This window comes from Methylophaga pinxianii (assembly GCF_020447225.1).
GTDB classification, from domain to species: Bacteria; Pseudomonadota; Gammaproteobacteria; order Nitrosococcales; family Methylophagaceae; genus Methylophaga; species Methylophaga pinxianii.
This window is the reverse complement of the sequence record NZ_JAJAEO010000180.1, coordinates 1-57,671: the sequence shown is the minus strand read 5'-3', so window position 1 is coordinate 57,671 and position 57,671 is coordinate 1. Positions and strand designations below refer to the sequence as shown.

Sequence of the window (57,671 nt, the reverse complement as noted above, 5' to 3'; positions counted from 1 at the left end):
CTCCTAACTTCTCACCAGACCGGGCATGAATTGGACATCCTGCATAAAAACGTACATATGGAGCGGATGTCACCATAATATTATTTACGTATTGACGATCAAGCAGCGTATCCGGAACAACAAAAATATCTTCCTGAGCAATTGTCTGGTTACAAAATGCAACGGAACGTTCGGTTTGTCGTTGACTGAATCCCAGTGAGGATTTTATCCATTGACGGTTTTCATCAATAAATGAAATCAAACTGATATCAACATTAAACACACGTGCGCAAAGCTTGGTTAAGCGATCATAACGATGCTCTGGTTCAGTATCCAGCAATCCGAGACCATGCAGATGTTTCAATCTTTGTAAATCAATGTGTTGGTAACTCTTTTTAGTCCACTCTATAAAAGCCTCTGGCAGCATCGGACGACCAATAAAGTATCCCTGGGCTTGATCACAGCCCATTTTTCTTAACAGTTCCAAGGCCATGTTATCTTCAATGCCTTCTGCTGCAACCTGCATATTTAAACTATGGGCAAGTTCGATAATCGCTTTAATTACCAGTCTTGATTCGCGGGAGTCTGCTGATGTCATGACAAAGGTTTTATCTACTTTGACTTCCGAAAATGGCATGCGGACTAATGCCAACATCGACGAAAAACCCGTTCCAAAATCATCAATTGATAATCGAAAGCCCCGTAAGCGTAATCGGGTCAGTAAATCCAATGACATCACAGGATCATCCATTGCAGCCGTTTCGGTTAATTCCAGAATAAGCTGATCGGGTTTAATCTGATTGGTTTCACATAGTGTTTCAATTTTTTTGAACAACCCGAGGTTTTTTAAGGATGCTGCAGAAATGTTGACTGAAAGTAACAGTCCCCGGTTATAACTTCGCAAAGACGATTTTGCATTTTGAATTTGTTTCATAAAGCCCAGGGCTTTTTCAAACACTTGTAAGGTTAAATCATCAATTAAGCCATTTTGCTCGGCTAATGGGATGAATTTTTCCGGTGAAATAAAACCTTTTTCAGGATGATGCCATCTGGCCAGTGCCTCGAACCCCGTTAGTGAACCACTGATACAAGATACTTTAGGTTGATAGACCAAATAGATTTCGTGGTTATTGATGGCTTGTTCCAGTTCGCTCACATTGAGGGTATTGGCCTGATTTTCGGCTCGTAATTGTTGGCCAAACGCATTATCGGCGTTACTGGTCGTTTCGGCATTAATCAAATCGCGAAAAGCTTTCGGATTAAAGGGCTTGGGAAGGATACCGAGAACATTCAGCCCATGTGCACCAGCCGAACGTGCAGCAGCATGTAACAATTGTTGACCCGCACCACTGGTAATAATTAACTGTGCATCGACTTGCATGCGCCCCAACTCGCCCAGCACTTCTACGCCATCCATATCCGGCATAATTAAATCAACAATCAAGTAGTGTGGTTTCCACTCATGGAGGATGTCGAGAAACCCTTGAAAATCAGAGGTTACTTTGGCAGATAAACCGATAAATTCGGCGACATTTGCTATCGCTCTCGCGGTGAGATTATTGTCATCCAGAATAAGTACTTTTAATTCGGTCATGAGCCGGAATACTCTTAAATTATCTAGCGTAAATAAGCTGTGAAACCACAGTGTAATGGATTATTCATCCTGCAGAGAGTTACGGATTTTAGTCGTCAATTCATCCCGACTGTATGGTTTACTCAGTAACATCACTCCCGGGTCTAATCGACCATGATGGACGATGGAATTCTCGGTATAACCCGAGGTAAATAATACTTTTAAATTTGGCCGTATACGTTGAGCTCTATCTGACAGTTCTCGACCATTTATGCCACCCGGCATCACAACGTCGGTAAATAATAAATCAATCTGGGCATCACTCAGAATAATCTCCATAGCCTCTTGACCGTTAGAAGCACTCAATACCTGATAACCCATAAACTCCAATTGAGAAATGACATAGCTACGAACCAGTTCATCATCTTCAACAACCAGTATTGTCTCATTGCCTATTTGAGGCTGTATTGGTAACAGATCAACCTTTTCTGCAGATTCAACACCTTCGGGAGATCGAGGCAAATAAAGTCGAATTGTCGTTCCCTGCCCGACTTCTGAATAGATATTGATATGACCATAACTTTGTCGAGCAAATCCATAGACCATGGCCAACCCCAGTCCAGTACCTTTATCTTTGCTTTTGGTGGTGTAAAACGGTTCAAATACTTTATTCAGGTTCTCCGGAGCAATACCCACACCGGTGTCTGATACGCCAATGATCACGTAATCTCCCACAGCAACATCATGGCGTGATGCATACTCTTCAGATAGCGAAACATTCAGAGTTTCAATTAATAATCGACCTCCTGAGGGCATAGAATCACGCGCATTAATGGCCAGATTCAATAAAGCGTTTTCCAATTGGCCAGGATCCACCTGAGCCAACCAGAGGTCTGGATCTAAAGCCAGTTCAAGTTGAACTGTCTCGCCCAGTGATCGGCTAAGTAAGCGGTGGAAATTATTTAATAATTGATTGGCATCAATATGCTTGGGATCAAGGGCTTGCCGGCGCGCAAAGGCCAGTAAGCTACGAATCAGTTCCGCCCCGCGATCGGCAGCTTCCTGTATCATTTTTGACAAGCTGCGAAGATTGGAATCAGTTGCCAGTGATTCGGTAATGATTTCTGCATTACCGACTATAACAGTAAGTAAATTATTAAAATCGTGAGCCACACCACCCGTCAACTGTCCAACCGCTTCAAGCCGCTGGGACTGACGCAGTTTTTCTTCTATTTCCAAGCGTTCTGAAATATCCGTAATACCACCGACCATCCGGATGGCTTCATCGTTATTGTTGTAAATCACATAACCACGATCAATAACATCTGCGTAACTGCCATCTTGCCGTTGAAACTTGTAGTTATCTGACCAGCTTTGTTGGTGGCTTTCTACTGAACGCCTGAGGTTGTTGACGACTCGATTACGGTCATCGGGATGAATACGTTTTTCCCAGCCTTCCAGTGATGGTACGGACTCTTCGGCATCCACGCCAAACAGGCTGGCAAAGCTATCACTCCACCAAAGCTTATTGGTGATGAGATCCCAATCCCAAATGGCATCATTGGTTGCTTTGGATAATAGTTGAAAGCGTTGTTCACTCTCACGAATATTGGCATCGGCCTGTTTTTGCAACGTAATATCGGTAATATAGCCCTCAATGGCAACGATGGTTCCCTCTTTGTCTTTGACGGCGCTGCCCTGTTCCCAAAACCAACGAATCCCACCGTTTTTATGAATAATGCGATATTCAAGCTGGAATGGCAGATTTTGTGACAAAGCTTCTGCTACCTTTTTAATTGCCATAGGCTGATCATCCGGATAGATAAGATTAGCAAAGGCAATTTCATTATTTTTAAGCACACTCTCCGCAGCATAACCAGTCAATTTTTCAAAAGACTCACTGACATACAGCATGGTCCAACTTTCATCATATAAACAACGATAAGCAACGCCGGGTAGATTCCGCAGTAATTGCATTAATGATCTTTCTGCTTCTGTACGCTGAGCTTCGGCAAGCTTGGTGTTGGTTATATTTTCGGTGATAGCAATCAAATGCAAGGGTTGGCCATTTTCATCCCGTTGCAATGTCACGCTTAACCGGGCCCATACGGTTTCTCCCGCCTTACTGATATAACGTTTCTCAATAATGCGACTATCATGCAGCCCCAGCATAATATCGTTAATTTTCTGTTGATTCTGCTGTTGATCATCCGGGTGGGTTATCTGCTGAAAATCCATTTGGTTTAGCTCATCATTGGTATAGCCCAACATATCGCAATAAGCTTGATTGCACTCGATATATCGTCCGTAGATGGTCATTATCGCTACGCCAGTTGCCGCATCTTGAAACGCCTCTCTAAAGCGGCTCTCACTGCGACGAACGCGCTCCTCATTACGTTGCTTGTTGATCGCTATAGAAATGATTTTTGAAATCCGCTCGATAGTATCGAGCTCTTCGGGTTCTGGAGTTTTGACTTGATTGTGATAAACAGCAAAAGTGGCGATAACTTTCTGTTTTTCATCGAATATAGGATGCGACCAACAGGCACGTAAATTATATTTTAAGGCAAATTCACGATAACTCTCCCATAAAGGGTCGTGTTCAATATCTGCTACGATGACTGGCTTTCTGAGGTATGCAGCTGTTCCACATGAGCCAGCTTGTGGGCCGATTGGTTCGCCATGAATGGCATCGTTATAGCTGTTGGGTAAACTGGGTGCTGAACCGTGTAGAAGCCGTTTACCTTCTTCGTCAAGAAGTAAAATTGAAGCAATCGCATTGGGGAGTATTTCTTCAATTCCCAGTACAATCCGCTGCATTATTTGAGGTAACTCAAGAGATGAGGCTACCGCTTCAATCATTCCTGATTCAAGTTGTTGGATCATTTCGAGACGTTTACGCTCAGTAATATCCGTCGTCATCCCCAACCGGCGTATTTCCTGCCCACTGGCATTAAAAACTGATTTACCACAATCGAATAACCAGCGGATCGCACCATCATTTTGTCGTGTAATACGGTATTCGGCCTCAGTAATACCTGTGTTATTGATTTTATTACTGGTGAAATTAAGGTTGGCTCTATCCTCAGGAAGGATAAATTGTTGTAAACCTTCAATCGTTCCAGAAAAGTCTTCTAGCGTAATACCAAATAGAAGCGCTGTTTGTTCAGACCAGATCACTTTGTCATTAATTAGATCTATTTCCCAGCTTCCCATATGTCCAATCCGCTGGGTTTCGTCCATAAGCCGTAATAAGTGATCGGTATGACTTATTTGTTGACGAAAATCCGTCAAATCCAGCACGGTGCCAAATAGTGCATTTTTATCGGGCATCCAGGTTGCATGTTGACGGATAAAACGTACCTGATTATTAGCGGTTAATATCCTATGACATAGATCAATATCCGAATGGTATTCAATCGCCTTATCAAATACCTTTGTAACATGATCTTTTTCACTTGGATGAACGAGTTGCAATAAGCCGGTGATTGAAGGTTGATAATAGTTTGCTGATTTGGCGAAAATTTCAAAAGTTTGAGAATCCCACCATAACTTTGGTGTTTCTGAGTGATATATCCAGTGACCTATTAATGTTGGAGAGGCCCCCAAGTCCGGAGCAATCCATTGTTGACTAGGACCTGGCGAAACTTCACTGGATAAGATGACCAATAATTTATTGTTATCACCGTCACATACTAAAGTTGCTGGATATCGAGGCGCCTCGATGGTACTGATAACTGTTAATGGTGATTGAACAGGCGATTTTGACTGTAAAACACTTTTATCAATTTCTTCAGCAAAAAAAGACTCAAATGGGAGACCAATTATATCGTTTTCATCTGAGGCTTTAATTAGCCTTAATGCTTCTGAGTTAGCCGCTAGCAAAAGATTATCCTTGAAGATAAACACCGGTTGCGGGTGCTGATTCATTAGCACAGTTAATGAATAATCATGGGCCTCACTATTACTACTCAATTTTTTCTCACCCTCTAAAACATGTCCAACGTTTAACAAAGTTATAACAGAGTTGAGCTATGTCGCCAGAGAATTTTTTGTCGAAATTAAATTTTAAATTGGTTAATTTGTGACTCCAATCCATTTGCCAATCTGGCTAGTTCCTGACTGGTTGAGGTGGTTTGATTGGTGCTTTCTGCATTTTCTTCGGCAACCTGAGCGATACTGACGATATTACGGTTTATTTCCTCGGCGACAGCAGATTGCTCTTCAGCAGCACTGGCTATATGAGTATTCATATCGCGAATGGAGGCCACAGATTCTGAGATGATATCCAGGGATTTCCCTGCTTTCTCAGCCATTTCGACGCTATGGTTGGCTTGCTCGAGCTCTTCATCCATCACCCGAACCGCTTTTTCGGCTTCATTTTGTAAACGATCAATAATTTTTTTGATTTCTTCAGTTGAGTCATGGCTGCGTTTAGCAAGCGTTCTGACTTCATCAGCAACAACAGCAAAACCTCGGCCTGACTCCCCTGCTCGGGCCGCTTCAATGGCCGCGTTTAATGCCAGTAAGTTGGTTTGTTCAGCAATCCCTTGAATCACTGATAACACGCTACCGATATTTTCACTCTCTTTCTGCAGATCCTTAATTGAAATGGCACCACTTTGAACTTGATTGGCGAGTTGCTTAATACCGTTGATGGCATCCATAACTACAGTCTTACCAGCTTTTGTCTCATCATCAGCGGTACGAGACGCCTCAGCTGCCTGAGAAGCATAGCGTGCCACCTCCTGGACTGTTGCCGTCATTTGGTTCATGGCCGTGGCCACTTGATCACTATCACTTTGCTGGCTCATCACACCACGGCTGGTCTGGCCAGTAATAACCGTTAATTCTTCTGCTGCAATATTTAATTGTCTTGAGGAGTCAAATACCTGCTGAATTAATTGACTGAACGCACCCATCATCTGATTAAATACGTTGGCCATCTGCACTATTTCATCCTTTCCCACTACATTCGCTCGTTGGGTCAAATCCTTGTTTTGCTGAGCTTTATGCATAACTGCAGCCAGTAAATTAATTGGATTAACCACACTGCGACTGATGCGTTGAGATAAGAAAATCAATATGGCCAGTATCAATAAAATTGTAATGGCAGCTTGTAGAAAAACCGTTTTTTTATGAGATGAAACCTCACCTGCAATCAACCCGGCAGTTTCACTGAATAAATCTCTGATTTCATACACATTGGCCCGCATAGTGCCTATCTGGCCAAGATCTTCATTAAACCCTAGTTGTTCGTAATTTGTTACTAACTGTGCAAAATCGTTGCTATAATTTTGCATCAAATTTTCTATCTGCCGTTGTTCAGGTTCACTCAAATAGCTTTGCTGTAAATCCTGATAAAAAATCTGCAAGTTATCGTTAAACTTATCGAGGTAACTTACATCTTTACGTAATAAAAAGTCTTTCTCATTACGACGTAACATCAGCATATCTTTCAATAACGTATCATTTTGAACCGCCCCGAGCATTTGCTCGGCCTCATGGACAGATTTACGTAAGTTGCCATAAAGTCCATCGGTATGACTCAAACCGATCGTTTGTTGCATCAGTACCAGCTCGTTAAAAGCCGTATGATATTGTTCAAGTAAGTCTAGTAATTGAGGGATTTGCTGGAGCTGTATGTCTTCTGCTTTAAGCTGAGCATCAAGATCGGTCAGTTGTTGAGTAATTTGATTATAGCTTTCGTTAAAACTGTTTTGATGTTTAAGGTCAAGCCTGTTAAAAAAATCTTTTTGAGCTATCCGCATATTGACCAATGTTGTTTGTGCTTCAATACTCAGTGCATTTGATTCCCCCATTTTTACCAGAGAATTCATGCCGAGGCTCAAAATACCAGCGAGTATGAGAATTCCAACGATCATTAAACCGCTTAAAAGCAACATTTTTGCTTTGACTGAAAGGGAACTCAGCATGAAAGACTCCAAAGTAAATGGGAATAACTCCTAATACTTTGTATAGCGTCTTCATAGGGTGAAACTTTAGAAAGTCACCAACAAATAATTGCAATTAACCTATTATTCTAAAATTGCTCCAGATTCGATTAATAGACGGTGAATTGAATGAGCGAATTGTTGGTAACCTAACGCATTCGGATGTACATGATCAGCTTTTAAGGAAGAATCGATAAGCAGTTCGCTGAGAATAGTAGCTTCGATTGGAATATCATTTTTTTCAGCCACTTCTAAATATAATGGCACTGGCGCTAAATTAATACCCAGAGCAGGAACGGCAATTAAAACCACTTGAGCACCGTTATCAGTAATTTCATCAACCATGGCTTGCAGATTAGCCTGTAATTGCTGACGACTTTGTTTACGCAACAAATCATTAGCACCGTGGCAAAGAATAACCAAATCTGGCTGAGTGTCTTTTAATACTTGTGATAGCCGGATTTTTCCATCGCTACTGAGTTCGCCGGGTATACCGGCATTTATCACCTTTCTGCCGGTTAAATCTGCTAATAGCGCTGGATAACTTTGTTCCGGTTGTGCCCCTGTGCCAAAGGTCAAACTATCACCAAAAGCCAGAATGATGGCGTCATCACTTAATGGTTTGAGACTGACGGCAGTTTCATCGCAACCAACAAGTCCTAACAGAATTCCAACCAGCAGTAGTTTGGCAATAACCGCTTTCATTAAGCCGCTTTATTAACTGTGGGAAATAACCGATAAAAGTTTTCTGTAGTCGCAGCGGCAATAACCTCTTCCGATTCGCCTCGAAGTTCAGCCAGAAAAGCCGCCACATGTTTGACATAGGCTGGCTTGTTGGTCTTTCCACGATGCGGTTCAGGTGCCAGATAAGGTGCATCGGTTTCAATCAGAATTCTATCAAGCGGTAATTTTTTAGCCACATCCTGAAGTTCACGAGCACTTTTAAAGGTCACGATACCGGATAAAGAAATATAAAAACCAATATCCAGTGCCCGTTTTGCAGTTTCCCAGTTTTCTGTAAAACAATGGATGATACCGCCTGCTTCTCTGGCATTTTCCTGCTCCAGCATAGTCATGGTATCTTCGCGCGCTTCGCGGGTATGAATGATCAGCGGTTTGCTAGTCTGTTTTGCTGCTTCGATATGGTAACGAAACCGCTCGCGTTGCCAACTCAGGTCGCCCTCGCTACGGAAGTAGTCAAGCCCTGTTTCACCAATCGCAATGACTTTGGGATGATCAGCCAGCTCAACCAGCTGTTCAGTCGTCAGTGTTCCGGCCTCCTCCACATTGGGATGGATGCCGACACTGGCTGTCAGATGGGGATAATTTTCTGCAAGCTGCCTTACTTCATCAATACTGCTTTTATCGATAGCAATACACAGAATGTGCTCAATATTGTTTTCATTAGCTTCAGCAACCATTGCAGCAATGCCGCCAGGTTGGTCAACCAGTAAATTAAGATGGCAGTGTGAATCGATATACATAAATAACCTAGTTGATGACGGCTTTACCGCCAGTCTCTTACATCGTATAGGTGGCTTTATCCGATTTCAATTTATCAACAAGATGGTTTTCGATTTTACCCCGCACCACATTGGCACCACCGTCACCTTCGCTGAAATGAACACCAATACCTGCAGCCTGATTACCCTGAGCACCTCTAGGGGTTATCCAGGCAATCGTTCCAGCGACTGGAATTTTTTCAGGCTCATCCAGTAAGGTGAGTAAAATAAAAACCTCTTCCCCCATTTCATAAGTTTTATTGGTGGGAATAAAAAGACCACCATTTTTAAGAAATGGCATAAAAGAGTGATAAAGCATGTTCTGATCGCTGATTTTCAGCGAGAGGATACCTTTGCGTGGATTCATGCCCATAAAAAACTCTTTATTATTGACTGATAACAGACTTTTGGTTGATCGGATCTGTGTTTGCGATACGCATGACAGAAACCATAAAGTTCTCTATTAACAATGTCTTGTTATAGTTATTTGCTGAAGATATTAACTTTATTGTATCTACTATGCAATCAACAATCTGCCAGTATTGCTGACTTTTATTAAGCTCAGCATACCCCGAATAGTGTTGCTTAAGTCGAGTTTTACAAATTGATAATAATTGATGCATCACTTTTATCAGATCTAATTGCTGCCATTGACTGGTTAGTTGTACCGGATTGATACGATGCTGCAATAGTTGTTCAAAATCCTGCTGAAGCTGTTGATAAGTCTGCCATTCACTTGACGCTAGGGCGTTGACAATAGCAAAGGGGGCATCTTGAGTTAATGAGGAAATCTTTTGCAATTGCTCAACATCGGCAATAACATCCTGCGAATTTAACCATTGCAAGGTAGTTGAATACTCTGGCGTAGCCATATGCATCTGCTGACAGCGACTGCGAATCGTGATGGGTAAACGGTGAACTGCGTTGGTGGTCAAAATCAAAATCGTATTATTTTGAGGTTCTTCCAATAATTTCAGCAAACTATTGGCGGCGCTGTTGGTCATCGCATCAGCTGACTCAATAATCACGGTTTTCCATTTAGCAACACTGGGAGTAAGAGACTGCTTGTCTTTCAATGTTCGAATCTGATCGATTTTTATCGATTTACCCGCTTCTTCAGCACGAATCGTTAAATGATCCGGATGATTTCCAACCAGCATCAATTGGCAACTGTGGCAAAGACCGCAAGCGTGAAATGCCTTGTCAGTTGCTAAGCATAATAGACTTTCGGCCATTTTGGCGGCAAACTGTGTTTTCCCCAAACCGGCCACGCCAGTTAATAAAACAGCGTGTGGTAAGCGTTCCTGTTCAACCCGGGTTACAACGTGTTGCCATATTTCCTGCTGCCATGGAAAAAGTTGTGTCATCAAACCGGCGTTTCCAATAATAATTCAAGTTGCTGTGTTAGCTGTTGTTGAATCACTTCAACACTATGGCTGGCATCAATTAATTTAATACGATTGGGTTCGGCTTGTGCGCGTGACAAATAACAGTTTCTGACACGCTCAAAAAAGGCCTGTTTTTCCAATTCAAAACGATCCTTTTGCTGCTGGCGTTGCTCTACCCTTTTCTGCCCAAGCGCGACGGGTAAATCAAATAAAAATGTCACATCCGTTTGGCAGCCTTGCAATGTCCACTCAGCAAGTGCCTGTATTCTTTGCTCGTCAATTCCTCGACCGCCCCCCTGATAAGCAAATGTGGCATCAACAAATCGGTCGGATAAAACCCAGTCGCCGCGATTTAATGCCGGCAGAATAATCTGTTGAATATGTTCTGCTCTGGCAGCAAACATAAGGAGTAATTCAGTATCCTGTGCCATGGGGTGTTCACTGGGTTGCAGCAGCACCTCGCGAACCTTTTCCCCCAATTCTGTTCCGCCAGGTTCGCGAGTCACAACAACCTGTTTACCTCTAGCTGTTAAAAAATCAGCAATAAACTGCAGTTGTGTAGATTTACCGGCACCTTCGATGCCTTCGATACTGATGAATTTTCCGGTCATTTTGTTAACTGCATCTCATTCCAATATTGTCTTACAGCTCGGTTATGGTCTTCCAGATTGTCAGAAAAAACATGACCGCCGTTTTCGGCCCCGGCAACAAAATAAAGGCTGTTTCCTGCAGCAGGATTCATCGCTGCTTCAATGGACTCTTTACTGGGCAAACATATTGGCGTTGGTGGCAAGCCGAAGCGTGTATAGGTATTGTAAGGCGTATCGGTTTGCAAATCTTTTTTACGGATATTGCCATCATAATTTTCGCCCATACCATAGATAACGGTGGGATCTGTCTGTAAACGCATGCCTTTTTCCAGTCGTCTGACAAACACACCCGCAATTTCAGGTCGTTCCTGTGGGATAGCGCTCTCTTTTTCAATGATAGAGGCCATAATCAATACTTCATATGCCGAATCATAGGGCAAATTCTCAGTCATCTGCTGCCAGATAATATCCAGCTGATTTTGCATTTTTTGATGAGCTCGGCGTAAAAATTGGACATCAGTAGTATTAGCGGGAAAATGATAAGTCTCTGGTAAAAACCAGCCTTCAACCAGTTCATTTTCAATCGACAATGCCTGGCGAACCGTTTCATTATTGAGCTCGGGCAAAGTGATTTTTAACTTGGGATGAGCCTGCATTTTTTCAAATAATTGTTTGGCGGTCATACCCTCAACGATCGTCAATGAGTATTGAACGACTTTGCCACTGATAAATAACTTTAACAGTGTGGGTAATGTTGCATCCGACTCAATCTTGTATTCACCAGCTTTGATTTGTTGAGCATTGCCCTGCAGCCGAGCATAAATATCCAGATAAATGCTGGGAACCGGACTGAGTCCCTTGTCGTATAATCGTTGACTGACTTTGCTGATATTATCACCAGGATAGATAGTGAAAATGGTCTCTTGTTCCACCATGTTGACCGGCTGATGAAGAAAACGCTGATATTCACTCCATGCAACCAGAGCGATAATTGCGGCAATTATCAGTAAAAAAAGCAGTTTAATATATATAGGTATTTTCATTTATCTGTATTTAGTGAATTCAGGGCATTCTGCAGCTTTTGGGTGACAGGACCGTGGCATAAATCCAAATCAAGATCGGTAATATATGTCACAGGCCAGATACCGATTAGACTGTTGCAGATAAACACTTCATCAGCTTGTTTGAGGTTATCAAGTATCAATGAAGTAGTATGTAGTGGTAATTCCAGTCGACCAGCGATTTCAATCAACGTCTGACGCATGATACCAGCGATCCCGGCGTTTGAAAGCTCAGCCGTCCACAATTCATTATTTTGTACCAAAAAGACATTAGACATGGTGCCTTCAATCAAATGATCCCGATAATCCAACATTAATCCCTCAGCAATCTGTTCATCCTGCCACTCATTACGTGCCAGGACCTGTTCCAGGCGATTAAGATGTTTTATTCCAGCTAAGGAGGGGTTTATTGATAGGCGCTGCTGGCAAATACGAACACTAATGCCAGAATTATTGATAGCAGGATAAACCGGCATTGCATGCGTACTGACAATACGCGTAGTCTGCATAGTTGACTGGTAGCGATAACCTCGTCCGCCTGAACCACGGGTAATGATGATTTTGATGACAGCATCATGAGTCAATTGATGACAAATAATATCAATATCTGTTTTAAGCGCTCGTTGTAAGGTATCGGGAAAAGCAATTTTCAGCCGTTTACAGCCTTCAAGCAGTCTGGAAATGTGTTGGGAAAAATATTCGAGTTGGCCATTGCGATAGGCGATGGTTTCAAATAAACCATCGCCATATTGCAAACCACGATCAGCGATATCGATTCTGTTTTCGGGGTGGCCGTTAATCAGAATCATGTCGTGTCCACTAACGGAGTTTTTTGAAAATAACAGTACCGTTGGTGCCGCCGAAACCAAATGAATTTGACATCGCTATATCGATTGGCATTTCGCGTGCGGTATGCGGAACATAGTCGAGATCACAAGCTTCATCCGGGTTATCCAAATTGATAGTCGGCGGAGCCACTTGATCTCGGATTGCCAAAACACTGAATACAGCTTCAACGCCACCGGCAGCACCTAATAAGTGCCCTATCATTGATTTGGTTGAGCTCACTGCAACTTTTTGAGCTGAATGTCCCATAGCCGTTTTAATGGCCTGAGTTTCAGCCACATCACCAGCAGGGGTTGATGTGCCATGGGCGTTAATATAATGGATGTCTTCAGGGTTAATCCCTGCATCATTCATTGCATTAACCATACAGCGTGCGGCACCCTCGCCACCTTGAGATGGCATCGTCATATGATAAGCATCACTGCTCATACCGGAACCAATCAATTCGGCATAGATAGTAGCACCACGCTTTTTCGCATATTCGTATTCTTCCAGAACAACGACACCTGCACCATCGCCTAAAACAAAACCATCACGATCTTTATCCCAGGGTCGGCTGGCAGTTGTGGGGTCGTCATTACGAGTAGATAAGGCGCGTGCAGCAGCAAATCCACCTAATCCGGTTTTTGATGTGGCCATTTCAGCACCACCGGCAATCATTACATCAGCATCACCGTATTGAATCATGCGACCGGCAGCCGAAATACAGTGTGTTCCGGTTGAGCAGGCAGTAACAATAGCGGTGTTAGGCCCTTTCATACCGTACATAATCGATAAATTACCGGAGATCATATTGATGATATTACTCGGCACAAAGAACGGGGAAATCTTGCGAGGACCGCCATTCAGAAAGCTATCATATCCAGCCTCGATACCGGGCAATCCACCAATACCGGAGCCAATAGCGACCCCAATACGTTCAGCATTGGCATCATTCACTTCCAAACCAGCATCTTTAATTGCTTCGACTGCTGCAGCAATGCCATAGTGAATAAAGGTATCCATTTTTTTTGCGTCTTTACGAGAAATAACTGTCTCGACATCAAAGCCTTTGACGCTGGCACCAAAACGAACCGGAAAATCGGTCACATCAAATGATGTGATCGGTGCAACACCACTTTTGCCTGCCAGGATATTTTCCCAGCTTTCGACCACCGATAAACCGACTGGTGTTACCGCGCCAAGCCCGGTAACGACAACGCGTCTTTTAGACATCAGTTTTCCTCATACAAATCTTGTCTATAGATACAACGTAGCCGTCTAGCATGACCTGCATACTAGACGGCTACATCTGAAGCAATCTGTAATATTAAGACTGAACAGAATTAATATAAGCGACGGCTTCTTTTACTGTAGTGATCTTTTCAGCTTCTTCATCAGGAATTTCACATTCAAATGCTTCTTCCAATGCCATAACCAGCTCAACAGTGTCCAGCGAGTCAGCACCCAGATCATCAATAAATGAAGCATCGGCAGTTACTTCATCGGCATTTACACCTAATTGTTCGACAACAATTTCTTTTACTCGAGCTTCAATATCACTCATAACATCTGTTTCCTTTGGTGGTTAAGTACAAACAACGTGCTGGCATTTTATAGTGCGAGCACTGCGGAGACAAGCTGGAAGCCTTGTCCGAAAAATATCTCCACAATAAAAAACCTAAGTCTCAGCAGATTCAGGCCCTTAATTCATATACATGCCGCCATTTACGTGCAGCGTTTCGCCGGTAATATATCCTGCTAAAGGACTGGCTAAAAAGCTGACCGCAGCGGCAATTTCTTCTGCCTCACCGAGGCGTTTTACCGGCACCTGTTCCAGTAATGCCGTTTTGTGCGCTTCTGGCAAACCACTGGTCATATCGGTATCAATAAAGCCCGGAGCAACACTGTTTACAGTAATACCACGAGCCCCAACCTCACGTGCAAGTGACTTGCTAAAGCCAATAACGCCTGCTTTAGCTGCAGCATAATTGGTTTGGCCGGCATTGCCCATTACTCCAACAACAGAAGTAATATTAATAATTCGGCCCCAACGTGCTTTTGTCATTGCCCGAACACAACGTTTACTTAATTTAAAAATGGGGGTGAGATTGGTATTAATAATTTCGTCCCATTCCTCGTCTTTCATTCGCATAAGTAAATTATCACGAGTAATACCGGCGTTATTGACCAGAATATCTGGTGCGGCAAATTCTGTTTCGATTGCTGTTACGACAGCATCAATGGCTGATTCCTGAGTGACATTTAACACCATACCTCTGCCTTGAATGCCTGCAGATTGTAGATAGTCACTGATAGCTGCGGCACCGTTTTCTGAGGTAGCAGTTCCGATTACAGTTGCTCCCTGCTCGCCCAGACTCAACGCAATCGCTCGCCCGATACCACGAGTGGCACCTGTTACCAAAGCAACTTTACCTTGAAGGCTCATTATTATTCTCCTAATGCTTCTTGGGTTTTCTGCAGCGTTACCGAATCAAATATAGGTAAAGCCTGCAAACTTTTATCGATACGTTTACTTAATCCTGCCAATACCTTACCTGGCCCACACTCAACCAGTGTATCTACTCCGTTTGCCGTTAGCCATTCAACTGTTTCAACCCAACGTACCGGGTTATACAACTGTTTTGCCAATAATTGACGAATTTCAACAGGGTTGACTGTAGTCGTTACACTGGCATTATGAATCACTGGGATTTGTGGGGCTTGAATAGTTATTGATTCCAGTTCTTTAGATAGTTCTTCGGCAGCCGGACGCATTAAAGCACAATGAGAAGGCACGCTAACCGGCAATAACAAAGCTCGTTTGGCGCCATTTTCGGTCGCAATTTCAACGGCTTTATCAACAGCAGCTTTGCTACCGGCGATCACCACCTGACCAGGTGAATTAAAATTGACGGCTTCAACAATGCCCTCAACACTGGCCTGCTCACAAACTGCTTTTACTGCATCATCCTCCAATCCCAGGATGGCCGCCATAGCGCCTTCACCTGCTGGAACCGCTTGCTGCATTAATTGACCGCGTTTTTCAACCAGTTTGATAGCGGCTTTAAAATCCAGCGCCTCAGCTGCCACCAACGCTGTATATTCTCCTAAGCTATGACCAGCAAAATAAGCAGGTTTATAGTCACTCATAGCTTGCCAGCATCTCCAGACAGCAATTCCGGCAGCCAGCATGGCTGGTTGGGTTTTGTCTGTCTGATTAAGTTCGCTTTCAGGTCCATTTTGCACTAATGACCATAAATCATACCCAAGCACCTCACTGGCTTCGGCAAATGTTTGTTGTACTTGCGGAAAAGATTCAGATAACTCGGCAAGCATGGACACTGACTGTGAACCTTGGCCGGGGAAAATAAACGCTGAATGCATTGATAAAATACCTCAGATTAAAATTTGACGAGCGCCGAGCCCCAGGTAAATCCTCCACCAAACGCTTCGAACAATAATGTTTCTCCACGTTTGATGCGACCATCACGCACAGCCACATCAAGTGCCAGTGGGATAGATGCCGCAGAGGTATTACCATGATCCTGAACAGTGACGACAACACTGTCCATAGACATACTCAATTTTTTGGCTGTGGCTGCAATAATTCGGATATTAGCCTGATGTGGAATCAGCCAATCAATATCTTGTTTATCTAGTTGGTTTGCATCAAGTGTTTCATCGACAATTTTGCTAAGCGTTTTCACAGCAATTTTGAACACTTCATTTCCCTGCATTTCAATATAAGCAGGATCTTCAGTTATTGCACTGCCAGGTCCTGTTGGGACATGTAGCAGATTATTAAAGCTGCCATCACAGTGAATATGGGTCGATAAAACGCCAGCTTCAGATGAAGCTTGAAGCACGACGGCACCAGCTCCATCACCAAATAATACGCAGGTATTGCGGTCAGTCCAGTCCACGATCCGTGACAAGGTTTCTGCACCGATGACTAATACATTTTTAGCACTACCGGATTTAATAAACTTGTCTGCCACAGTCAATGCGTATACAAAACCCGTACAAACCGCCTGAATATCAAAAGCTGGACAACCATGGATGCCCAGCTTTTGCTGGACCAGCGCTGCTGTACTCGGAAATACACGTGTTGGCGTGGTGGTGGCGACAATAATCATATCAATGTCGCGATGCTTTAAACCTGAAGCGGAAATGGCATCTTTAGCAGCGTAATAAGCTAAATCCGTTGTGGTTTCATCAATGGCGGCAATATGTCTTTTTTTAATACCTGTGCGATCTGTTATCCATTCATCACTGGTTTCAACCATTGATTCTAAATCAATGTTAGTGAGTATTTTTTCCGGTAAGTAGCTGCCCGTCCCGGCAATTCTGGAATAAATCACAACACTTGTTCCTCTAAAAGAGTCTCAAGATGTTTAGTGATATTTTTTGGCACATCTTTCCTGGCTTCAAGCACGGCGATATTAATGGCATTGGCAAAAGCAAATGCATCCGCCCCACCATGACTTTTAATAACAATTCCTTGCAGGCCAATCAGATTAGCTCCATTAAAGGCACGCGGGTCAAGCTCTTTACTGAAATGTTTCAGCACAGGGTAGGCAATGAGCCCGGCAATTTTGGTAAACCAGTTGCGGTTGAAAGCCTGACGCAAATAATGACGAATCATATGCGCGACACCTTCACTGGCTTTTAACGCTACATTGCCGACAAAGCCATCACAAACTAATACGTCCACCTCACCATGATAAAGGCCATCACCTTCAACAAATCCATAATAGTTCAAATCTGTTTTGGCCAATAAACGAGCCGCTTCCTTCACTCGCTCATTACCTTTAATTTCTTCAGCACCAACATTCAGCAGTCCTACTGTTGGATTTGGTTTACCGTCAATTAACTCCGCTAAAACCGAGCCCATTAAAGCAAATTGCACCAAATGCTCAGCAGTTGAGTCCACATTTGCGCCCAGATCGAGTACGTATGTGTGTCCCCGCATAGTCGGTAATGCTGTAATAATTGCTGGACGTTCAATTCCCGGCAGCGTTTTCAACACGAATCGTGCTGTAGCCATTAATGCACCGGTATTTCCGGCACTAATGCACGCAGCAGCCTGGCCCTCTTTTACAAGATTAATGGCCACACGCATTGAAGAATCTTTCTTACCGCGAAGTGCTGATGAAGGAGGTTCATCCATACCTACCGTCTGGGAGGCATGATGAATTTTCATCCGATGTTTGTCGGCAAACTGATGTTTGGCTAACTCAGCTGATACGGTGGCTTCATCACCAACCAAAATCAGCTCAACATCCTTATGCCTTTCCAGTGTTGATATAGCAGCGGGGATCACGACTTGAGGTCCGTGATCCCCGCCCATAGCGTCGATCGAAATTGTTAAAGTCAATTTCTGTTAAGCCTTATTCACTCTTGTCAGCAATAACTTTGCGGCCACGGTAGTAACCGTCAGCTGTAACGTGGTGACGACGGTGTAATTCACCTGACGTTGAGTCAACAGACAATGTTGATTCAGTTAATGCATCATGTGAACGACGCATGCCGCGACGTGAAGGACTCTTTTTACTCTTTTGAACAGCCATGGCTTAAACTCCTAAACCCAATACGATAAATAAATTACTTTTTCGATTTCAATGCAGATAACACTGCAAACGGTGAGACTGGTTTCTCAGGCTCAATTTCCTCTTCTCCTGCCTGCCACAACTGCTCAGGCAAACAGGAATAATCATGTTTTGGCACTATTGGCAAAGCGAGAATTAACTCATCTTCGACGATTTGCGCCGGATCAACTTGTTTTGCATCGTTTAGTATCCAGGGCTCATATTGTTCAGCCAGCCCTTCGATTTTTCCTTCATGCCGAACCAGGGCCAATTTAGTATTGATGCTCATGGTATGCGCCATCGGCTCCATACAACGCTCGCAGAGCAGATTAACTGTTACCGCAAATTGGCCACGCATATAAGGCGTGCCCGTTGTATCAATATCAAACTGCATATCAACAGAAACTATCCCCGAATCGTCATAAAGCATTTCACTCAATCGCGGCATTTTACTGACGGGAATTTCTCCGGCTATCTGTAAACCGCTATGAGCAAAACGAAACGGGTCAATCTCTTTTGGTAATTGCTGATGCATAATCGACGGGATTATATAAGAATTGGTATCAAACAGCAAAAAGCTGTTTGTCCCTGCTGCATTCTGCAGGGATAACTGATTGGAAATGCTCGTGTTTAATGAACTGTTTAGACATCGTTATGCAGCTCAATAGTGACATTACCCTCTTCTGCGCTTTGTTTTGACGTGTCATTGCGTAGCGCATCTATGTAATACAAGTATGTCTCATCTATATCGCCGGTGATGTAATCACCATCGAAACAGGAAGTATCAAAGCGCTCAACATCACTTTTCTTGTTAATGGCTTCAACCAGATCTTTCAGATCCTGATAAATCAACCAATCCACGCCAAGTTCTTCGGCAATTTGATCAACATTACGATTATGCGCAACAAATTCTGAAGGTGATGGCATATCTATGCCATACACATTGGGGAAACGGACCGGCGGCGCAGCCGAAGCCAGATAAACCTTTTTAGCGCCGGCATCACGCGCCATTTGCACAATTTGTTGTGAGGTAGTGCCACGCACGATGGAATCATCCACTAACAGCACATTTTTGTCACGGAACTCCAAATCAATCGCATTCAACTTCTGGCGGACAGATTTTTTACGTTGCTGTTGACCAGGCATAATAAAAGTGCGGCCAATATAACGATTTTTGATAAACCCTTCGCGATACACCACGCCTAAGTCATAAGAGAGCTGCAGCGCGGCACTCCGGCTGGTGTCCGGAATCGGAATAACCACATCGATATCATGATCCGGGAATTCGCGTTTAATTTTTTCCGCCAGTTTTGTCCCCATGCGCATCCGACTTTTATGGACAGAGATGCCATCCATCATGGAATCTGGGCGGGCAAAATAAACGTATTCAAAAATACACGGTGATTTAATCGGGTTTTCAGCACATTGTTGACTATGGAAACCGCCTTCCATATCGATAAAAATGCATTCTCCAGGCTGTACGTCACGCATTAATTCAAAATCAAGCGTGTCTATGGCAACGCTTTCAGATGCAACAACATATTCTGTCCCTAAATCTGTTTCGCGCTTGCCTATTACTGCAGGACGGATGCCATAAGGATCACGGAAAGCCAGCATACCGACCCCGGCAATCATTGCGACAACAGCGTAGGCTCCTTTACAACGTTTATGAACTTGCGCAACTGCTTTAAAAATATCTTCCGGCTGTGGTTTAAGCTTTCCTGATGTTTGTAATTCGTGGGCCAGTATATTCAATAGAACTTCGGAGTCAGAACCCGTATTAAGATGACGACGATCACTTTTGAACAACTGGTCAGATAAAACCTGTGCGTTTGTCAGGTTGCCATTGTGTGCCAGTGCAATACCAAACGGAGAATTGACATAAAACGGTTGTGATTCAGCTGAGTTTGAGCAACCTGCGGTCGGATATCGAATATGTCCAATCCCCATTGAACCTTTGAGACGGATCATATGACGGGTATGAAACACATCTTTTACCAAACCATTATCTTTGCGCAGATAAAAACGTCCGGTTTGATCGCATGTCATGATTCCCGCAGCGTCCTGACCACGATGTTGTTGAACTGTCAGACCATCATAAAGCGCTTGATTAACTTCAGAATGACCTACAATACCAATGATTCCACACATAAAAATTTACCCTGTCAGGATTAGTTGAAGTTAACGTGCTCAGCAACATCTGCTGGTAACAGTTGCTTGACCCAAACGGCTAGGTCTTCGAAGTGTTGTAACAATAACGAGTTTTGCCACCAACTATCCGATGGCATGGGGGTTACACCTGCTGCAAGCACTAATATAGTGACAATTGCGACACCTCGAAGAATACCGAAAATCACCCCAAGCGCGCGATCAGTACCACTGAGCCCTGTTTTTTCTACCAGTTGAGAGATCAAATGATTGACTAGTGCGCCGAGTATTAATGTGACAACAAATAAGACAAAAAAAGCGATAAATAAACGTATGGTTGCAGTATCGATATATGGTGTTAACAGGCTGGCAAAATTGGCAAAGAACATAAAAGCGACCCAAATCGCCACCGCCCAGCTAATTAATGATAAGACTTCTTTTATAAACCCACGAACGATACTGATGCCCGACGAAATCAAAATAATGCCGATTATTAAATAATCTACCCAGTTCATTAAGACTCCGCGTCGAGCTGCGTATTAAAAGGGTAATTTTATCAGAATTACAAAAGCTAACCCAATATATTTACACATATCAGATTGCATGTTGATGACATTGTGATGCATTACGGATATGGAAATATCTGGGTATTTAAATTTAATTTGTTACGAATTGATTCTGCCGTCTTTTCTAAAGTCGCGCGGTCTGAATTGGGCTGTAATCTCACGCGGTAGATCACACTCCCCCCCGAGCGAGTTTGCTCAATCATCGGTTTATACCCCAGCTCCTCTAATTGCTTTTTAAGACTGGTTGCATTGGACTCCACTGAAAAACTGCCCAATTGCAGAATCCATCCCGAAACGACATCTGTCGGAACTTCGGCTTTAGTGGTTGATGAGACATCAGGTTTAGCGGGTGTTGCCGCCGATTTTGGTTCAGGTACTGATTTTGGTTCAGGTTCAGGTACTGGTTTTGGTTCAGGTTTCGGAGTCGGCTCGGGTGCTGGTTTCGGAGCCGGTTCAGGCTCTTTAGGTGCTTCAGCAATAGGTTCTGGTGCAACGGCTTCTGGTTCCACTACTGGTTGTGTAACGCCAGGTTCAGGAACTGGTGATAATTCCTCAGAGTCGTCTTCTACCTTGACCTCAGGATCAATCTCAACAAATGCTTCTTCGGTAAAAGAAGTATCTGAGTCATTCTCATCCTCAGCTGGTTTTTCCTGCATGGGTTCAATCACAGAAGAAAATTGAATCGGGTCTTCTTCTGGGATTTGACGTTCAGATTCGGTCCGACTGACTTTTGATAAAACGATATAAGCGAGCACGGCGATGAAAAAAACCAGCAAAAGCGTCCCGATTAAACGCTGTTGTTGTTTTAGAGTCATCATAAATCTCCGTAGCTCGCTTTAATCAAGTTAGTGTCGGTTTTGTGTGTTGACTTCGTGAAAACTGGCTTGTTCTGGTGGTAGCACAGTCGCCGTATCCGGAGTCGGTAAAACCTTGGTTGGCATATGTTGCAGTGCTTTTTCCAAAACTTCGTTAATCCACCGTACCGGGATAATCTCCAGACCAGATTTTACATTATCAGGAATTTCCCGTAAGTCTTTCACGTTATCTTTTGGAATCAAAACCGTATCTATTCCACCACGATGTGCCGCTAACAACTTCTCTTTCAAGCCACCTATCGCCAGTACTTCGCCGCGTAACGTAATTTCTCCTGTCATCGCCACATTGGATTTTACCGGAATCCCCGTAATCGCAGAGACTAACGCAGTACACATACCAATACCTGCACTTGGTCCATCTTTAGGTGTGGCACCTTCAGGTACATGGATATGCAGATCATGACTTTGCAGATAATCCTCGGCAATACCCCACTCTATCGCCCTGGAGCGAACAACGGTGGTCGCTGCCTGAATGGACTCCTGCATAACATCGCCAAGTTTGCCGGTATAGCTGGCTTTACCTTTACCGGGCATAAACGCTGATTCTATCGTAAGTAATTCACCACCGACTTCTGTCCAGGCAAGACCGGTAACTTGACCAATTCGATCATCCTCTTCTGCCACACCGTATTGATAATGATAAACACCCAGATATTCCTCCAGGTTATCGGCAGTGACGACCACAGTTTCTGTGGGAGTTTCACGCAGAATTTGTTTGACCAGTTTGCGACAAATCTTTGAAATTTCACGCTGTAAATTCCGAACCCCGGCTTCGCGAGTATAACGGCGAATAATTTCCATAACCGCTTGCTCAGTAATTTCGATTTCACCGGGTTTCAACCCATTATCCTTAATCGCTTTTGGCAGTAGGTACTGCAAGGCAATATTCAGTTTTTCATCTTCGGTATAACCAGCTAAGCGAATTATCTCCATCCGGTCACGCAATGCGTCAGGAATATTCAGCGTATTAGCCGTGCAAACAAACATAACATCCGATAAATCGTATTCAACTTCCAGATAATGGTCGGCAAATGTCGAGTTTTGTTCAGGATCCAGCACTTCTAATAAGGCTGAAGCAGGATCGCCTCGAAAATCCTGTGCCATTTTGTCAATTTCATCCAGCAGAAACAGTGGGTTACGCACACCGGTTTTGGAAATATTCTGAATAACTTTGCCAGGCATAGAACCGATATAAGTCCGGCGATGACCACGGATTTCCGCTTCATCACGTACCCCACCAAGTGCCATACGACTGAATTTACGATTCGTTGCACGGGCAATAGATTGCGCGATAGATGTTTTACCCACACCTGGAGGTCCGACTAAACAAAGAATCGGACCTTTTAATTTCTTAACCCGTTTTTGAACCGCGAGATATTCAATAATACGTTCTTTGACTTTTTCCAAGCCATAGTGGTCCTCATCCAGCACTTTTTGCGCATGATCAAGGTCCAGCGTGACACGCGAACGTTTTTTCCAAGGCACCTCGAGTAAATATTCGATGTAGTTTCGCACCACTGTTGCTTCGGCAGACATTGGCGACATCATCTTTAACTTTTTGAGTTCAGATTCAGCTTTCTCCCGGGCTTCTGAGCTCATACCCGCAGTAGCAATTTTTTCAGCCAACTCCTCGACTTCATTACCACTATCATCTAATTCACCCAGCTCTTTCTGAACGGCTTTAAGCTGCTCATTCAGATAATATTCACGCTGGCTTTTTTCCATCTGCTTCTTAACGCGGTTGCGAATGCGCTTTTCGATTTGCTGAATATCGATTTCAGATTCCAGAAATGCCATTAATTTTTCGATGCGATCTTTCACATCAGACATTTCCAGAAGAAGTTGCTTATCTTCAAGCTTCAGTGTCATGTGCGCAGCAACGGTATCTGCCATACGGGCCAGATCTTCAATACTGGATAACGACGCAATCACTTCTGGTGGAATTTTTTTATTGAGCTTAACGTATTGTTCAAACTGACCCAGCAGTGTTCGCATCAATACATCTGCTTCTCGCTGATCAGGATGCTCATCAATAAAGGTAGCGACTTCTGCCTCAAGAAAAGTATTGGAATTATCATACAAAGCGACTTTGGCTCGCTGCGTGCCTTCAACCAAAACCTTTACAGTACCGTCAGGCAACTTCAGTAACTGCAGAATATTTGCTAAGGTTCCTGTTTCATAAAGATTTTCTGGTGCAGGCGAATCTTCGCCAGAATCTTTTTGAGCGACTAATAATACTTGCTTGTTTTCATCGGTAGCATGTTCCAATGCTTTGATGGACTTTTCACGTCCAACAAATAAAGGAATAACCATATGTGGATATACAACGACATCACGCAATGGCAATACAGGGACTTTTTGTAATGTATTGTCATCGGTTGATGCGGATTCAAATTCTTTTTCCATCAATGCAGACCTCTTTAGGGAGTCAACAGACACGGTTATCGTGTTCGTGAAAACAATATGGGGACAGGCATCAATAAATCAAGCGCTCGAATGTAACGAGCGCGTTAATTTCAGCCAAAGCGTTTAAAGATCAATCAGGTATGATTTATTTATCACCTGATGCGAGATCAGCATGTTGATCTTCGTAAATCAAAATCGGCGTGTTTTCACCATTGATAACACTCTCATCGACGACCACTTTGGTCACATTGTCCAAAGATGGCAGATCAAACATGGTATCCAACAGTACGTTTTCGATAATTGAGCGCAAACCGCGAGCGCCCGTTTTACGTTCCATAGCCTTGCGCGCTATTGCACGTAAAGCGTCAGCTCTGAATTCCAATTCACAGTCCTCTAACTCAAACAATTTTTCATATTGCTTGGTTAAGGCATTTTTGGGTTCGGTTAAAATCTGCACCAATGCAGCTTCATTTAATTCTTCAAGCGTCGCGACCACTGGCAAACGGCCAACAAATTCCGGGATTAAACCATACTGAATCAAATCTTCCGGCTCAACCGCTCTTAGTGCTTCACTTGTCGGCGCATTGGCATCAACACTTTTCACATCTGCAGAAAAGCCAATTCCACCTTTATGTGTTCTATTACGGATAACCTTATCTAACCCCGCAAAGGCACCACCACAAATGAAGAGAATTTTGCTGGTATCAACTTGCAGAAACTCCTGTTGAGGATGCTTTCTGCCTCCTTGTGGTGGAACAGAAGCAATGGTGCCTTCAATCAATTTCAATAAAGCTTGTTGTACACCTTCACCTGAAACATCACGAGTAATGGATGGGTTATCAGATTTTTTCGAAATCTTATCGATCTCATCGATGTAAACAATCCCTGTTTCGGCCTTTTCGACATCGTAATCACATTTCTGTAATAACTTCTGAATGATGTTTTCCACATCTTCACCAACGTAACCGGCTTCGGTCAATGTCGTTGCATCAGCCATAGTAAAAGGAACGTTCAACTGCCTCGCCAACGTTTCAGCAAGCAGCGTTTTACCACTTCCCGTAGGTCCAATCAGCAGGATGTTACTTTTCGACAACTCCACATCATCATTCTTGGTGCCATGGCGCAGACGTTTGTAATGGTTATATACCGCTACAGATAAAACGCGCTTAGCTTTGACCTGACCAATAACGTAATTGTTGAGGGCTGCATCAATCTCGTGAGGAGAAGGCAATCTTGAGTCAGCTTTTTCGTCTGTTTTTTCTTGAAGCTCTTCACGAATAATATCGTTGCACAGCTCTACACATTCATCGCAGACAAAGACCGAAGGGCCAGCGATTAATTTTTTTACTTCATGCTGACTTTTACCGCAGAATGAACAGTAAAGTAATTTGTCGTCGTTTTTTTTGTCGTCGCTCATCGCTCTACTTTCCTACCTTTTGTGGATTGCTTAAGACTTTTCTGCAGGTCGGCTACTCATTACAGCATCAATTAAACCATATTCTGCTGCCTGTTCACCATTCATGAAATTGTCACGATCTGTATCACGTTCAATTTTCTCAATATCTTGACCGGTATGATGAGCCATAATTCCATTTAATCTATCACGAATACTCAAAATTTCTTTGGCATGGATATCTATATCCGAAGCTTGCCCTTGGAAACCTCCCAGCGGTTGATGCACCATAATGCGCGAATTAGGCAGTGCAAAACGTTTGCCTTTAGCGCCAGCGGTTAACAATAATGCCCCCATGCTTGCTGCTTGACCAATACATAATGTACTGACTTGAGGTTTGATAAATTGCATTGTGTCATAAATTGCTAAACCAGCAGTCACGGCCCCGCCTGGAGAATTAATATACAGGTGAATATCTTTATCGGGATTTTCTGATTCCAGAAATAACATCTGTGCCACGATCAAATTTGCCATATGGTCTTCCACCTGACCGACAAGAAAAATAATACGTTCTTTCAGCAGGCGGGAATAAATATCGTATGAACGCTCACCACGTGAGGTCTGTTCAACTACGATAGGAACCAATGCATTTTGAACTGGATTCAGATGCTCAGAAAATATTGTGCTCATAGCGGTCCTGTTTTAATGCCAAATAAAAAAATAGCCCATGCCCAAAAGTTTGAGCACGGGCTGTGTTTGTATAAAAACGTGCTAGTGCCTTTAGGCTACAGCATTCATCACTTCAGAAAATGAAGATGCTTTTTCATCCACTTTAACATTATCGTAAATCCATTCAACAACAGTATCTTCGACAACCATCATTTGGATTTCAGATAACTTATCCTGATTGGTCATGTAATAGTTCATTACATCTTCAGGATCTTCATAACTGGCTGCGATAGCTTCAATTGCTTCGCGAACCCTTTTTTCTTCAGGTTGAATTTTGTTGTCGGAAATAATCTTACCGATAAGCAAGCTCAGTTTGACACGTTTTTCAGCATTTTCTTTAAAGTTGCTTAACTCGAAAGGCAAACCTTCAACATTAACACCTTGATTTCGCAGATTATTCTTGGCCTGTTCCATCAGGTAGTTCGCTTCACGTTCAACTGGTGCTTCTGGTAAAGCAATTTCATTATTAGCTGCTACGCTGTCCATTGCTTTGCGTTTATTCACATTTTTCAATGCTGCAGCCAGTTCACGTTCCATATTTGAACGGACTTCTTTTTTCAGTGCTGCTAAACCACCCTCAACACCACAGAGCTCGGCAAACTCTTTATCCAATTTAGGCAGTTTTTTCTTGGCAACTTGTTTGACCGTTACGGCGAAGTCAGCTTTTTTACCACGCAGATGCTCTGCTCGATAATCTTCCGGGAAGGTCATTGAGATGGTTAGCTCCTGGTCTGGCTTCACACCAATGAGCTGTTGCTCAAACTCTGGCAGCATGCTGCCATTACCAATGACCACTAATACGTCCTGACCTTTACCGCCTTGGAACTCTTCTCCATCAATACTGCCAACAAAATCGATAGTGACACCATCTTCTTCTTTAGCTGCGCGCTTGAGAGGTTCCCAGCTCATGCGTTGTTCACGCAGGGTTTCCAGCATTTTATCAACGTCTTCATCAGTGACTTCGGCCACTGTTTTTTCTAATTTGATTCCATCCAATTTGACAGCATCAAGTTCCGGAAAGATTTCATAGTTTAATGTGTAAATTAATGCTGCATCTTCCTCTTTCATACTGTCAATGTGAGGCGGGCTTGCAGGATTAACTTTTTCTTGGGTAAATGCTTCGCGCATGCTTTCTTGAACGATTTGATCAATCACTTCACGACGTGCTGAGGGGCCATGCGTTTTAACCAACATGTTCATAGGAACTTTGCCGGGACGGAAGCCAGCCATTTTAACTGATGGGCGAATTGAAACTAACCGCTTTTGAACGGCCTGTTCGATATTCGCATCTTCCACAGTGATGGTCATTTTACGACCGAGTTCGCTGACATTTTCTACAGTTACTTGCATTCTTTAAACCTCAAACACGGGGATTAAGCGCATTGTTAGCGTCTGCGCGCCGACAATTGTAAATGGTACGAGAGGAGAGACTCGAACTCTCACAGGTTACCCTACTGGAACCTAAATCCAGCGCGTCTACCAATTCCGCCACTCTCGCAATTCGTTATAAATATGCTTACATATCTAATCAAGTCGGCCATTATAGCCAGATAAACCGACCAAAACTAGCCTTGTATTGTCAAAAATGCGAATGCCAGGGCTGCCTGTTGGCAAAACTGACGAAAAGTAATCAGATCCCGCGCGTCCAAACCTCTGTCTGAGGCGTGTCTATCGGCTAAAAACAAACCAAAGGGTTTATTTGATCTTTTTAACGGCATGGCCAGAATGGGTTTATTTTGTAGTGACAGATGGCTTTCTTTTTGGAGTTTATTCAGTTCAGTTTGATGTGACGCATTTAATAATAAGGCGTCATCAGCCAATAAAAGCGCGGTAAACTGGGAATCACTATTGTTCTCAAGGTTGATCTGTAATAACTCACAGAACTGCTCATCTTGATTCCCTATAGCGTATCGACAATTCAGATGTTTTTTGTCAGGCGATAATACGGCAAAAATAACTCTATCCATCCCTGCTCCACGGTAGATGCCTTCCATCACCATTTCAAGAATATGATTGATACTGCGTCGCTCCTGAATGGCTTGAGAAATATCTTGCAGTATACGAAGTTGAATCGATTGGTCCGGCGAGGGATAAACCGCAGCAAGTTCTATAACATTATTCAGCTCGGGCTCGCTATCCATCTGAATTTCATTTGGCAAAGGTATCAACCCGTCAGTCCGTTCGATTCCCGTTAAGTTGAGCAGTTGCTGCGCTGCCAGGGCACTGGAATAGACTGAAGTTTTTAGCCCATCCAAATCACAATGAGTTAAGGTTGCAACATTTTCAAACCATGGTGCTAATTTCGTATTGTTCCAGGTGTGACAGGTTTCTATCGCAAGCTTTCCGGCATAGCGAATAATTTGTACTGCTTCAGATTGAACACTCGGTCGAAAACTCTCTATCAATAAATCATTGAGTGCCCATGCTTCAGCCAGGCCCTGAGTAAGCTGAAGGTGGGTATACCCTAAAATTTCTGTTTCAACCGCGGGTTTAGCACCATTTTCTTCAAACGCTGATACCGTTTTGTCATCGGCAAACGCCCAAAACGTGATATGACCGAGGCGGGATAATAATGCAGCGATAAAAATATCTTCGGAAATTTCAGAGTGACAGAGTAACGCCATGTTTTGAGCCTGAACAGCTGCATGCAATGAAGTCGCCATTTCCTTCAATACTTTGTCATGGCGTTTACTGGCTTTGAGTGAATCAATCAACACCAATGTGAGTGCCAGTACCTTCACCTGCTCAAACCCCAGTAACATAAGCGCACGAGAAACCGTATTGATGTGATGGCCTTGGGGATTGTAATAAACACTATTAGCCATTTTTAATAATCGGCCAGTTAGTGCAGCATCTCGTAAAATCACTTGAGCAACGTCAACTGCCGCACTGTCCTCTTGCTTAAGGATCTGATTGATCTCCAGCATGGTGTTGGGAAATACCGGCATATGCTTATCCGTCAGTTGACGGATAAAACGTTGCGCTGCGACAGGAATGGGCGTCATTCAGAGTGGTCTTTTAATATTTGATTCGCAATGCCATGGGGTACATGTCCCGTAGCCACATGATCTTTTGCAGAAATACAATGACGCTCTTGATCGTCAAAAAAGATATCTGCCCCAAAGGATTTGAGAAAAGGACCTTTTTCCATCCCTCCCAGAAAAATAGCTTCATCGATACGAATGCCCCATTCTCTTAAGGTACGTATGACCCGCTCATGTGCGGGTGCAGAACGTGCTGTTACCAATGCCGTGCGAATGGGGGAACTGTTTTCGGGATATTCGGTTTGAATTTGATTCAAAGCCATTAAAAAGTCTTTGAATGGACCACCTGATAAAGCCTGTCTGGCTGTTTGCTGTTCATTCTGAGTAAATGCCTCCAAACCGCGCTCTTTGAAGATACGTTCCGATTCATCTGAAAATAATACGGCGTCACCATCAAAGGCAATTCTGAGTTGCTCAGATTCAGAGTTATTGCCTAGGTTGGATGGCAATATGGTGGCTGCGGCAATACCTGCTTCCAGGGCCATGCGCACATCTTCGGGGCTGGTCGATAAAAACAGATTCGCACTGAAAGGGGCTACATAACGATAAGGACTGCTGCCAGAAGTAAAGACAGCACGAATAATACCCAGTTTATGGTGTTGAATAGAATTGAAAACTCTTAATCCGGTATCTGCACTGTTTCGCGACAATAAAATGATCTCAACCCGCGGTGTTTTTGGATTATTGTCATTCAAAGCTAATAACTTTTTAACCAGGTTAAAAGCCCCTCCGGGAGATAAAGGCACATCCTCATTTTCGATCTGAAACTGACAATAGGCCTCTGTGCCCTGCTCTTCGTAGATACGGTGACTTTCATCCAAATCAAATAAGGCACGTGATGAAATTGCCACTACCAATGGTTTTGTCGGCGTTTCCACAGTTACTCCCTGATTAAAGATTGTGAGTCTATTCGAGCATGGCGCTTAATTACATCCCACATTTTTTCTCTGGCTTCAGCAGGCAGTTTGGGACTATTAAACAGTCTTTGCATATCTTGCTCAAAACTGGCCAACACCGAAACGGCGGCGGGTTTACCTTTTGGAAAATTACTGTCTGCAGTAAAAACGACATGGCAAAATACCGGCATTTTAGGGATCAGTGAACGAATAGCCTGACGCGCATGTTCAAGATGATGAAGCGGATTGGTGAACTTATAGCTTCGTCCATCCACAATCTGAGTCCATTGTTCAATTTTTTCGGCTCCAAATAAATGACCACTGATTGGATAGTCACGCAGAATCAATATGCCCTGCTCAAGCAAAAAAATCTTTTCAATTTCCAGTAAGCCACCGACACCATCAGGCAGGATAATATTTTTCAATTCATCTTGTTTGTAGGGCTTTAACACTTGCTCGATTTGAATCTGCGAATAACTTCTCCGAAAAAAACGCCAATAGAGTAACCAGATAACAAATATAGCAATTATGCTCAGCCCTGCGGCCAACTCTACAGAAAATTCCTCAAGCAAACGAATACTACTCCCGAAAATTTATATTATACGGCGATTAAGCCGGGCTTTGTTCAATTGGCTCATCGTTTAAAGGGTCCTGATGAATAATTACTTCAGCTTCATCAAATAATCCCAGAATCTCCCGACTCACCTCATTACTGACATCATGGGCTTTCTGCAAACTGAGTTGCGGATCCAGCTCAAGATGTAATTGAATGAAAACCGTCGTTCCAGATCGTCTGGTTCGTAAATCATGTATCCCCTTAGTCAGGGGATGATTTAAAGCCACATCAAATATCTGTTGTCGCTCTGCATCCGTAATTTCGTGGTCCATCAGCAGATCGATAGCATCCTTTAAAATTCTCCAGGCACTGAACAAGACATAAATGGCTATACAAATTGCCATCACCGGATCCAGCCAAATCAACCCATACTGTGTGAGTAACAACGCCGTAATGACACTCAAATTAATCAATAAATCAGAACGGTAATGCAACGAATCAGCCCGGATCGCTGCAGAATTAGTTTTGTGAATAACATAGCGTTGCAGTAACAACAGCCCAATTGTGGCCAGTATGGAAAACAGCATCACCCCGACCCCCAATTGAACACCTGAGGTAAGTGGTTGGGGATGAATGACTCGACCGCTGGCCTGGAACAACAACATGATTGCTGAACCGGTAATAAACATCGATTGTCCTAATGCCGCCAGGGGTTCAGCCTTGCCATGTCCAAAACGATGCTCTTTATCTGCCGGTTGTAATGCATGTCTGATAGCCAGCAAATTAACCAGAGAAGCCAGTAAATCCAGGCTGGAATCAATCAGACTTGCCAGAATACTGAGCGAGTCAGAAATATACCATGCCAATAACTTGGCAATTATAAGCATTAATGCAGTGACAACCGAAGCATAACTTGCGATTCGCATTAACGTGGCATTATTGAAGTATTGAGACCGTAACATGTTCTCAGTATAGTGAGACGCAATCACTGTGCATAGCAGAAATGCATTGTAATGGCCTATCAATCAGAATCGCCTTTATTCAGGAAAAATCATGTCGACCACCATTCACAGTCAGCCGTTTATTGATCAACGCCCGGGTACTTCAGGATTACGCAAAAGAGTCCGTGTGTTTCAACAAAAACACTACCTGGAAAATTTCGTTCAGGCGATGTTTGATGCGATTGGCGACACTGAAAATCAAACTTTGGTCATTGGTGGCGATGGGCGGTTTTATAATGAAACGGCCATCCAGACCATTGTAAAAATGGCCATTGTAAACGGCTTTAAGCGGCTGATTATTGGCCAGCATGGATTATTATCCACTCCCGCAGCATCATGCGTGATACGCAAATATAACGCTTTTGGTGGCGTTATCCTGTCAGCCAGCCACAACCCTGCCGGTCAGGAGGGTGATTTTGGTATAAAGTTCAATATCCGTAACGGCGGACCTGCACCGGAGAGTATTACGGAAGCCATCTATCAACTCAGTCAAAAGATTTCTTCCTACCAAATAATGGATTGTGATGATATTTCCCTATCAGAAACAGGAACACAATATTTGCAGGATATGCAGATCGATATCATCGATCCAGTCGCTGATTATGCTGAGTTGATGGCAGATATTTTTGACTTCCCGGCTATTCGGGCTTTGTTATGTAACGGTCGCTTTCAAATGCGATTTGATGCGATGCATGCTATAACCGGCCCTTACGCTAAAGAAATTCTGGAAAAACGTCTGGGTGCTGAAACCGGCACAGTTATTAATGGCGTTCCGCAAGCCGATTTCGCCGGTGGACATCCTGATCCCAACCTGACCTATGCAGCTGAACTGGTAGAAGAAATGTTTGCTGAAACCGGCCCGGATTTTGGTGCCGCATCAGATGGTGATGGTGATCGAAATATGATCCTGGGGCATGGCATATTTGTAACGCCTTCTGACAGTCTGGCAATTCTGGCGGCGAACGCAGAATTGATTCCGGCCTATCAAAAAGGTCTCAAAGGGATTGCCCGCTCCATGCCTACCAGCCAGGCTGCCGATCGTGTTGCTCAGGCATTGAATATTTCAATGTATGAAACCCCTACTGGTTGGAAATTCTTTGGTAACCTGATGGACGCTGATATGGTCACGTTATGCGGTGAGGAAAGCTTTGGTACCGGCTCAAATCATATACGCGAAAAGGATGGTTTATGGGCGGTGTTATTCTGGCTAAATATTTTGGCTATAAGACAACAGTCTGTCAGTGAAATTGTGCGTCAGCACTGGCAAAAATTTGGTCGCAATTATTACACTCGTCATGACTATGAAGAGATTCCAACTGAATTTGCCAATCAGTTGATAGAACGCCTACAAATCCAATTAGCTGATTTAAAGGGCAAGTCTTTAAACGGTTATATCGTCGATTATGCTGATAACTTCAGTTATCACGATCCGGTCGATAACAGCATTGCCGAAAATCAGGGGATCCGCATTTGTTTTACTGATGGAAGTCGCATTATTTTCCGTCTTTCCGGTACGGGGACTCAGGGAGCGACATTGCGAGTCTACATCGAGGCCATTGAAGATAATCCCGATAAACTGTTTGAAGATACTCAGACACGTTTAAAAGATTTAATTGCCCTGGCTGATGAACTCGCTGGAATCAAATCAATCACTGGGCGAACTGCTCCTACCGTTATTACCTAGGTTATTCATGCAAACACTAATTTTAGGCTCCAGCTCTCCCTTTAGAGCTGAACTACTCGCTAAACTGCATTTGAATTTTCTGACGGCCTCGCCAGATATTGATGAAAGTCCGCTAGCTAATGAAAAGCCAGAACAACTTGTGAAACGTCTGGCAGAAAGTAAAGCGCTTAAAATTGCTGAACAGTATCCTGACAGTTTGATTATCGGTTCCGACCAGGTGGCTGTGCTAAACGGACAGATCATGGGAAAACCGGGGAATCATGCCAAGGCATTTGAGCAGCTTTCTGCGGCATCTGGGAATACCGTTACGTTTATGACAGGATTGGCATTATTCAATGCCGCAACGGGTAAAATGCAATCAGTAGTGGATTATTTTGAAGTGTTGTTCAAAACGTTATCGCCCGCTCAAATCGAATTTTATCTTGCTAAAGAACAACCCTATCAATGTGCAGGGAGTTTTAAATCTGAGGGGTTTGGGATCAGTTTGTTTAAAGGTTTAAGAGGTGAAGATCCAAATAGTTTAATCGGATTGCCCCTGATTCAGTTGATAGAACTGCTGGCCAACGAAAATATTGATGTGTTGGCTCAGCAGCCCGAATGATTTATTGCTGTTTACTTTTTTCTACATTTTCCATCGCTGCAGCTTGAGCAGCCATATTGTTCATAGCCTGTCCCATCAATTGACGGGCGGCTTTTGAACGCAAGCTTCTGGCCATACCCTCAGTAAGCCCGGGGTTGACATTGTTCGCAGTGAGTAATTCTTTCAACTCATCAAGTTTGGGCTCGCAGGATTGCAAAATCTCATCAGCATTTTGAGCTGCATCCTTACGCGTTTTATTGGCATTTAAACGCGATTGCATCATACATTTGTTGTAATCGGTAATATCGCTTGTCATCTCATCAATAGCCTGTTGCGGCATATCCCATGGCGTCAGCAGTGACTCATCCGCAATCGCATTAGTGCTGAATATAGCCATCAAACTGGCAGCCAAATAGTGGTTACTCATTACATCCTCTCCAGATATTTATAGTTTTTGTGCCAAGCTAAGACATGTGCCGCGTCCAAATTATCCCATTCGGTGTGAATACGCTACAATCTGCGATATCAATCTATCAGCCGTCATGCTTATCAGCCTGATTTTCACAATCAATGAACACACATCCTAGATGAACCAGACACAAGATATACGCTTTCAAGAGTTGCAACAATGGTTGCAAAGCTTTGTTAGCGATAAAAACTATTCATTAGTTGCCGCATCGAGTGATGCCAGCTTTCGTCGATATTTTCGACTGAAGCAGAATGCTGAAAGCTATATCATCATGGATTCCCCGCCCGAACATGAAGATAATCAGTCATTTATCAAGGTGGCAACATTATTAGAGCAGTTTGGCCTTAATGTTCCACATATCTATCAACAGGATATACAGCGTGGCTTTTTGATTCTGAGTGATCTGGGGAACACTCCTTACCTCTCGGAGTTATCAGCAGAAACAGCAGATAAATTATATAAAAGTGCGATTAATAGCCTGATAAAACTACAACTCATTCCCAGTAAAGATCAGTTATTACCCCAATATGATGGGGTCTTGTTACAGCGTGAACTGCATCTTTTTGATCAATGGTTTCTGCAAAAACATTTAGGATTGAGCCCTCCCGCATGGTTAGCAGAAATATATGAATATTTGACAGAAAACGCGTTGGCGCAACCTCAGGTGATCGTTCATCGAGATTTTCATTCGCGTAACCTGATGCATCAGGATGGACTTCCTCCCGGAATTATCGACTTCCAGGATGCGGTAGTCGGCGCTATTAGCTACGATTTGGTCTCCTTATTACGTGATGTGTACATTCACTGGTCCCCAGCTGAGCAAAATAGCTGGTTAAATTACTATGTTGAACAAGCACAAAAACATGGTTTGTTATCTTCTGAACATGCAACAAATTTCACTCGTTGGTTTGATCTAATGGGGTTGCAACGTCATCTTAAAATATTAGGAATTTTCTGCCGCCTCAATTATAGAGACAATAAATCCAATTATATGAATGATTTAGCTGTTACTTTAAAATACGTTTATCAGGTATGCGAAATGTATCCGGAGCTACGAAATCTTTATCGATATCTTCTAGATCAACCCAAGATAGCCGCAATTAAATGAAAGTCATGATTCTGGCAGCCGGTCGTGGCGAACGTCTACGCCCATTAACTGATCACACTCCTAAACCTTTACTTCAGGCAGGCCCAAAACGGTTAATTGAACATTTGATTGAAAAACTGGTTGTTGCCGGCTTCAATGATATTGTCATTAATCATGCTTATCTGGGGGAGCAATTTGAACCGGCACTTGGTGATGGCGCACGTTATCAGGCAAATATTCGCTATTCGGCAGAACGTGATGGTGGTTTGGAAACCGCCGGTGGAATTATTCAGGCATTACCGCTACTCGGAAAAGACCCATTTTTAGTGGTTAATGGCGATATATGGACTGAGTTTCCCTTTAAACAAATATCAGATGCCCTTTTGTCAGAAGAACAGTTATGTCATTTGGTTATGGTGGACAACCCGGAGCATAATCCTGCGGGAGACTTTTATCTCGATCAGGATGGACTGTTAAGCATGGATGGTACGCCTAAGCTCACCTTTAGCGGAATTGGCATTTATCGCCCACAGATGTTTGAAAGACATCCTGTTTCGAAATTGCCACTCAAACCTATACTAGTCGATGCGATGCAAAAAAATCAGGTCAGTGGTCAGCATTATCAAGGCCAATGGTCTGATATTGGAACGGTCGAGCGCTTGAATAGTCTGGTCAAGCAGCTCGACGTTTAACACGGAAAATCAAGCGCAAAGAAATTCTAATAATGCCTTTTGCGCATGTAAACGGTTTTCAGCTTCATCCCAAACAACACTTTGCTGACCATCAATGACTTCTGCCGAAACCTCTTCCCCACGATGAGCAGGCAAACAATGCATAAATAAAGCATCCTTCGCAGCTTGTTGCATCACATTTTTATCTACCTGGAATGCTGCAAATGCCAGCTCACGTTTACGTTGCTCTTCTTCCTGTCCCATACTTGCCCAGACATCAGTCACCACCAAATTTGCCTGTTCTGCTGCCTCTAGAGGATCATTAAACAGATTGATCTGCGCATCCGCTGCATGGATTACAGCCGCTTTAGGTTCATATCCTTCCGGCGTAGCAATATTGAGTTTAAAACCAAATTGTTGTGCCGCATTAATGTACGAATGGCACATATTATTACCATCCCCAATCCAGACGACTGTTTTGCCCCGAATATCACCTCGATGTTCCTGATAAGTCTGCATATCTGCCAGTAACTGACATGGATGATAATCATCGGTCAAAGCATTAATAACCGGTACGGATGAGTATCGGGCAAACGTTTCCACTTTGCTATGCTCAAACGTACGAATCATTACGGCATCCACCATACTGGAAATCACTCTGGCAGAGTCTTCGATTGGTTCGCCACGTCCTAATTGGGTATCGTCAGGTGACAAAAAAATTGAACCACCGCCGAACTGCACCATCGCTGATTCGAATGAAACACGAGTGCGAGTCGAGGATTTTTCAAAAATCATCGCCAGGACTTTATTTTTCAATGGCTGATAAATCTCACCGGCTTTATGCATTGCCTTCAAGTCAGAAGCACGTTTAATTAACTGAGTGAGTTCTGCTGGTGATAAATCTTTAAGCGTCAAAAAATGTCTCATATTAAGCTACACTCTCAATGCTGCTTGAAGCCACGAATGTTTTAACTAATTGGCAAACCTTATTGACGATCAACTCAGATTCTTCAGCGCTGATAATCATTGGTGGTAATAGACGAATGACTTTTTCTGAAGTGACATTAATCAAAATATGTTCCTGTAAAGCCAACTTTACCAACTCGGCACATGGCATGGTCAATTCAATACCAAACATAAAGCCTAGATGACGAACTTCTTTAACACCTTCAGTTTTGCTCAATTGTTGCTTAAAGCTTTGATACATTTTTTCACCAAGTCTGTTGACATGGTCCAGTAACTGTTCTTTTTCAATCGTATTCAGGACCGCTAACGCCGCGCTACAGGCTAGTGGATTACCGCCAAATGTAGAACCATGATTTCCGGCTTGTAATACACCTTTGGCTAGGCCTGCAACCAGACATGCGCCCACCGGCATACCGTTACCCAGGCCTTTTGCCAGCGTCATCACATCGGGCAATAAACCGGGCTTATGCTGAAAGGCAAACCATTTACCCGTCCGACCGACACCGGTTTGTACTTCATCCAGCATCATCAGCAACTTACGTTGTGTACATAAATCTCGTATAGCAGACAAATATTCACTGTCAGGGACCTTTATGCCGCCCTCGCCTTGTACCGGCTCAACCAGAACCGCTACAGCTTCCGGCCAGTGACTGACTGCCATGCGAACAGCATCAATATCATTATATGGCACACGCACAAACCCAGGCACTAGAGGCTCAAAGCCTGCTTGTACCTTTGCATTACCTGTGGCCGTTAAGGTAGCCATTGTCCGACCATGAAAACTGCCATCCATAACAATGATGACGGGTTTATCAATGCCCTTATTATGACCGTATTTACGGGCAAGCTTGATCGCCGCTTCATTCGCCTCGGCGCCGGAATTACAGAAAAAAACCTGTTCCATACCCGATAGCTGGGTCAGCTTGTCGGCCAATAGCTGTTGTTTTTCAATATGATAAACATTGGAGGTATGCACTAACGTAGCCGCTTGCTCAGAAATGGCGCGCGTAACTGCAGGGTGACAATGCCCAAGATTACAAACCGCGATACCGCTTAATGCATCAAGATAACGTTCGCCTCGGGTATCGGTCAGCCACGCACCTTCCCCTTTGGTAAAAGTAATATCCAAACGTCCATAAGTAGGCATGACAGATTCGGTCATGGCATTTAACTCCCTGCCTGTTTTTTCAGGCGATATATCAGCAGCTATTTCTGCTGGATTGAAACGAAAAATGGCAGTTTCAAAAGAAAACTGCCATATTCCAAAAACGGTAAATTATATATCGAATCAGTCAGTAGTCATAAGACTACTGACTGGTTTCATATTTATGCTGCGTAGTTTGCCGCAACAAAATCCCAATTCACCAGTGTCCAGAATGATTCCAGATATTTAGGGCGGGCATTGCGGTAGTCAATGTAATAGGCATGTTCCCAAACATCACAGGTTAATAATGGTGTTTGACCTGCGGTAAGTGGGCAGCCGGCATTACTGGTATTGACGATTTCAATACTGCCATCGGCATTTTTAACCAGCCATGTCCAGCCAGAACCGAAGTTAGTGGTAGCAGATTTGGTAAATTGATCTTTGAATTCTGCAAAAGAGCCAAATTTATCATCAATAGCAGCAGCCAGATCACCAGAAACAGCATCTTTACCGTTCGGTGTCAGACAGTTCCAGTAAAAAGTATGGTTCCAAACCTGAGCAGCATTATTGAAAACACCACCACTTGATTTAGTGATAATAGTTTCAAGTGTCTGACCTTCGAATTCGGTTCCAGGAACCAGATTGTTCAGGTTATTTACATAGGTTTGGTGATGCTTACCATAATGATATTCAAGAGTCTCTGCAGAGATGTGCGGTTCCAAAGCATCTTTTGCATAAGGAAGTGGTGGCAATTCAAAAGCCATAATAAATCTCCTTGATTGAAAATAACCAACGTAAACCCGTTAGTCTATGTGAGGGCATGTCTTATAGCAAGTTTTGACCAAGCTGTGACAACATGCCAAGTTCCAGTCCCATCAGTACTCCATCTTCTCTGCCCTGTTCAGCAGGATAATAACCCCGGCGTACTGACATTTCATTAAAACCCATTGATAAATAAAGTTGTTGTGCCCTGAAATTACTTATTCGAACTTCTAATACAACAATTGCCGCTGTTTGCCCGAGGGCGATCTCCAGCACATGATTAAGGATTTGCCTGCCAAAGCCTTGCCCCTGATAGTCAGGCTTGACACATATATTCAGTAAATGGATTTCATCCAGAACTAATTGCACAACGCTGAAGCCAATCAGCTCATGATTAACTGAATAGAGAAAAGTTCGATAGCCACTTTTCAGGCAGTCCTCAAAATTACCTTTTGTCCAAGGAAAACGGTTTGACTGCTTTTCAATCTGCCAGACTTTATCAATATCTGCCAGTTGCATCTGGCTAATGGATAATTCAGTCAAACTGAGGTGCCTTTAAGTTCCGTAATTGAAGGATAGTTTGCCACATTTTAACTTTATTCTGCGGCTGATTCAGTAGTTGTTTCAAACTTGGACTTACCAGCGCCAAAAGACAGTTTTCTAGTTGCTTACAAGGTAATGCGGCATGCGAACGCATGTTGAGCTTCTGCGACAGTGTTTCACCTAAAACCAAAGCAATGGTTTTATCGGCAGAAAAGCCGTCCAATGCTTTTATTTGTTGTTGAGTGATAACCATGACATCATCAAGTTTAATGTCGATACTGCTAAAAATAGCGTTTAGTAAACGATTTTCGGCTGCAGTTAACAGCTCTTCAGTAATCACTAACCACGGTTTTGAATAATCAATATGACCGTTATGTTCTGCTTCATTCTGACTTTCAGCGGGTGTAAGCCTCTCATCCTGCCGAGAGACCCAGACAGGAATTCCCATCAGATCTAATGCAAAATACTGTTCCGGAGATAACTTCATCAGACTTGGGGATGAGCCCGATCAGCGGGTAGCAACATTTTATTTAAGGCATTGATATAGGCTTTGGCAGAAGCAATAACGATATCTGTATCGGTTCCCTGTCCACTGACAATGCGTCCCCCTTTTTCAAGCCTGACACTGACTTCACCCTGCGAGTCAGTACCGCTGGTGATATTACTAACAGAATACAGCTGCAATTCTGTATGGCTTTGCACCATTGATTCAATCGCTTTAAAGGCGGCGTCCACTGGACCACTGCCTTTCATCTCTGTTTTCACTTCATTGTCATCGACTGCCAAGGTAACATTTGCCACCGGGATTTCGCCGGTTTCACTACAAACCCGCATGGAAATCAGACGGATACGTTCGTTATCTTCTGTCAAAGTGTCACTGACAAGTGCTTGAATATCTTCATCAAATACTTCGTGCTTCTTATCAGCCAGTTCTTTGAACCGAGTAAAAGCGCTGTTCAGATCTTCTTCGGATTCGAGTTCGATTCCCAATTCTTTCAGACGTGAACGAAAGGCATTACGCCCTGAATGCTTACCCAGAACCATTCGATTGGTATTCCACCCCACATCCTCAGCACGCATAATTTCGTAAGTTTCACGGTTTTTTAGTACGCCGTCCTGATGGATACCGGACTCATGGGCAAAAGCATTGGCACCAACAATAGCTTTGTTGGGTTGAACAACAAAACCGGTAATTCCTGAAACCAGACGGGAAGCTGTCAATATTTGTGTCGTATCCAGACGGGTATCGCAATCAAACATATCCTGACGGGTACGAACAGCCATAACCACCTCTTCCAATGAGGCGTTACCTGCCCTTTCACCCAGGCCATTGATAGTGCATTCGACCTGCCGGGCACCATTCATCACTGCTGATAATGAATTGGCAACGGCCAATCCCAGATCATTATGGCAATGCACAGAGAAAATGGCTTTATCCGAATTTGGAATACTTTCACGAAGGTTTTTAATTAACTCGCCAAACTGGTGTGGCAGGTTATAACCGACCGTATCTGGAATATTTAATGTTTTGGCACCAGCATCAATAACAGCTTCCAGCACGCGACAGAGAAAATCCAGATCGCTACGACCAGCATCTTCAGGGGAAAACTCGACATCATCAGTATATTGACGTGCACGTTTTACAGCCTTGACGGCATTTTCTACCACCTCGTCCGGCTGCATCCGAAGCTTCATCTGCATATGAATAGGAGACGTGGCAATAAAAGTATGAATGCGAGAAGCGTTGGCTGGTTTAAGCGCTTCACCGGCACGATCGATATCTTTATCCAATGCACGGGCCAGACCACAAATGCGGCTGTCTTTAACTGCCTTGGCTACCGCCTGGACCGATTCAAAATCACCTATACTCGCAATGGGAAAGCCCGCCTCAATAATATCGACACGCATCCGTTCCAAAGACTTGGCGATCCTTACCTTTTCGTCTTTGGTCATTGATGCACCGGGGCTTTGCTCCCCGTCCCGCAAGGTCGTATCAAATATTATCAGTTGATCTTTCATTTTGCCCGCTCCGAACCGTTTACTCATCTCTGAGCAATTTTTATAGTCATTATAATTAGGAAGTACGGGCTACAGAAAGCATTTCAAGTTAAATTAACCGAAATCCTGCCAGAACAGTCCTACTTCACCAATGGTATTATTTGGATTGTGCCCGCTCATTACGGTGCTTACGTAGTTGAACAAGCGTAAACACCGGTCCCGAAATGGCATACAACAGAAATGCCGTGAAAAGCACGATGGGTGGATCAGTAGCGATAAGTGCAAATACCAGTACCAGCACCAGCATCACCATAAACGGGACTTTGCCCCGCAGATTGAGCTCTTTAAAGCTGTGATAACGTACCGTACTGACCATTAAAATAGCGGTAGCAAAAGTTAGCGGAACGCCAATAAAGGCTAAAAAAATCGGGTCAAGTTGATTGTTATGTCCAACCCAGACCCAACCCGCAACGCACGCTGCAGCGGCAGGACTCGGCAGCCCCTGAAAATAACGTTTGTCGGCAATACCTACCTGAGTGTTAAACCTGGCTAATCGCAAAGCGCCACAGGCAGCGTAAATAAACGCCACCATCCAGCCAAATTTCCCCAGGCCACTGAGCGTCCATTCAAACATGACTAACGCTGGAGCCAATCCAAAGGCCACCATATCGGCCAGGCTATCGTATTCAGCACCAAATGCACTTTGAGTATTTGTTAACCGTGCAATACGTCCGTCAAGACCATCCATAATCATGGCAACAAAGATAGCCACTGCTGCAGTGGTAAAGTCACCGCGCGTTGCTGCAACGATGGCGTAAAAACCTGCAAACAAGCAGGCCGTGGTAAATAAATTCGGTAACAGATAAATGCCGCGTTTCTGGTGCTCTTCATGATTAACCATAAAAATCCTGTTTTCAGAGAAGTAGTGGTTTGATTATGACATTCGTACCTGCATAAACAAAACAAGGGCAGATTGCAAAGCAACCTGCCCTTATTCAGGACAACCAAAAAATCTAATTAGTTTTTCGACTTATCAACGATTTTTTGAATCCAGGGCATCATTTCACGCAGTTTTGCACCGGTCTGCTCAATCGGATGCTCAGCATTCAGGCGACGCATCGCTGTCATTTCAGGGTAGCCAGTCTGACCTTCCTGAATAAACTGCTTGGCATATTTACCTTCTTGAATATTTTTCAATGCTTCACGCATCGCCCAGCGACTTTCTTCGTTAATAACTTTCGGGCCTGTCACGTACTCGCCATATTCAGCATTGTTGGAAATTGAATAGTTCATGTTGGCAATACCGCCTTCATACATCAAATCAACAATGAGTTTCAGCTCATGCAAACATTCAAAATATGCCATTTCTGGTGCATAACCGGCTTCAACCAATGTTTCAAAACCGGCTTTAACCAGTTCAACGGCACCTCCACACAAGACCGCTTGTTCGCCAAACAGATCCGTTTCAGTTTCGTCACGGAAAGTCGTTTCAATAATACCGGTACGACCACCACCAATTGCTGAAGCATAAGATAATGCGATAGCTTTGGCTTTACCAGAAGCATCCTGTTCAATAGCAATCAAATCAGGAATACCACCGCCACGGGTAAATTCACTCCGTACCGTATGGCCTGGCGCTTTAGGAGCAATCATAATGACATCCAAATCCTTACGAGGCAGGATTTGGTTGTAAACGATGGCAAAACCATGGGCAAATGCCAATACAGCGCCTTGCTTCAGATTTGGTTCGATTTCGTCTTTGTACAAAGATGATTGGAATTCATCGGGCGTTAACACCATGACCAAATCAGCTTGTTTGACAGCAGAAGCAGTGTCAGCAACTTTCAGACCAGCGCCTTCAGCTTTGGCAATAGACGATGAACCGGCACGCAGTGCAACCGTAACATCCACTCCAGAGTCTTTCAGGTTACAAGCGTGAGCATGGCCTTGTGAACCATAGCCAATGATGGTGACTTTCATGCCACGAATCAGCGACAGATCACAATCTTTGTCGTAATAGATATTCAAACTCATTATCAATTCCTTCGTTTTTAAATCAATTCAATTGCAGGCATTTTTCGCCGCGGGCAATGCCGGAAACTCCACTGCGTACGGTTTCAAGAATCTTGTGCTCGGATAACGCTTCGATAAACGAATCCAGTTTGCTACCTGCACCAGTCAGTTCAATCGTATATGTAGACGCCGTCACATCAATTATTCGTCCCCGGAAAATGTCCGAAAGACGTTTAACGTCATCCCGCTGATCCATGGTGGCCGCTTTAACTTTGATCAGCATCATTTCACGTTCAATATGCGGACCATCGGATAGTTCCATCAGCTTCACAACATCAATCAGTTTATTGAGTTGCTTGGTGATCTGTTCGATAACACGGTCTGTGCCGGTAGTAACGATAGTCATACGTGATAACGAAGCATCTTCGGTAGGTGCAACGGTTAAAGATTCAATGTTGTAACCACGCGCTGAGAATAATCCGGCAACTCGCGATAAAGCCCCTGCTTCGTTTTCAATCAAAATCGAGATGATATGGCGCATTATGACAGCTCCCGCTCAGGATCTTGTGGTAAATCGCAATATGGCGACATGTGCATTTCATTATGGGCTTTACCCTGTGCAATCATCGGATAAACATTTTCAGTCTGATCGGTCACAATATCCAAAAATACCAAACGGTCTTTTAATGCAAAGGCTTCTTCCAGTTTGGGCCGTAAATCTTCTACCCGTTCAATACGGATGCCTACATGACCGTAGCTTTCAGCCAATTTGACGAAATCGGGTAGAGACTCCATATAAGAATGCGAATAGCGGTTCTGATAGAAAAACTCCTGCCACTGACGAACCATCCCTAAATAACGGTTATTAAGAGCAACAATTTTCACTGGCAAACCATACTGCAGACAGGTAGACAGCTCCTGAATACACATCTGAATACTACCTTCACCGGTAATACAGATAACTGTTTCTTCAGGGAAAGCCAGTTGTACGCCCATGGCAGCGGGCAGACCAAAACCCATCGTTCCCAAACCGCCGGAATTAATCCAACGATTTGGCTTGCTGAATCCGTAATACTGAGCAGCCCACATTTGATGTTGTCCAACATCTGACGTCACATAGGCATCACCTTTGGTGATTTCATGGATCATTTCAACAACTGCCTGAGGTTTGATCTGATCGCTATTACGATCATAGGACATGCATTTTTTTGCACGCCAGCCGTTGATAATGCCCCACCATTCTGCCAATGCCTTCTGGTCTGGCTCTGTTTTGCTTACTTCCAGCAAGTGATTCATATCGGCCAATACATCAGCCACATTCCCTACGATAGGCACGTCAACAGAGATAGTTTTGGAAATTGACGAAGGATCAATATCAATGTGAACAATCTTGGCATGAGGACAGAACTCTGCAATTTTGCCGGTTACCCTATCATCAAATCTCGCACCAATCGCAATCAACACATCACAATCATGCATCGCCATATTGGCTTCATAGGTTCCATGCATACCCAGCATGCCAAGAAATTGCTTATCATCCCAAGGAATAGACCCCAAGCCCATTAATGTTGATGTAACCGGGTATCCCAATGTTTTAACAAATTTACGTAATGGTTCAGCCGCATGGCCCAGCACCACACCACCACCGGTATAAACCATCGGTTTTTTAGCGGTCAGTAATAATTCAACCGCACGTTTAATTTGTCCGGGATGTCCTTTTGTAACAGGCTGATAAGAGCGCATTTGCACGCTGTCCGGGTAGACATACGGAACTTTGATGTTGGGATCCGTAATGTCTTTCGGTACGTCAACGACTACAGGACCTGGACGACCCGTTGTCGCTACATAGAATGCTTTTTTAATGGTCTCAGCCAGATCATTGATATCTTTAACTAAAAAGTTATGTTTGACGCAGGGACGAGTAATACCTACGGAGTCAACTTCTTGAAAGGCATCACTGCCAATATTGGCAGTTGCCACTTGGCCGGTAATAACAACCATGGGAATGGAGTCCATATAGGCTGTTGCGATACCGGTAACTGCATTGGTGGCACCAGGCCCGGAGGTGACCAACACCACACCGGGTTTACCTGTAGCACGCGCATAACCATCGGCAGCATGTGTCGCTGCCTGTTCATGGCGCACAAGGATATGTTTGACCTCTTCCTGGTTATACAGCGCATCATAAATATGCAGCACTGCACCACCCGGATAGCCAAACAAATACTCAACCCCTTCGTCTTTCAGACAATGGACCAGAATCTCGGCACCGCTTAATTCCACGTCTTCCTCTCTCGTATCGCTCACGCGATCTGCTTCAAAATATCAAACGGGTAAAGTTACTGTGAATGCCCATCAACGTCAAGAAAAACCGCCTTCTGATGCTGCATCGTCAATTTATCAAAAACAAGTTTTCAACAGTAAAGCTAAACAGCTATGGCATAATTTGTCTTATGAATAAAACAACATCAAATTCCATTACTTTTACCCAACCCGATGATTGGCATCTGCACTTGCGCGATGAAAGTGCCCTGCAACGTACTGTTACAGATACTGCAAGATGTTTCAAACGCGCAATTATTATGCCCAATCTACGTCCGCCAGTGACAAGTGTTGAACAGGCCGCCGCTTACCGACAACGCATCCTTGAGGCCCGTCCAGCACAGTCTGACTTTGAACCATTGATGACGTTATATTTGACTGATAATACAGCTCCGGAAGATATTATTGCGGCCCAAGAAGCCGGATTCATTAAAGCCGTCAAACTGTACCCGGCGGGTGCAACAACAAATTCCGATGCTGGTGTAACAGATATTGCTAACTGCTACAAAACACTGGAAACCATGCAAAAATCCGGTATGCCTCTACTGCTGCATGGTGAAGTCACTCAACATCAGATTGATATTTTCGATCGGGAAAAAGTTTTTATTGATCAAAAGCTGATACCGTTATTAAGGGATTTTCCAGAGCTCAAAGTCGTTTTTGAACATATTACAACCAAAGAAGCGGCTGATTTTGTAGCAGAAGCCAGCAATTTTGTGGCAGCCACAATAACGCCACATCATTTACTGTTAAATCGTAATGACATGCTGGTCGGCGGGATCCGTCCACACCATTTCTGTCTGCCAGTACTCAAGCGTAACACTCATCAACAGGCCTTAATTAAAGCTGCTACCAGCGGCAACCCAAAATTCTTTCTTGGGACAGACAGTGCTCCACATGTCAGACATACTAAAGAAAATGCCTGTGGATGCGCTGGTATTTATAGTGCGCATGCAGCAATTGAACTTTATGCTGAAGTGTTTGACAACCACGAGTGTATGGACAAATTGGAAGGGTTCGCCAGTTTTTATGGTGCTGACTTTTATGGTTTACCCAGAAATACCCGGCAAATCACCTTACAAAAAACGTCTTGGCAGGTTCCTGAAACATTAACTTTTGCAGAAGAAACTTTAGTGCCCATGCGGGCGGGTGACATCATTCACTGGAAACTCCTGTAACGATCTTCCGGCCTGACTTTTCAGGCCGGAAGATTCATTCTTAAACAGCAGAAAAGGCCTGTTCCAGATCTTCAAGAATGTCATTGATATGTTCTATACCAATACATAAGCGAAGCATTTCCGGTGTTACACCTGCAGCCTTGAGTTCTTTTTCTTCTAATTGACGATGCGTGGTTGAAGCGGGATGACAAGCCAGTGATTTTGTATCACCAATATTCACCAGCCGTTTAATCAACTTCAATGCATCATAGAATTTCACCCCATTATCAAATCCCCCTTTAATACCAAAAGTAAGAATTGATGATGGTTTGCCATCAAAATATTTCTGGGCCAGATCGAAATATCTATCCCCTTCCAAACCAGCATAATTCACCCACTCAACCTTGGGGTGCTGCTGCAGGAATTTAGCCACTGCCAAAGCATTTTCACAATGTCTTTCCATACGCAGCGTCAGGGTTTCGATACCTTGCAATAACAAAAAGGCATTCATTGGAGATAAGGCTGACCCGGTGTTACGTAACGGAACTGTCCGAGCTCTGGCAATATAGGCTGCTTCAGCAAACTGCTCGGTATAAACCACTCCATGATAGGCCGGTTCTGGTTGATTTAACACAGGAAATCTTTCTTTATATTCAGCCCAGGGAAACTTGCCGGAATCTACAATAATGCCACCTAATGTTGTGCCATGACCGCCCATGTATTTAGTCAGTGAATGCACAATAATATCCGCGCCATATTCGATTGGATTGAGCAATGCTGGTGTTGCCACGGTATTATCGACTATCACCGGCACACCATGTTTATGTGCCATTGTCGCAATGGGTTCAATATCTACAATATTGCCAGCCGGGTTCCCTATCGATTCACAGAACACTGCTTTGGTTTTGGCATCAATCAGTTTTTCCAGATCAGCAGCCTGATCCGTATCCGCAAACCGAACTTCAATACCAAGTTTGGGAAACATGTGTGCAAATAACGTATAAGTACCACCATATAGCTGCGGCGTTGTTACAATATTGTCACCCGCTTCAGCAATAGTAATGATGGCATAATGAATAGCAGCGCTGCCTGCTGAGGTGGCCAGAGCTGCGAGGCCGCCCTCCAGTGCAGCAACGCGTTTTTCCAATACATCCCAGGTTGGATTCATGATACGGCTATAGATGTTGCCAGGAACATCCAGATTAAATAGATCGGCACCATGCTGGGCATTATCAAACTCAAAGGCAACAGTTTGATAAATGGGCACCGCGCAGGATTTTGTAACCGGATCAGTTTCATATCCCTCATGCAGACAGATAGTTTCTTTTTTCATGTTTTTCTCTCGCTGTTATTATGGTGTTCTGAGTGTACGACGATGTGAATGAAATGCAATATCGCTTGAAACTTTATCGCCGTATCCCCATATCAAATAAGCAGCATCATACCAATTTCTTAAAAACCACAAATTTCAGGAGACTCGATCATGAAAATATTAGTGGTACTGACTTCTCACGATAAGCTCGGCAACACTGGTGAAAAAACTGGCTTCTGGTTAGAAGAACTGGCAGCACCTTATTACGTTATGAAAGATGCGGGGGTGGAAATTGAACTGGCTTCACCCAAGGGCGGACAGCCACCATTAGATCCCAAAAGTAATCAGCCTGATTTTCAAACAGATGATACACGACGCTTTGAAAATGACGCTGAAGCGAAGAATCGGCTCGCAAATACAGTGAAATTAGCTGATATCCATGCCGCGGATTACAATGCGGTGTTTTATCCCGGAGGACATGGTCCTTTATGGGATTTAACCGAAGATAAACATTCAATTGCCTTAATTGAAAGTTTTATTCTGGCCAATAAACCGGTGGCAGCTGTTTGTCATGCACCAGCAGCGTTATTGCATGTTAAAACTATTGGTAATGAGCCATGGATCAAAGGTAAACAGCTCACCGCATTTTCAAATAGCGAGGAAGATGCGGTAGGCTTATCCGATGTTGTACCCTTTCTGCTTGAAGATGCACTCAAACAATGTGGTGCTGATTTCAAGAAAGGAGATGACTGGAGTTCATTCGTGATTACGGATGGCATACTCATTACAGGGCAAAACCCGGCCTCATCAGAAGCTACGGCCAAAGCCCTGTTAAAACAGCTGGCTTAAGCTGGCAAATTACAATTTAATTACGGAACTAATATGGCTAGAGCAACCGCAAGACACATTCTGGTGGACAGTGAAGAAATCTGTCTGGAACTGAAACGTGAAATTGAAGAAGGCGCCGATTTTGCTGCCGTCGCCAAAGAAAATTCATCCTGCCCTTCCAGCCGTCAAGGTGGTGATTTGGGCGAGTTTGGTCCAGGCATGATGGTGCCGGAATTCGATAAAGTCGTCTTCTCCGCTCCCGTCAACACAGTTCAGGGGCCGGTGAAAACTCAGTTTGGTTATCATTTGCTGGAAGTGACCAGTAGAACCGAATAACTTCGCAAAACCTATCTATAAAGCCCGGTTACCCGGGCTTTTTTATTCGGTGATTAATTGATAATCCGGTAAATGTGACAATAGCTGTTTGCCGTAATTTTTGGTTAATAGACGCCGATCCAGTATGGTTATTTGCCCTGAGTCAGTTTCTTTTCGTAATAGACGACCACAGGCTTGAATCAACTTCACGCTGACTGCAGGTAACGACAAACTGATAAACGGCTGACCACCGCGTTTGAGGATCCACTCCTGTCGTGCCTGTTCTATGGGACGGGTAAATACCGGGAAAGGCAATTTGGTAATAATCACATGGGTACACAAATTACCCGGCAAATCGACCCCTTCAGCAAAACGATCCATCCCAAAAATGACACTTCCATGCCCAGCTTCAATCCGCTGAATATGTTTAAGAATCATATTTTTGGGTGATAACTGATCCCCTTGCAAAAGGATCCGGTTCTGTAATGATTGCGGTAATTGCTTATACACCTGCAACATGACCTGTCTCGAGGTAAACAGCACCAGCGTAGCAGCTTGAATATCAATAATTGTGTTGAGCTGGCTGACAACTTCCTGCTGCCATTGAGGCAGATTTTCATTGGGTAAATGCTGCATCATTGGTAGTTTTAGCACCGCCTGTTGCTGATATTTAAACGGTGAAGGCAGTGCCAGAAAGTGTTTTTCATCGTAACGCTGTAAACCACAATCGGCACGAAACCGCTGAAATAGCCCCATACCGCGTAGTGTGGCGGAAGTCATCACTACAGCGTATGCCCGCTGCCACAAACTGCGATCCAGAAAACCAGCCGCAGTCATTGGTCCAGCATGAATCACCAGAGTTAATTGTTTGGCAAAGTGTTCGTGAGCCAACCAGCGGACATTAGGTGGACGCTCGGCCTTATCCTCATCAAGAAACAACGCCATAAAATCAATCAGATACCCAAAAATATTCTGTACTGTTCCTACTTGAGGCAATAACGCTTCTCCCACTTTATTGCTTAACTGCGTTTTCTCCAGCCCTTCTTTAATCCATTTGCCTATCAACGAGAAATGTTTATAGATAGAGTTGGCACGTTGCAATAGATTTTGACAGGGGATAAACAAGGCATTGAGTAATGGACTGCCCCAAAAAATTCGTGGCTCGCTGACATGCCCTTCCATCATCTCATTTACCGTTGCATCACTGCCCAGGATGTCCAGTAATTGTTGTAAGAGACTGACAATCGCAGGTAAATCCTGACGAATTTCCTTAAACATATAACCAAAGTCATGCTGTCTGAAGGCCAGTGCAGTAGGCAATTTTTTCATCAGACTATCGGCAGTTTCTACTGTCTGATACAGCTGGGCAAAGTTTAAGGCTTTGGCGGCATGTCCCAACGCTTTTTGTGGCAAATTATGTGCTTCATCAAATACCAGAATCAGCTCTTCGGGGTTGGGTAAGACAAGCCCCCCACCCAAATCAGCGTCGCTGAGCAATAGATCGTGATTAACCACAACTACCTGAGCTGTCTGCATTTCCTTTCGTAGCAGATAATACGGACAACTGAGAAAGTATCGGCAACTTTTTGCCGCACACCCTTCAGAGTCAGTAGACACTTCATGCCATAAGCCCGGATCAATGGCATCTGTACGGCTATCTCTGTCACCATCCCAACGGTGCTCATCCCAGTCTTGAAACAGATTTTTAGCTTGAGTTTGCATCAATACCTGTTGGTATTTCTGGTCAATATCCAGCGTTAAGTCTTGCTGCTCGGGCGTAGTGGCCATCTGAGCCAGTTTGCTTGGGCAGACATAGCGACGACGGCCTTTGATTTGCATAAACCGAACAGGTTGTGGCAACGCCGCCGAAAATTGTGGAAGATCTTTTTGAATAAGCTGTTGTTGCAGATTAACTGTAGCCGTACTGATGACCAGTAATTTTTTACTTGTCAAAGCCGTTTCGATGGCACCACTCAAATAAGCCAGCGTTTTGCCAACTCCTGTTGGTGCTTCTACCACAGCCATTCGATTGTGTGATTGTTGCAGTCGTTGATGAATAAATCGACTCATTTCAATCTGCTGAGGCCTGGCTTTAAAATCCGGCATCAGCTTATTGATATTGCTGAATATTTCGTCAAACACTCAGCTGTATTCCTCTTGTTGATTGGTGGATAGCGGGCGAAAAATCTTCAGCTTTAATTGCAATGACAACTTTTATCTGATTATTTAAAACTCGTGCCACTGCCATGAATGAATACCATCTTATTAAAAAGTGAAGCCTGCTCATTGAACCTCTTTAGCAATAGAAAACACGTGCTGAATAGAGTTCTTTGACGAAGTCGAATATCAAATTGAATTGCATTTTAACGGAGAAAGCTTTTGATCGTGATTTTAAAAATATATAGGTAGCGGCCAGTCACTGCTAACTAAACGCTTGAAAGCTAACTCGGTAAAAGATTATCCACCAGTAACTGTAACGACTTGGTTTGTCTGTACTCATTAACGTCCAATCGATAATGCAAACCAACTTTTTGACCGATTGTCAGCCACTTTGGTGCTGTTTGACGAAATGCCATAGCCGTCACTTCTCGCCCATCATCCAGTTTGATGGTCAGGCGCAGATGATCAGCTTGCTGGCCCACATGGCGGAAATTCTGTACGACAAACTGGCCATGAAACTGGGGTTCAGGAAACGCTTGCCCCCATGGTGCGAGAACGGGCAATTGCTCAGCAAGTTGCAAATTAAGTTCTTCTGCAGCTAATTCTCCATCCGAATACAGTGCACGTTCAAATACAGCCTTATCGGTGCTTGTTTCTACAGCTTCTCTAAATGCCTGCTCAAATAAGTGCAAATCCGTTTGTCGCAATGTGAGTCCTGCCGCCATAGCATGGCCACCAAAACGTAAAATCAAATCAGGGTATTTAGCGGACACATTCACTAACACATCACGAATATGCACACCGATGATTGAACGGGCAGAACCTTTTATCTCGCCTGGCTCGCCGGGAGCAAACACAATGACAGGTCGATGCAGCTTTTCTTTTATTCGTGACGCCAACAAACCTATAACACCCTGATGCCAGTTTTCGTCATATAAACAATATGCTGCAGCATGACTGGATGCATTTAACTGAACTTGATCCAACATCGCCAACGCTTCAAGCTGCATAGTCTGTTCAACAGCACGTCGTTCAATATTAATTTGATCCAGCAACTGAGCTGCTTGTTGAGCCATACCATGGTTATCAGTCAACAATGTATCAATGCCTAATCCCATATCTTCCATGCGGCCTGCTGCATTTAATCTGGGGGCAATGGCAAAGCCCAAGTCCTGTGCTGACAATCGTTCAAGATCTTTCCCGGCAATGTTCAATAAAGCACGAATACCTGCACACGCCCTTCCCTGGCGCATACGTTTCAGTCCCAGCTCAACAAATGTCCGATTGAGCCGATCTAATGGCACCACATCAGCGACCGTACCCAATGCGACCAAATCCAGTAAGTTGACCAAACGTGGTTCAGCCAAGTGCTGCGATTCAAACCAGTTTAAATCACGTAGTGCCTGTCGCAACCCCAGTAAAACATAAAACGCTACACCCACCCCTGCCAGCATTTTGCTGGGAAAGTTATCGCCTGGTTGATTAGGATTCACTATGGCATCGGCTGTTGGCAATTGTTCTCCGGCAAGGTGATGATCTGTAATTAACACTCGCATACCACGTTGTTTCGCAAGTGCAACACCTTCCAGACAGGCAATACCGTTATCAACAGTAATCAATAAATCTGGTTGGTTTTGAATATCAATTTCACCTAGTAATTCTGTTGTTAAACCATATCCATGGACAAATCGATTCGGCACAATAAAATCGATATTTTGCAGCCCCATCATCCTTAAGCCACGCAGCATTACGGCACAACTGGTTGCTCCATCACTATCAAAGTCCGCCACGATCATCACATGCCATTGCTGCTGTAATGCGTCAATCAACAGCGCCACTGCAGCATCCATACCCAACATTTCCGCGGGTTTGGGTAAGTCAGACAGTTCAAAAGTTAACTCATCTACTGTATTGATTCCGCGTGCGGACAGGATTCGGCGAATACATTCGGGCCAGCTATCAGGCAACAAATGCCAGTTGTCAGCGTTGCGTTGTTGAATTTTCATCCGGTTACCAGGGTTTCCACATATCTAGGCCACGCCATTGGTAGTGGCCATGTTCTGGAATGATGAGCGATATTTGCTGAATTTGAAAACGCCGCAGTTTTTGCAGCAAAGGCATTATTTGTTGCTGGCTGATCAATGCCAAGCGTTGTGGCCAGTTATTCTGAAATTCCAGTTCAGGAAATATCAGTAATTGTTTTCCGGTTCCAGGTTTAGCAGGTCGCCATTCAGAAAACGACTGACAGCTGGCTGTGCTCACTTTGGCAAGCGATCTTAGTAAGTTCGTGTCACCGTAGATCTGATTCCAGCCATTGGTAAGCGGCTGCCAAGCTGCTTTTCCCCAAAACCAGAGACTATTGACCGGTAACTTGCCGGCTGATTGTCTTTGTTGATTGACTGGATGCTCAAATAAAACCATCTGAATTTCATTTCCTAATCGCAACCATTCGTTTTGTTCTACTCCATGAGGCATTGCCGCAGCAACGGTTTTACCCACTAGTGACGGCATTGCTGTCAAAGCAATATCCGGCATCTTTTCCAGGTAAATAGACCAATGATTCAGGTCATTGGGTACCAGCTGGGCATCAAAATCGTTTAACAAAGGTTGCACGCATGCCATAAGCCGGGTGACTTCATTCATAGTTAAATCATTGATTGGAAATAATAAAAGGCGATCCCGATCAGCATGAAGATAGCATGGGTCCGCACACAGACTTAACTGGTCAGGATTTCGTAAAGAGGCCATGGGTAAATCGGCATCTTCCAGAGGACTTGCACTAAATTGCTGAAGTAGAACATGTTCATATGAATGCGGGATAGTGCTGAATGATGCTTTATTAAACAATTTTTTCAATTCTGCAGGCAGTAAAGACTGATTAATTTCTTGCAATGCCGTCGCGAAGCCAGGCCAGATAATGGTTATTGATGGCTTTTCAGCCATGTTGAATGACTTCTCTTACAAAGGGGATCGTCAATCTTCGTTGTGCCCTTAATGAGGCCTTATCCAATCGTTGTAATACCAGCATTAGAGATGGCATATCACGGCTGTAATGACGTAACAGATATTGAGCAACTTCTTCTGGCAGAATTAATCCACGGCTTTGTGCATGGCTTATCAACGCTTGTTGTTTCAACGCATCCGTCATAACGGGCAATTGATAAATAAGGCCAGTGGCAAGTCTTGATCGCAGATCGGGGAGCTTGATAGCTAATTGTGCCGGATTTTGGTTCGCACAAATCAATAATTTGTGTTCGTGTTCACGCAAGCGGTTAAAACAATGAAATAAAGCTTCTTCCCATTCCCTGTCACCACAAATTACCTGCAGATCATCCAGGCAGACAATATCTGTTTGAACTAATGAAGCCAATACTTCGGCTTTAGCCGTGTCACGTAGTTCCTGTAGATTGATATAGCTCACTGCATGTCCGCGCTGCTGGAGTTGCTCCGCTACAGCCAGATTTAAATGGGTTTTCCCTACCCCCGCTTCACCCCAAAGATACAGAAAATCAGGTTTAAGCTCAGTACAAAAAGCCTCAACTACAGATTCCAACTCCTCGTTTTCAAATATAAAATTATCAATTCTGAAAATTTCGGGCGGGGTTAGACGCAGGGTTAACTGTGTTTCTTGCTGGCTCATTCCAATTCGACTTAAGAGTACAGGTGACTATTCAAATAACGATCATGAGCATGTCGTAATAATACCATCACCACGGCCGCAACCGGCAAAGCCAGCAACACACCTACAAATCCAAACAAAGTACCACCGGCCATAACGGCAAAAATGACAGCGACAGGATGTAAACCAATCCGCTCGCCAACAAAACGAGGGGTTAAGAACATGCCCTCAATGGCTTGAGCAAAACCAAATACCAAAACCACCAATAATACCGGTAACCACTCCTGAAACTGTAAATAGGCTGCTAAACCCGCCAGGACGATTCCCACGACCAGTCCTAAATACGGTACAAAACTCACAATACCAGCCACCACGCCTAATAATAAGGCGAGATCCAGACCGATAAATGTTAACCCGATGCTGTAGATGATGGCTAATGCCAGCATGACCATTAATTGCCCCCGTAAGAAACCGGCCAGCATATCGTCACATTCAATAGCGATTTGTGTGATCTTGTCTTCTTTATCCCGAGGTAATAATTCGCGGAATTTGACCACGATATCATCCCAATCTCTTAAGAGATAAAAAGTGAGAACGGGAATCAGGACAAGATTTGTTAGCCATTGCAATATCGCCAGGCCGGAACGCGACATATAACCCACTAGATTTGTCGCAATTTTACCTGCCTCTGACCAGTAGTCCTGTAAGGCTGTTTTTATGGTATTGAAATTGAGGATATCGGAAGACAAACCAACGCGTTGTAACAACAGCTCCATTGAAGTTTGCAGGCGATCCAGATAATTAGGCAGCTTTTCAAACAATGAAACCAGCTGAGCACTTAACATAGGGATAAAAATCAGCAGTAATATCAGAGCTGTAAGCAAAAACATGCCAAACACAGCACATACCGCAACCGTGCGGGACATACGGTATTTTTCGAGCTTATCGACTAACGGATCGCCCAGATAAGCAAATAAAGCCGCAATGAAAAATGGCGTTAAGACCGAAGATAACTCCATAACCAGCCAACCACATACAACCAATACACCCAAAAGCAAAAATTTATTGGTATCACTCATGAGTTTTTTTTCATCTGACGCCACGCGTTTTTCCCCCAAACCACGATATATTCACTGCCACTGATAATGACGCTCGCCACTACCAGCCAGATTAAGGTTGTGCTCCATACCGCTGCTTGCGGAAGCCACTCTTGTTGTAGGATAACAAGCAAAACTAAAGCAATTTGAAAAACTGTATTGATTTTACTGCTCCAGAGCGGAGACAGCTCATATTCACCGAACTTGAAATGATAGATCAAAGCCCCACAAATGATGAGCAAGTCACGGCCAAACACCAACAATAATAGCCACAATGGCAATAGCTGCATATAGGTTAATGTTGCGAATGTCGCGACCAGAAGCAGTTTATCGGCTAAGGGATCGAGGATGGTTCCAAGACGGCTTTGCCAGGCAAAATGTCTTGCCAAAAATCCATCCACACCATCAGATAGACCGGCAATCGCCACCAGTATTAATGCCATGGAAAATTTTTCTTCGAGCATTAGCCAGACGATAGGTCCAACCAATAAGATTCGAAATACGCAAATGAGATTGGGAATATCCCTTCTATTCAAGGTAATAACCGATATTGCGAGCCACTATTATCAGCATTATTCGGCTGTATTACTCGTCCCATTGACAGCAATTGTCGGAATTTTTCAGGCTCAGCTTGAATACGTAAAACCAAATCAAGTTTTTCACTGCCTAAACTGCCAACTTTAATATCCGATACAGCCTGTAAACTCCCCAGGTAATCCATCAGTCGACTGTAGCCGGCATAATCGTGCACATCGCTGACTTGAATGACCAGCGCTGATTCACCAGTCTCACTTAGGGCCATATTGAGTCGTCGCCCCAGTCGATCGGCAAGTTCGCTGATACCATTTTCAATAGCCGTTTGAACCG

General features: G+C 43.8%; 55 protein-coding genes and 1 tRNA gene (1 of these 56 running past the window's edge). 7 read left to right on the top strand and 49 right to left on the bottom strand.

The window, feature by feature from the left end:
* From LGT40_RS11650 to LGT40_RS11505, 30 genes are all read right to left on the bottom strand, one after another.
* Positions 1-1,573, bottom strand: the 5' portion of a protein-coding gene (locus LGT40_RS11650; RefSeq protein WP_226074502.1) for an EAL domain-containing protein. 563 nt of this gene lie to the left of the window's left edge; the window shows 1,573 of its 2,136 coding nt (coding positions 1-1,573); its start codon is at positions 1,571-1,573; its stop codon lies beyond the left edge, outside the window.
* Between the two features lie 60 nt (positions 1,574-1,633).
* Complete coding sequence (locus tag LGT40_RS11645; RefSeq protein ID WP_226074504.1) at positions 1,634-5,527, bottom strand: PAS domain-containing protein; 3,894 nt, start codon at positions 5,525-5,527, stop codon at positions 1,634-1,636.
* 86 nt (positions 5,528-5,613) lie between these two features.
* On the bottom strand, positions 5,614-7,488 hold the full coding sequence (locus tag LGT40_RS11640) for a methyl-accepting chemotaxis protein (protein ID WP_226074507.1): 1,875 nt from the start codon (positions 7,486-7,488) through the stop codon (positions 5,614-5,616).
* 102 nt (positions 7,489-7,590) lie between these two features.
* Positions 7,591-8,211: a GDSL-type esterase/lipase family protein gene (locus LGT40_RS11635; protein WP_226074509.1), complete on the bottom strand. Its 621-nt coding sequence runs from the start codon at positions 8,209-8,211 to the stop codon at positions 7,591-7,593.
* A complete protein-coding gene (locus LGT40_RS11630) occupies positions 8,211-8,990 on the bottom strand; it encodes a TatD family hydrolase (protein ID WP_226074511.1) in 780 nt (259 codons plus the stop codon). The genes LGT40_RS11635 and LGT40_RS11630 overlap by 1 nt, the downstream gene beginning before the upstream one ends.
* 37 nt (positions 8,991-9,027) lie before the next feature.
* On the bottom strand, positions 9,028-9,381 hold the full coding sequence (locus LGT40_RS11625) for a PilZ domain-containing protein (protein WP_226074520.1): 354 nt from the start codon (positions 9,379-9,381) through the stop codon (positions 9,028-9,030).
* 13 nt (positions 9,382-9,394) lie between these two features.
* Positions 9,395-10,375, bottom strand: a complete 981-nt coding sequence (holB, locus tag LGT40_RS11620; RefSeq protein WP_226074522.1) for a DNA polymerase III subunit delta' — start codon at positions 10,373-10,375, stop codon at positions 9,395-9,397.
* Positions 10,375-11,007, bottom strand: a complete 633-nt coding sequence (tmk, locus tag LGT40_RS11615; RefSeq protein ID WP_226074525.1) for a dTMP kinase — start codon at positions 11,005-11,007, stop codon at positions 10,375-10,377. Before tmk ends, holB begins: the two co-directional genes overlap by 1 nt.
* Positions 11,004-12,029 (bottom strand): endolytic transglycosylase MltG, encoded by a 1,026-nt coding sequence (gene mltG, locus LGT40_RS11610; protein WP_226074527.1) that lies wholly within the window; start codon positions 12,027-12,029, stop codon positions 11,004-11,006. The genes tmk and mltG overlap by 4 nt, the downstream gene beginning before the upstream one ends.
* Positions 12,026-12,856, bottom strand: coding sequence for an aminodeoxychorismate lyase (gene pabC, locus LGT40_RS11605; RefSeq protein ID WP_226074529.1), 831 nt, complete (start codon positions 12,854-12,856; stop codon positions 12,026-12,028). The genes mltG and pabC overlap by 4 nt, the downstream gene beginning before the upstream one ends.
* A gap of 10 nt (positions 12,857-12,866) precedes the next feature.
* Positions 12,867-14,108 (bottom strand): beta-ketoacyl-ACP synthase II, encoded by a 1,242-nt coding sequence (gene fabF / locus LGT40_RS11600; protein WP_226074531.1) that lies wholly within the window; start codon positions 14,106-14,108, stop codon positions 12,867-12,869.
* Positions 14,109-14,202: 94 nt separating this feature from the next.
* Entirely contained in the window at positions 14,203-14,439 is a 237-nt protein-coding gene (gene acpP, locus LGT40_RS11595) for an acyl carrier protein (RefSeq protein WP_014707198.1), read from the bottom strand.
* A gap of 138 nt (positions 14,440-14,577) precedes the next feature.
* Positions 14,578-15,321 (bottom strand): 3-oxoacyl-ACP reductase FabG, encoded by a 744-nt coding sequence (gene fabG / locus LGT40_RS11590; RefSeq protein ID WP_226074533.1) that lies wholly within the window; start codon positions 15,319-15,321, stop codon positions 14,578-14,580.
* A gap of 2 nt (positions 15,322-15,323) precedes the next feature.
* Positions 15,324-16,259: an ACP S-malonyltransferase gene (fabD, locus tag LGT40_RS11585; protein WP_226074541.1), complete on the bottom strand. Its 936-nt coding sequence runs from the start codon at positions 16,257-16,259 to the stop codon at positions 15,324-15,326.
* A gap of 17 nt (positions 16,260-16,276) precedes the next feature.
* On the bottom strand, positions 16,277-17,236 hold the full coding sequence (locus LGT40_RS11580) for a beta-ketoacyl-ACP synthase III (protein ID WP_285229305.1): 960 nt from the start codon (positions 17,234-17,236) through the stop codon (positions 16,277-16,279).
* A complete protein-coding gene (gene plsX / locus LGT40_RS11575; protein ID WP_226074543.1) occupies positions 17,233-18,252 on the bottom strand; it encodes a phosphate acyltransferase PlsX in 1,020 nt (339 codons plus the stop codon). Before plsX ends, LGT40_RS11580 begins: the two co-directional genes overlap by 4 nt.
* A 13-nt stretch (positions 18,253-18,265) precedes the next feature.
* A complete protein-coding gene (gene rpmF, locus LGT40_RS11570) occupies positions 18,266-18,445 on the bottom strand; it encodes a 50S ribosomal protein L32 (RefSeq protein ID WP_069295354.1) in 180 nt (59 codons plus the stop codon).
* Positions 18,446-18,479: 34 nt separating this feature from the next.
* A complete protein-coding gene (locus LGT40_RS11565) occupies positions 18,480-19,037 on the bottom strand; it encodes a YceD family protein (RefSeq protein ID WP_226074545.1) in 558 nt (185 codons plus the stop codon).
* Between the two features lie 68 nt (positions 19,038-19,105).
* A complete protein-coding gene (gene purF / locus LGT40_RS11560) occupies positions 19,106-20,614 on the bottom strand; it encodes an amidophosphoribosyltransferase (RefSeq protein ID WP_226074547.1) in 1,509 nt (502 codons plus the stop codon).
* 20 nt (positions 20,615-20,634) lie between these two features.
* On the bottom strand, positions 20,635-21,126 hold the full coding sequence (locus LGT40_RS11555) for a CvpA family protein (protein ID WP_226074549.1): 492 nt from the start codon (positions 21,124-21,126) through the stop codon (positions 20,635-20,637).
* 110 nt (positions 21,127-21,236) lie between these two features.
* The gene (locus LGT40_RS11550; protein ID WP_226074551.1) at positions 21,237-21,995 is read right to left on the bottom strand and encodes an SPOR domain-containing protein; all 759 of its coding nucleotides are present in this window, start codon (positions 21,993-21,995) and stop codon (positions 21,237-21,239) included.
* A 27-nt stretch (positions 21,996-22,022) separates the two neighbouring features.
* Entirely contained in the window at positions 22,023-24,458 is a 2,436-nt protein-coding gene (lon, locus tag LGT40_RS11545) for an endopeptidase La (protein ID WP_226074553.1), read from the bottom strand.
* A gap of 145 nt (positions 24,459-24,603) precedes the next feature.
* Entirely contained in the window at positions 24,604-25,875 is a 1,272-nt protein-coding gene (gene clpX, locus LGT40_RS11540; RefSeq protein WP_226074555.1) for an ATP-dependent Clp protease ATP-binding subunit ClpX, read from the bottom strand.
* Positions 25,876-25,905: 30 nt separating this feature from the next.
* Positions 25,906-26,541, bottom strand: coding sequence for an ATP-dependent Clp endopeptidase proteolytic subunit ClpP (clpP, locus tag LGT40_RS11535; protein ID WP_264177890.1), 636 nt, complete (start codon positions 26,539-26,541; stop codon positions 25,906-25,908).
* 90 nt (positions 26,542-26,631) lie between these two features.
* Complete coding sequence (tig, locus tag LGT40_RS11530; RefSeq protein WP_226074556.1) at positions 26,632-27,930, bottom strand: trigger factor; 1,299 nt, start codon at positions 27,928-27,930, stop codon at positions 26,632-26,634.
* A gap of 63 nt (positions 27,931-27,993) precedes the next feature.
* A tRNA-Leu gene (locus tag LGT40_RS11525) sits at positions 27,994-28,078 on the bottom strand.
* A 67-nt stretch (positions 28,079-28,145) separates the two neighbouring features.
* Entirely contained in the window at positions 28,146-29,585 is a 1,440-nt protein-coding gene (locus LGT40_RS11520) for an HDOD domain-containing protein (RefSeq protein WP_226074558.1), read from the bottom strand.
* On the bottom strand, positions 29,582-30,502 hold the full coding sequence (locus tag LGT40_RS11515) for a 5'-nucleotidase (protein ID WP_226074560.1): 921 nt from the start codon (positions 30,500-30,502) through the stop codon (positions 29,582-29,584). The genes LGT40_RS11520 and LGT40_RS11515 overlap by 4 nt, the downstream gene beginning before the upstream one ends.
* 2 nt (positions 30,503-30,504) lie before the next feature.
* Positions 30,505-31,092 carry a nuclease-related domain-containing protein gene (locus tag LGT40_RS11510; protein WP_226074562.1) on the bottom strand — a complete coding sequence of 196 codons (588 nt, stop codon included), beginning with the start codon at positions 31,090-31,092 and terminating at the stop codon, positions 30,505-30,507.
* Positions 31,093-31,129: 37 nt separating this feature from the next.
* Positions 31,130-32,038 carry a cation diffusion facilitator family transporter gene (locus LGT40_RS11505; RefSeq protein WP_226074564.1) on the bottom strand — a complete coding sequence of 303 codons (909 nt, stop codon included), beginning with the start codon at positions 32,036-32,038 and terminating at the stop codon, positions 31,130-31,132.
* Positions 32,039-32,126: 88 nt separating this feature from the next.
* On the opposite strand from LGT40_RS11505, the gene LGT40_RS11500 reads away from it, so the two are divergent.
* Positions 32,127-33,761, top strand: a complete 1,635-nt coding sequence (locus tag LGT40_RS11500) for an alpha-D-glucose phosphate-specific phosphoglucomutase (RefSeq protein ID WP_226074786.1) — start codon at positions 32,127-32,129, stop codon at positions 33,759-33,761.
* Between the two features lie 7 nt (positions 33,762-33,768).
* Positions 33,769-34,362, top strand: a complete 594-nt coding sequence (locus LGT40_RS11495) for a Maf family protein (RefSeq protein ID WP_226074566.1) — start codon at positions 33,769-33,771, stop codon at positions 34,360-34,362.
* 1 nt (position 34,363) lies between these two features.
* Here LGT40_RS11495 and LGT40_RS11490 read toward each other — a convergent pair whose 3' ends face one another.
* The gene (locus tag LGT40_RS11490; RefSeq protein WP_226074568.1) at positions 34,364-34,768 is read right to left on the bottom strand and encodes a hypothetical protein; all 405 of its coding nucleotides are present in this window, start codon (positions 34,766-34,768) and stop codon (positions 34,364-34,366) included.
* A gap of 160 nt (positions 34,769-34,928) precedes the next feature.
* Here LGT40_RS11490 and LGT40_RS11485 point away from each other — a divergent pair, with 160 nt between their 5' ends.
* Together LGT40_RS11485 and murU are read left to right on the top strand one after the other, a co-directional pair.
* Entirely contained in the window at positions 34,929-35,918 is a 990-nt protein-coding gene (locus tag LGT40_RS11485) for an aminoglycoside phosphotransferase family protein (protein ID WP_226074570.1), read from the top strand.
* Complete coding sequence (gene murU / locus LGT40_RS11480; RefSeq protein ID WP_226074572.1) at positions 35,915-36,589, top strand: N-acetylmuramate alpha-1-phosphate uridylyltransferase MurU; 675 nt, start codon at positions 35,915-35,917, stop codon at positions 36,587-36,589. The genes LGT40_RS11485 and murU overlap by 4 nt, the downstream gene beginning before the upstream one ends.
* Positions 36,590-36,598: 9 nt before the next feature.
* On the opposite strand, the gene argF is transcribed toward murU, so the two are convergent.
* The 10 genes from argF to LGT40_RS11430 all read right to left on the bottom strand — a co-directional run bounded on the left by argF (position 36,599) and on the right by LGT40_RS11430 (position 46,277).
* Complete coding sequence (argF, locus tag LGT40_RS11475; protein WP_226074574.1) at positions 36,599-37,495, bottom strand: ornithine carbamoyltransferase; 897 nt, start codon at positions 37,493-37,495, stop codon at positions 36,599-36,601.
* Between the two features lies 1 nt (position 37,496).
* A complete protein-coding gene (locus LGT40_RS11470) occupies positions 37,497-38,696 on the bottom strand; it encodes an aspartate aminotransferase family protein (RefSeq protein ID WP_226074576.1) in 1,200 nt (399 codons plus the stop codon).
* Positions 38,697-38,860: 164 nt separating this feature from the next.
* Positions 38,861-39,442 carry a superoxide dismutase [Fe] gene (gene sodB / locus LGT40_RS11465; protein WP_226074578.1) on the bottom strand — a complete coding sequence of 194 codons (582 nt, stop codon included), beginning with the start codon at positions 39,440-39,442 and terminating at the stop codon, positions 38,861-38,863.
* A gap of 61 nt (positions 39,443-39,503) precedes the next feature.
* Positions 39,504-39,983 (bottom strand): ribosomal protein S18-alanine N-acetyltransferase, encoded by a 480-nt coding sequence (rimI, locus tag LGT40_RS11460; protein ID WP_226074580.1) that lies wholly within the window; start codon positions 39,981-39,983, stop codon positions 39,504-39,506.
* Positions 39,976-40,470: a DNA polymerase III subunit psi gene (locus LGT40_RS11455; protein ID WP_226074582.1), complete on the bottom strand. Its 495-nt coding sequence runs from the start codon at positions 40,468-40,470 to the stop codon at positions 39,976-39,978. The genes rimI and LGT40_RS11455 overlap by 8 nt, the downstream gene beginning before the upstream one ends.
* Entirely contained in the window at positions 40,470-42,002 is a 1,533-nt protein-coding gene (locus LGT40_RS11450) for a 2-isopropylmalate synthase (RefSeq protein WP_226074584.1), read from the bottom strand. Before LGT40_RS11450 ends, LGT40_RS11455 begins: the two co-directional genes overlap by 1 nt.
* A 136-nt stretch (positions 42,003-42,138) precedes the next feature.
* Positions 42,139-42,882: a CDP-diacylglycerol--serine O-phosphatidyltransferase gene (gene pssA, locus LGT40_RS11445; protein WP_226074586.1), complete on the bottom strand. Its 744-nt coding sequence runs from the start codon at positions 42,880-42,882 to the stop codon at positions 42,139-42,141.
* Between the two features lie 116 nt (positions 42,883-42,998).
* On the bottom strand, positions 42,999-44,009 hold the full coding sequence (gene ilvC, locus LGT40_RS11440; protein ID WP_226074793.1) for a ketol-acid reductoisomerase: 1,011 nt from the start codon (positions 44,007-44,009) through the stop codon (positions 42,999-43,001).
* A 28-nt stretch (positions 44,010-44,037) separates the two neighbouring features.
* Entirely contained in the window at positions 44,038-44,535 is a 498-nt protein-coding gene (gene ilvN, locus LGT40_RS11435) for an acetolactate synthase small subunit (protein ID WP_226074599.1), read from the bottom strand.
* The gene (locus LGT40_RS11430) at positions 44,535-46,277 is read right to left on the bottom strand and encodes an acetolactate synthase 3 large subunit (RefSeq protein ID WP_226074796.1); all 1,743 of its coding nucleotides are present in this window, start codon (positions 46,275-46,277) and stop codon (positions 44,535-44,537) included. Before LGT40_RS11430 ends, ilvN begins: the two co-directional genes overlap by 1 nt.
* 170 nt (positions 46,278-46,447) lie before the next feature.
* Between LGT40_RS11430 and pyrC the strand changes: the two genes are divergently transcribed.
* Positions 46,448-47,494, top strand: coding sequence for a dihydroorotase (gene pyrC, locus LGT40_RS11425; RefSeq protein WP_226074601.1), 1,047 nt, complete (start codon positions 46,448-46,450; stop codon positions 47,492-47,494).
* A 40-nt stretch (positions 47,495-47,534) separates the two neighbouring features.
* Here the strand turns inward: pyrC and LGT40_RS11420 are convergent, their stop codons facing one another.
* Entirely contained in the window at positions 47,535-48,806 is a 1,272-nt protein-coding gene (locus tag LGT40_RS11420) for an O-acetylhomoserine aminocarboxypropyltransferase/cysteine synthase family protein (protein ID WP_226074602.1), read from the bottom strand.
* Positions 48,807-48,956: 150 nt separating this feature from the next.
* On the opposite strand from LGT40_RS11420, the gene LGT40_RS11415 reads away from it, so the two are divergent.
* Entirely contained in the window at positions 48,957-49,634 is a 678-nt protein-coding gene (locus tag LGT40_RS11415; protein ID WP_226074605.1) for a type 1 glutamine amidotransferase domain-containing protein, read from the top strand.
* Positions 49,635-49,667: 33 nt separating this feature from the next.
* Positions 49,668-49,949, top strand: coding sequence for a peptidylprolyl isomerase (locus LGT40_RS11410; RefSeq protein ID WP_069295382.1), 282 nt, complete (start codon positions 49,668-49,670; stop codon positions 49,947-49,949).
* A gap of 42 nt (positions 49,950-49,991) precedes the next feature.
* Here the strand turns inward: LGT40_RS11410 and dinG are convergent, their stop codons facing one another.
* The 7 genes from dinG to LGT40_RS11375 form a co-directional block, all read right to left on the bottom strand.
* Positions 49,992-52,070 (bottom strand): ATP-dependent DNA helicase DinG, encoded by a 2,079-nt coding sequence (dinG, locus tag LGT40_RS11405; RefSeq protein ID WP_226074607.1) that lies wholly within the window; start codon positions 52,068-52,070, stop codon positions 49,992-49,994.
* Between the two features lie 299 nt (positions 52,071-52,369).
* Complete coding sequence (recJ, locus tag LGT40_RS11400; protein ID WP_226074615.1) at positions 52,370-54,094, bottom strand: single-stranded-DNA-specific exonuclease RecJ; 1,725 nt, start codon at positions 54,092-54,094, stop codon at positions 52,370-52,372.
* 4 nt (positions 54,095-54,098) lie between these two features.
* Entirely contained in the window at positions 54,099-55,031 is a 933-nt protein-coding gene (locus tag LGT40_RS11395) for a hypothetical protein (protein WP_226074617.1), read from the bottom strand.
* Complete coding sequence (gene hda, locus LGT40_RS11390; RefSeq protein WP_226074625.1) at positions 55,024-55,728, bottom strand: DnaA regulatory inactivator Hda; 705 nt, start codon at positions 55,726-55,728, stop codon at positions 55,024-55,026. The genes LGT40_RS11395 and hda overlap by 8 nt, the downstream gene beginning before the upstream one ends.
* 11 nt (positions 55,729-55,739) lie before the next feature.
* The gene (locus LGT40_RS11385; RefSeq protein ID WP_226074633.1) at positions 55,740-56,786 is read right to left on the bottom strand and encodes an AI-2E family transporter; all 1,047 of its coding nucleotides are present in this window, start codon (positions 56,784-56,786) and stop codon (positions 55,740-55,742) included.
* Positions 56,783-57,340: a CDP-alcohol phosphatidyltransferase family protein gene (locus LGT40_RS11380; protein ID WP_226074635.1), complete on the bottom strand. Its 558-nt coding sequence runs from the start codon at positions 57,338-57,340 to the stop codon at positions 56,783-56,785. The genes LGT40_RS11385 and LGT40_RS11380 overlap by 4 nt, the downstream gene beginning before the upstream one ends.
* Positions 57,337-57,671 (bottom strand): hypothetical protein (locus LGT40_RS11375; RefSeq protein WP_226343205.1); only part of this gene is annotated, 335 nt, incomplete at its 5' end. The genes LGT40_RS11375 and LGT40_RS11380, both read right to left, overlap by 4 nt.

What these genes read in the sequence shown, in the direction of transcription:
- LGT40_RS11640 (WP_226074507.1), bottom strand. Translation starts at nt 7,488, where the DNA reads ATGCTGAGTTCCCTTTCAGTCAAAGCAAAAATGTTGCTTTTAAGCGGT.
- LGT40_RS11635 (WP_226074509.1), bottom strand. Translation starts at nt 8,211, where the DNA reads ATGAAAGCGGTTATTGCCAAACTACTGCTGGTTGGAATTCTGTTAGGA.
- LGT40_RS11630 (WP_226074511.1), bottom strand. Translation starts at nt 8,990, where the DNA reads ATGTATATCGATTCACACTGCCATCTTAATTTACTGGTTGACCAACCT.
- LGT40_RS11625 (WP_226074520.1), bottom strand. Translation starts at nt 9,381, where the DNA reads ATGGGCATGAATCCACGCAAAGGTATCCTCTCGCTGAAAATCAGCGAT.
- holB (WP_226074522.1), bottom strand. Translation starts at nt 10,375, where the DNA reads ATGACACAACTTTTTCCATGGCAGCAGGAAATATGGCAACACGTTGTA.
- tmk (WP_226074525.1), bottom strand. Translation starts at nt 11,007, where the DNA reads ATGACCGGAAAATTCATCAGTATCGAAGGCATCGAAGGTGCCGGTAAA.
- mltG (WP_226074527.1), bottom strand. Translation starts at nt 12,029, where the DNA reads ATGAAAATACCTATATATATTAAACTGCTTTTTTTACTGATAATTGCC.
- pabC (WP_226074529.1), bottom strand. Translation starts at nt 12,856, where the DNA reads ATGATTCTGATTAACGGCCACCCCGAAAACAGAATCGATATCGCTGAT.
- fabF (WP_226074531.1), bottom strand. Translation starts at nt 14,108, where the DNA reads ATGTCTAAAAGACGCGTTGTCGTTACCGGGCTTGGCGCGGTAACACCA.
- acpP (WP_014707198.1), bottom strand. Translation starts at nt 14,439, where the DNA reads ATGAGTGATATTGAAGCTCGAGTAAAAGAAATTGTTGTCGAACAATTA.
- fabG (WP_226074533.1), bottom strand. Translation starts at nt 15,321, where the DNA reads ATGAGCCTTCAAGGTAAAGTTGCTTTGGTAACAGGTGCCACTCGTGGT.
- fabD (WP_226074541.1), bottom strand. Translation starts at nt 16,259, where the DNA reads ATGCATTCAGCGTTTATTTTCCCCGGCCAAGGTTCACAGTCAGTGTCC.
- rpmF (WP_069295354.1), bottom strand. Translation starts at nt 18,445, where the DNA reads ATGGCTGTTCAAAAGAGTAAAAAGAGTCCTTCACGTCGCGGCATGCGT.
- purF (WP_226074547.1), bottom strand. Translation starts at nt 20,614, where the DNA reads ATGTGTGGAATCATTGGTATTGTAGGTCATTCTGAAGTTAATCAAGCG.
- LGT40_RS11555 (WP_226074549.1), bottom strand. Translation starts at nt 21,126, where the DNA reads ATGAACTGGGTAGATTATTTAATAATCGGCATTATTTTGATTTCGTCG.
- LGT40_RS11550 (WP_226074551.1), bottom strand. Translation starts at nt 21,995, where the DNA reads ATGATGACTCTAAAACAACAACAGCGTTTAATCGGGACGCTTTTGCTG.
- lon (WP_226074553.1), bottom strand. Translation starts at nt 24,458, where the DNA reads ATGGAAAAAGAATTTGAATCCGCATCAACCGATGACAATACATTACAA.
- clpX (WP_226074555.1), bottom strand. Translation starts at nt 25,875, where the DNA reads ATGAGCGACGACAAAAAAAACGACGACAAATTACTTTACTGTTCATTC.
- clpP (WP_264177890.1), bottom strand. Translation starts at nt 26,541, where the DNA reads ATGAGCACAATATTTTCTGAGCATCTGAATCCAGTTCAAAATGCATTG.
- tig (WP_226074556.1), bottom strand. Translation starts at nt 27,930, where the DNA reads ATGCAAGTAACTGTAGAAAATGTCAGCGAACTCGGTCGTAAAATGACC.
- LGT40_RS11520 (WP_226074558.1), bottom strand. Translation starts at nt 29,585, where the DNA reads ATGACGCCCATTCCTGTCGCAGCGCAACGTTTTATCCGTCAACTGACG.
- LGT40_RS11505 (WP_226074564.1), bottom strand. Translation starts at nt 32,038, where the DNA reads ATGTTACGGTCTCAATACTTCAATAATGCCACGTTAATGCGAATCGCA.
- LGT40_RS11495 (WP_226074566.1), top strand. Translation starts at nt 33,769, where the DNA reads ATGCAAACACTAATTTTAGGCTCCAGCTCTCCCTTTAGAGCTGAACTA.
- LGT40_RS11490 (WP_226074568.1), bottom strand. Translation starts at nt 34,768, where the DNA reads ATGAGTAACCACTATTTGGCTGCCAGTTTGATGGCTATATTCAGCACT.
- LGT40_RS11485 (WP_226074570.1), top strand. Translation starts at nt 34,929, where the DNA reads ATGAACCAGACACAAGATATACGCTTTCAAGAGTTGCAACAATGGTTG.
- murU (WP_226074572.1), top strand. Translation starts at nt 35,915, where the DNA reads ATGAAAGTCATGATTCTGGCAGCCGGTCGTGGCGAACGTCTACGCCCA.
- argF (WP_226074574.1), bottom strand. Translation starts at nt 37,495, where the DNA reads ATGAGACATTTTTTGACGCTTAAAGATTTATCACCAGCAGAACTCACT.
- LGT40_RS11470 (WP_226074576.1), bottom strand. Translation starts at nt 38,696, where the DNA reads ATGACCGAATCTGTCATGCCTACTTATGGACGTTTGGATATTACTTTT.
- sodB (WP_226074578.1), bottom strand. Translation starts at nt 39,442, where the DNA reads ATGGCTTTTGAATTGCCACCACTTCCTTATGCAAAAGATGCTTTGGAA.
- LGT40_RS11455 (WP_226074582.1), bottom strand. Translation starts at nt 40,470, where the DNA reads ATGAAGTTATCTCCGGAACAGTATTTTGCATTAGATCTGATGGGAATT.
- LGT40_RS11450 (WP_226074584.1), bottom strand. Translation starts at nt 42,002, where the DNA reads ATGAAAGATCAACTGATAATATTTGATACGACCTTGCGGGACGGGGAG.
- pssA (WP_226074586.1), bottom strand. Translation starts at nt 42,882, where the DNA reads ATGGTTAATCATGAAGAGCACCAGAAACGCGGCATTTATCTGTTACCG.
- ilvN (WP_226074599.1), bottom strand. Translation starts at nt 44,535, where the DNA reads ATGCGCCATATCATCTCGATTTTGATTGAAAACGAAGCAGGGGCTTTA.
- pyrC (WP_226074601.1), top strand. Translation starts at nt 46,448, where the DNA reads ATGAATAAAACAACATCAAATTCCATTACTTTTACCCAACCCGATGAT.
- LGT40_RS11420 (WP_226074602.1), bottom strand. Translation starts at nt 48,806, where the DNA reads ATGAAAAAAGAAACTATCTGTCTGCATGAGGGATATGAAACTGATCCG.
- LGT40_RS11415 (WP_226074605.1), top strand. Translation starts at nt 48,957, where the DNA reads ATGAAAATATTAGTGGTACTGACTTCTCACGATAAGCTCGGCAACACT.
- LGT40_RS11410 (WP_069295382.1), top strand. Translation starts at nt 49,668, where the DNA reads ATGGCTAGAGCAACCGCAAGACACATTCTGGTGGACAGTGAAGAAATC.
- recJ (WP_226074615.1), bottom strand. Translation starts at nt 54,094, where the DNA reads ATGAAAATTCAACAACGCAACGCTGACAACTGGCATTTGTTGCCTGAT.
- LGT40_RS11395 (WP_226074617.1), bottom strand. Translation starts at nt 55,031, where the DNA reads ATGGCTGAAAAGCCATCAATAACCATTATCTGGCCTGGCTTCGCGACG.
- hda (WP_226074625.1), bottom strand. Translation starts at nt 55,728, where the DNA reads ATGAGCCAGCAAGAAACACAGTTAACCCTGCGTCTAACCCCGCCCGAA.
- LGT40_RS11385 (WP_226074633.1), bottom strand. Translation starts at nt 56,786, where the DNA reads ATGAGTGATACCAATAAATTTTTGCTTTTGGGTGTATTGGTTGTATGT.